Genomic DNA, 55,776 nt, shown 5'->3' with positions numbered 1-55,776 from the left:
AAATAGAACAACAAAGTTTCCAAATGTGATATCAGTCATTTTTAGTGCAAAGCCATCAGTGTGATTTGGTGCGAGTGTTCAAAGAGGAATGGTAGCGCATGCAGGTTTTCATGACGGTTCTTCATGGCTCTATATGGTTGGACTGATAACTCAAAGTAATGTATCTAGTTAGACGCATTACTATTGATTATCCTGATTCTGTTCGGTGCTTGTTGATTGAGAGTATTGTTCACCAATCTCTGCTCTACTTATCGTTAAGGCATATGTCGTTTCGAAAAGGCATTAGAAATATTTTTCCGAAACAGGGCGAAATATTGTTGTCGTTATGACCAATATGCGACTAGAATCCGCGCTAAATCACAACCTCATATCGAGCTTCGTTCGAGTCACTATTTTTAAACTGCTTCACAAAATTGTGAGGCAGTTTTTAGTTGTAGGAAAGGTTACAAGCATGCCTAAAAGCCAAAACATCAACCAACGAATGTCCATCGTGGCATTAGCTTGGCCAATTCTTGTCGAAATTTTGCTACGGACGGCTTTAGGAACCAGTGACGTGTTCATGCTGAGTGGCTACTCAGACAAAGCCGTATCCGCTGTTGGTGTGATCACGCAGATTACCTTCTTTTTAATCATCGTTTCGACGTTTGTCAGTAGCGGTACGGGGATTTTGATTGCCCAATACAATGGCGCTGGACGCGAGCAAGAGTCAGTGAGCGTTGGTGTTGCGAGTATTGCGTTGTCTGTGCTCGTCGGTGTGCTATTGAGTGTGATTGCCGTGCTTGGTGCGATATACCTACTCCCGTATTACGGCTTGGAAGCGCAAGTCGAGCAGTACGCTCATGAATATCTGCTGATAAGCGGTGCGATGACGTTTAACGTTACGATTGGCGTTGTTTTTACAACTATTCTGCGTAGTCATGGTTATTCACGTTCCCCAATGGTGGTGAATTTGATCTCGGGTGTGTTCAACATCATTGGTAACTATATTGCGCTTTACCAGCCATTTGGTTTACCTGTGTATGGTGTGCAAGGCGTGGCAATAGCAACCGTCGTCAGCCAAATCATCGGTACGTTAATGTTATGGTTTATTCTCGCTCGCAGTAGCATTGAACTACCAATGTCGACTATGAAACAAGTACCGGCAGAGATTTACAAAAAGATCTTAAAAATCGGCGGTATGAACGCGGGTGAAGTGCTGTCTTACAACGTGGCGCAAATCTGCATTGTGTACTTTGTGGTGCAAATGGGGACGGCATCGTTGGCGGCTTTCACTTATGCACAAAACATTGCCCGTTTCTCGTTTGCTTTCGCGTTGGCAATTGGTCAGGCAGCGCAAATTCAGACCGGTTACTACATCGGTAAAGGTTGGGTGAGTAGCATTTTAAAACGCGTACAAATCTACTTCTTAGTGGGGTTTGTGGCATCAACGGCGGCAACCACACTGATTTACCTGTTTAGAGAAGAGATTCTGCGCGTATTTACCGATCAACCAGAGATACTCGCATTGGCAGGTTCGTTAGTCATGGGCTCAATTTTGCTCGAGGCCGGACGTGTGTTTAACCTGATTTTTATCGCGGGGCTCAAAGGCGCGGGTGACATCAAGTTCCCAGTGCAAATGGGGATTTTGAGTATGTGGGGATTAGGCGTGCTTTTCTCTTACATCTTTGGCATCCACTTGGGTTATGGCGTTTTAGGGGCTTGGATGGCAATCGCACTCGATGAATGGGTACGTGGTATCATCATGGCAAGGCGTTGGCGCTCTCAGGTGTGGACCAAGTTTAAGGTGAGCTAACGGTTTTCGGTATCGCGCATCACGCTTATTCTGGTTAGAAAAAAAAGGCACTGATAGTCAGTGCCTTTTTGTTATTTAAACTTGGGAAGACGTTAGAATTCGCACTCAGCTTGGAACACCATGCGTTCTTTGCTGTATGGATGATCCAGCTCTAGCATCTCAGCATGCAGGTGCAAGCGATTCGCTTTTTCGCCGTATAAACCATCACCAACCATCGGCATGTTTAACCCCATGTGATGAGCACTGTGTACACGTAGTTGGTGAGTTCTCCCTGTTTTCGGATACATGTATACCTTGCTGCGTCCATCTTTGACTTCAATCAGTTGCCAGTAGGTTTCTGCATGTTTCCCGTGTTCAAAACACACCAGTTGACGTGGGCGGTCGTCGGGGTCACCACGCATTGGCAGTGAAATTTCCCCTTCAGGCTCGTTTAATACGCCTTCGAGCAGTGCCATATAACGTTTTTTTACGCCGCGAGCCATAAACTGTTTTTGCAGACTTTTGTTCGCGCGCTTGGTTAAGGCAAACACCAAAATGCCAGAGGTCGCCATGTCGAGGCGATGAATCACAAACGGCCCTTCCACATCAGGGTACATCGCTTGTAGGCGCGTATAAGCAGAGTCCTTGATAGTTTTACCAGGCACTGAAAGTAAGCCCGAGGGCTTGTTGACGACGACCATAGCGTCGTCTTGGTAGATTATCTCTAGTTCTTTGTCTTCTGCCCAATTCTCCGCCAATGGATTAGGTTCGACATCCAGCCCTTGCATCATATGGCCCAAAATCGGCTGACATTTGCTATTACACGATGGGTAGAATTTTTTGTGTTGGCGAACTTCAGACTTTGGCGACACACCCCACCAAAATTCTGCCAACGCCAGCGGTTTGAATCCGTGTTTAAACGCGTATTGGAGCAGTTTTGGCGCAGCACATTCCCCCGCACCTGCTGGTGGAACTGGGTTTGTGGTGTCTGCAAAAATGTCCACCAAGTCGCGTGCTTCGCCATGGCTGTTTAGGAAGCGGTATTGTTTATGCAATTTGTGCTGTAAAGCGTTGGAGAGCGTTTTGCGCTGCTCTTTCAGGTGAGCAAGTTGCTGCTCTAACTCGGCCAATCGCGCTTCTTTGATTGCAAGCTTTTCATCCCACGCTTGCTTTAAGTATTTGAGAACGTTTTTCTCAGCGACACTTTGCTTACCCAACTCATCCAACAAGATTTTGAGATCATCGGCATTGAGCGTTTGCTCGCCCTGTTGGCGCTGTCGCTTGCGTGCGGCGCGGCCATCAATCATCACTTGGCGCTGTGTTTGCTCCTCTTGCTGATAAGCGGCTCGGTCGGCTTGGATTTGCGCTTTAAGATCCGCTAATTCCGGATTCGCGGCACAGGTTTTGTACTCCGCATTGGCGGCGTTGATGGCATCCGTTTCTGCGCGGAAGAAGCCTTCATCGGTCAGCATGTCGTACACAGGAGGGACAAATCCTGGAATCAAGTTTTGGTCAGCAATTTTGCCAGAAAACGCACTTAAAAAGCCGAGATCGCCTTGAGAGCTTTCTACCAGCAATACGCCAAACATTTTGCCTCGCCCCGTTTCTTCATTAACCAAACCAAAATCGTGTTCGAAGTCGGTTTGCGCTAATAAGTGCTGTTGCAATTGCTTTGCAGCCATAACGCAAAGAGGATGCGGCGTGTAGTAGAACGGAAACGTAAACTGCGTTGGTAATTCATAGTCAGAAGTATCAGCAGTAAAACGAGTAAAACAATGTTCAGGCGAGTGCATGGTGGGTATCCGCGCGAGTAAAAAATCGAGCGAGGATTGTACCTGTTTGAGTCAGGATTGCCATGTCGGTGTTGGCACTCGCTCTTGGATTAAGAACAAGAGCGAGTGGGGAAGAGCTTATTGCAGTTTTTGTAATGCCAGCTTCCACTGTGCCGGTTTGTCGTAGTAGGCCGAGTGCGGCAAGGTCAGGTACTCGCCATTTACTTCTGCAATCAGGGTTGGATAGCCACCAACGTGTAACTGGCGCATCAACTGTCGGCTAGAGCGAATTTTCTCATCTAGATCGGCTTCGCTTAACGTCATGTTTTGCTCCCACACATCGTTTGCTAAACCTAGCGATTCTGCAATGGCTTTGAGCGTCGATGCTTCATTCACTTTTAACCCGAGCTGATAATGCGCGGATTGGATGGCCTTTAGCATGTGCCATGGATTCAGCCCCATTTTCTCCGCACTCAAGATCGCTTGTGTTGGTAGATAAGAATCAAGAACAAACGCATCTTCGCTTTTCACGCGTTGCAGATATGCTTCACCAAACGTTGCTCCGGTTTCGGTTGCGATACGAGCGTCACTGTTGATGATGTGCTGACGAAATTCAGGCTCAATCGCGCTTTTCTCAATCATGCCGCCGGGATGAAGCTCCACCTTAAATTGAGAGGTGTCCATCAAGGCTTCGATGAGTGGTGATGCCCCGTAGCACCAACCACACATGGGATCGAAGAAGTAATGCACGGTTACCATGACATTTCACCAGTATGCACTTTTGCACCGATTTCTAGCGCGATTGGCAATTGAGCTTCTGGGTATTTCGCTGACATGGTGTCAATGAGTTGAGCGCTGTTATTGCTGTGTTTTTTCGCTTGCTGAAAATCCTGCAAGTATTGTTGCGAGTAGCGAATGGTGTCTGCGTTCAGCTTTGTGCCTGCTTTCATGTGACCAGGAATGACCACTTGAGGTTTAAGCGCAAGCATCTCGCTAAGCTGCTGCTCCCAAGCATTGATAGCGGTTTGGTCTGCGGCATCGGCCATCCACAAATGTACGTTTGAGTACACGGCTACGTTACCTAGAATCGCTTTGTTATCTGGAATCCATAGGTAAGGGCGGTGTGCTGATGTGCCATGGTTACCACGAATTTCAATCTTATGACCTTCTAGCTCCAATGATGCTTTATCGTACGCGACAGGGATCACTGGTTTTACCGGTGCGTTTGCGCCCAGCTTTGGTCCCCAGTACGCCAGCTTTCCAGCCAATTTTTCTTTAATAATTTTTTGAACCGCAGGCGTTGCGATGATCTGCGCATCAGGAAACTGTTGGTGTAAGGCCTCTGCGCCAAAGTAGTAGTCTGGGTCCGCTTGGCTGATAAAAATGGTTTTAAGCGTTTTGCCTGAGTCCAACACTTTAGCGGCAATGCGCATCGCGTCAGCTTTGGTGAAGCCAGTGTCGATGACCATGGCGTCAGTCTCACCGTATACCAAGGTTGAGTTTACGTGGAAGCTATTACCGTCGGCGTTGTAAACCTCAAGAGTAAGGGGAGAGTGGTTTGCCGCTAGGACAGGGTTTGCCATTAAAACGGATGCAGCAATCAAAGTAAATTTTTTCATAATAAGCTCCTAAAGAATTTGGGGCCAAGCGACGATGGCTTGGGAACGGGAGCTATATTAGGAAATTGATACGCTCGGAAAAATACACAATAATGTGCATCACTATTTCTTATTTCGAGCAAATTTATGGACAGAGTAACGGCAGCAAAAGTGTTTGTGGATGTGGTGTATTCTGGCAGTTTTACCGCGACCGCAGAGCGGTTAGACATGTCTCGGCCAATGGTAACTCGTTATGTAGAGGCTATGGAGAACTGGCTGCAAACTCGTTTGTTACACCGCACCACGCGCAAGGTGTCCCTCACCACCGCAGGGGAGCGCAGCTTGCCTCAGATTGAGCGCTGGTTAAAACAGGCCGATACATTAACGTCGAACATTGCCGTTGATGGTGAGCTGTCCGGAAAAATCCGTCTTGCGTCTAGTACTTCATTTGGATTCTCACAGTTGATCCCCGTAGTAAACAGTTTTATGCAAAAGCACCCCAAAGTGTATATCGACATAGATCTGCAAGATTCAGTGAGTGATCTAACCGAACAACGCATCGATCTGGCGATCCGAATTGCGTCAGATCCCGATCCTTCTTTGATTGGTAAGCCGATTGCGGTGTGCGAATCGGTGTTGGTGGCATCACCGCAATATTTGCAAACTCACCACGCGATTGCGCATCCGCGAGATTTATCTTCACACGACTGTTTGGGATACAAAAACTTTGAGCGTCACGTGTGGCATTTGTCTCAGGGCGACCAGTTCGAATCGGTGGGAATTGAGTGTCGCCTAACCAGCAATGAGGCCACGGCGTTATTGCATGGCGCTTTACAAGGCATGGGTATTTCGATGTTGCCAACTTACTTGAGCAATATCTATCTCAAATCGGGTCAGCTTGAGTCGGTGTTGCCGGATTGGAAGCCAAATGATCTCAACATTTACGCGCTGTATTCATCACGTAAACACTTGTCTCCTGCGGTGAGAGCTTTCATCGATCACAGTGAAGATTACTTTAAACAGCATCCTTGGTAATAGCGAAAGGCGTCGTCATCCCGACTTGAGATTCATACAAGATCCTGTACCTTACATGGATATATTTTCGCAGCGTCATTTAGAGTTTTAGTTAATGTCACAAGTTCGCATCAAATTTATTGCTTCCGATATGGATGGCACATTGCTTGACCAATACGGTCGTTTGGATCCAGAGTTTTTCGATCTGTTTTTGCAACTGGAAGAGCAAGGTATTTTGTTCTCCGCTGCGTCTGGTCGTCAGTATTACAGTCTGCGAGACACGTTCGCGCCAATCAAAGACAGACTGTTGTATGTGGCTGAAAACGGCACCTTAGTGATGTACCAAGACAATGAGCTCTACAGTTGTACCATTCCTAAAGCGGAAGTGTTGGAGATTGTGAAAGCGGCTCGTGAGATTGACGGGGCGAACATCGTATTGTGTGGCAAGCGCTCGGCGTACATCGAAACGCATGATCAGCAATCGCTGGAAGAATTTCAAAAGTACTACCACCGCTGTGAATATGTGCCGGATTTGCTTGAGGTCGAAGACGAGTTTATTAAGGTAGCAATTTGTCACTTTGACGGTTCGGAAGAGCTCCTGTTCCCGACCATGAACGCGAAGTTTGGCGCAACGCATAAAGTCGTAGTGAGCGCAAAAATCTGGCTGGATGTGATGAATGCCGAGGCCTCTAAAGGTGCGGCCATTCAGCATCTTCAAGAGACGATGAATTTTACTCCGGCAGAAACTATGACGTTTGGTGACTACCTCAATGACCTCGAAATGCTGCAAGTCAGTGAGCATTCGTACGCGGTTGCCAACGCGCACGAAGAGATTAAGAAAATTGCTCGTTATTCTGCGCCAAGCAACCAAGAGGCTGGGGTACTCAAAGTGATTAAAGAGAAAGTATTAGCGAAGTAACGCTCATTCTTTCGATGTTATTTTCTTCTTCACGTAAAAAGCCCCGCAGTGTATGCGGGGCTTTGTTTTTTTGGGGGGAGTAAGGTTCCCGTTTTAGCGTACGTACTTGGCGGTTGCACTGACTAAAAAGTGTTGCAATTTCCCGTCTGATTTTGGCACCCACAAGTCGTTATGATAATGGTAAATACGGCCATTGACGGTCACAGACAAGGTATTATCACCCGTTTTCTCCATGCGAATAAACTGATCCGAAGTGACCAAAAACGGCTCTTGCTCTTCAATGCTCTGGCCCGTTGCCAATACGAAGTAGCCGAATCGGTTGCCAGCATCCGGATCGGTTGAGTAGATTCGATGTCCAACGAGGCTGTAGTCGTCGTTGAGTGCCTGCTCAAGCGTTTTTTGCCCGATGGTTTCGTGCGATGGAATAAATACCCAAGCCAACACACCTGCCGCAATGACTGCCAGTAGAAGCAGTACTTGCATGAACTTTCTCATCATATATACCGTTTAACGTTGAAATTTCATTTTGTACATGCGCTTATCCGCTATGCTGATAAGAAAGTCAACATTGTCACTGTCTTTAGGGTATTGCGCTAAGCCCATGCTTGTTGAAAGTGTTGAGACTTTATCGGAGTTTAATATTTGTGCATCAAAGACGGTATTTATCTGCTCACGTACGTTCTCTTCATTGAGATGTTCACCTTCAAGGATAACCGCGAACTCATCTCCTCCCATGCGATAAACAGTAAAATCATTGAGTGCCATAGAATTAAGCCGCCTAGCGATTTCCCGCAGTACAGTGTCGCCAACTTGGTGTCCGTGTGTGTCGTTGACTTCTTTAAAACCATTTAAATCTAGAATCCAGAGAGAAAAGGGCCTTTTTTCTTGAGTAAATTTGTTTAGGGTAATGAATAGTGCATTGCGGTTCCCTAGGTTCGTCAAAGGGTCGCTGAGCGCCAATTTTCTATGAAAATGGGATTCACGATAAAAGAAATAAGTTAGAGAGATAATCGACAAAACGAACGTCGCAAACAACATATATTGTGCTTGCATTAAGCGCTGGGTTTGACCTTTTTGTGCTTCATAAGCTTTACTGCTTAGACGGAAGTTTTGATTAACGAAGTCTATTAAGCCTAAATATAGTGTTTGAGTTGAACGATAAAATGCAGCAGCAGCTTGGCTATCACCTGTTCTAGCTTCTACTAGTTGTTTTTCTAGCTCTTTGAACTCTTCAAAAAGGTTAATGAAGTAAAGGTGCATGTTGTTCCGAGAAAAGAACTTATTGGCTTTCGTGCTACTGGTCAATAAGTCAAAGCGACTCCACGCTAACTCGTATTGAAGCTCTGCACCATCAATATTCAATACGTTTTCATCTAACCGTCTGGCCTCGCCGACAAGTTCTGATAGTTCTTTGGAGAGTTGGAATAAAAACCAAGTCGCTTGTTTTTGTTCGTTATTAAAATTTTGTGAGAGTGAACGTGTTTGCTGTAAAAGCACGACATTCGCGAGAAGCAAAGAAACGGCAAACACCACCAGCAGCATTTTGCTGGTGGTAGAATATTGCAATATTCTTTGTTTCTTAGAATAGGGTTCTGATAACTTCATTCTTATTATTTTTCTTTTATTTCATTTACTTGCCATACCATTTGCGCATGATATTTATTGTAGTTTAGCTCTGGATAGAGATTGAGTGGATATATCACCCAGAAAGGGCCTTTATTCCTGACTTTTATGTAATTCTGATCTTGTTGATAAGCCAGTATTGGTTGATATCGAAGAATATCTTGTCGGGACAATGTCGAGTGATAGTCGTTTAAGCTGCTGATATCAACCTGCTCTGGTACCTTTCCATAGACGTGTGTAAGAAGCGTGCTGAGTTTAACGCCTAAAAACTCTGACGAGGCAGGAAGCCAAGGCAATGTCATCGTGTAGCTAGTGGTAGGTAAAGCTTGGATCTCTTCCAGTTCCAGTATGACACTAGGCTGCTGGCTACTACTAAATACGATCGTATTTGCAGACAAGAATGGCGCAACAAAAAACAGACCTAGCGCGACTATCTTTTTCATCATATGCCCTTTTGAGTTTTATTCTTTTTTCTTAGCTAGGACAAAGGTGCTAGCGGTAATTTATTTATAATTATAGAGCCAACCGGATGAGATTTTATAATACGTTATGTTTCAAAAATAACTGTCGGTTTACGTCACGTCAAGGTTATTAAGTTGCTTCTTAATTAAAAGCTCAGAGTCTTGGGATGATGGTAGAGTTTCGTAATGATTTCGCGGTATTTAATTGGTTTTTAGTGCAACTTTGTTTCATTTTTAATAAAGATACTGTGTCGGAAATGAGAATTTAATAAGGCGAGAAATGGACGTCGAATTTGTTCTTAAGTTACATTATTTTACATATTTAAATCATCGATATTCAGATATGTATTTGTTAGTACGTAAAGAAAATAAAGTCACCTAGTTTTGGTGACTTTATTTTTTATTTCATGAGCTTACTTAAATTAACTATGCAAACAAATATTTTGCATGGAAGTTGAGGTGCTCTTCAATAAAGCTTGAGATGAAGTAATAGCTATGGTCATAGCCTGGTTGCATTCTCAAGGTTAGGTTTGAATCGTGTATTTTTGCCGCAGCAATCAGCGCTTCCGGTCTAAGCTGCTCATTTAAGAAGCCATCAGCATCACCTTGATCAACCAAAATTGGTAATGGTGATTGTTGTTGTTTTAGAAGTTCACTTGCATCGTATTGCTTCCAGCTTTCAAGCTCCTTGCCTAAGTAAGCAGTAAAGGCTTTTTGTCCCCAAGGGCATTGCATTGGGTTACTGATTGGACTGAACGCTGAAATAGAACGGTACTGTTCTGAATTTTTCAGACCAATGGTGAGCGCTCCGTGGCCGCCCATACTGTGACCGGAAATTGACTTCACGTCAGAGACTGGGAAGTTACTTTCGATGATCGCAGGCAACTCCTCAGTCACATAGTCGTACATACAGTAATGCAGTGACCAAGGTGCTTGCGTCGCATTAAGGTAAAAGCCAGCTCCTTTTCCTAGGTCATAGCTTTCGTCGTCAGCGATACCTTCGCCTCTCGGACTTGTGTCTGGTGCAATGATCGCAATGCCAAGCTCGGCCGCCATACGAAATGCGCCCGCTTTCTGCATAAAGTTCTCATCGGTACACGTTAAACCAGAGAGCCAGTATAGCGCGGGTACGGGATTTGATTTCGTTGCGTTAGGTGGCAAGAATATCGCGAAGCGCATGGTGCAGTTTAGGGCATTGGATTCGTGTGTATATTGCTTGTGCCAACCGCCAAACACTTTGGCTTGGCTTACATTTTCAATGGTCATGAATAAACTCTCTAATTAGCAGAAGGAATTCAGGCTCCCCAAAAGGAGAGCCTGAGGCAGCATTATTGATCCATATGGATAACTGTTCGGATGCTCTTACCTTCATGCATCAGATCAAACGCTTTGTTGACGTCTGCTAATCCCATTGTGTGGGTAATGAACTCCTGTAAGCCGAATTCACCAGCCATGTAACGGTTTACGATTTCTGGAAGCTCAGAGCGACCTTTAACGCCACCGAAAGCGCTGCCACGCCATACACGACCAGTTACCAGTTGGAATGGACGAGTTGAGATCTCTTGACCTGCACCAGCAACACCAATGATGACTGACTCACCCCAACCTTTGTGACAGCACTCAAGTGCTTGGCGCATCACGTTTACGTTACCGATACATTCGAATGAGTAGTCAACACCACCGTCTGTCATTTCAACAATCACTTCTTGGATTGGCTTGTCGAATTTTTGTGGGTTGATTACTTCTGTAGCACCAAGTTGTTTCGCTAGGTCGAATTTGCTTTCGTTGATGTCTACACCGATGATGCGGCTGGCACCAGCCATGCGAGCACCGATGATTGCAGAAAGACCGATACCGCCTAGACCAAAGATTGCCACTGTGTCGCCTTTTTCAACTTTAGCTGTGTTTAATACCGCACCCATACCAGTGGTTACGCCACAACCTAGAAGACAAACTTCTTCAAGTGGTGCTTCTTTGTTTACTTTCGCTAGTGAGATTTCTGGAAGAACCGTGTACTCAGAGAAAGTAGAACAACCCATGTAGTGGAAGATAGTTTCGCCGTTGATAGAGAACCGGCTTGTGCCATCTGGCATTAGGCCTTTACCTTGCGTTTCACGAACGGCCTGACATAGGTTCGTTTTGCCAGATTTACAGAACTTACACTCACCACATTCAGCGGTGTAAAGTGGGATAACGTGGTCGCCAACTTCAACGCTTGTTACGCCTTCGCCAACCATTTCAACGATACCGCCACCTTCGTGACCAAGGATTGAAGGGAAGATACCTTCTGGATCGTCACCTGATAGTGTGAATGCGTCAGTGTGACAAACACCAGTTGCTACGATGCGTACTAGCACTTCGCCGGCTTTTGGAAGTTGTACATCCACTTCTTCCATTTTAAGCGGCTCACCTGCAGCCCAAGCGACCATTGCTTTTGATTTTATGTGAGTTTGACCAGGTTTGATTTCAAGCGACATTGGATGTTTCCTTTATATTTTCAGTATATGGAGTGACGTAATAAGCGTAGTTAAGGTTTGCTTACCGCGCTTCGTCGTTTTGTTGGTGCTCATTTTAGGTGTTTCAGTAAAAATGATAATCCGTCCATTTTGAAAATGATTTTTACATATGCGTAATAATGATAAGGTGAGCGTGTAAAAAGAGTGCGATGCCTCCTTAAAGCGGAAGGGAAATGGAAAAGGTGATTGACCTGAAGTTAGATAGAGGGGCTAAAGTAGAAAACTGTCAAACCATCAGCTAAGTAAGAGTGATTATGAATAAGACGGATCTGAGTGCCTATTTAACCAAGCTAGGCTTGCCTAGTGAATTGCCCGCCGATTTGGAGTCATTGAACAGAATTCACGTGGCGCAGCATCGTTGCCTGCCGTTTGAGAATTTTGACATCGCATTGCAGCGAGGCGTCTCTGTTGAGATTGAAGATATTATTCAAAAAACCGTGTACCACTCTCGCGGTGGTTACTGCTTTGAATTAAATGGTTTAATGCTTGATGTGCTCAACACTCTTGGGTTTGAAGCGCGAAGTTTGCTAGGGCGTGTACATGTGTCTGGTACACCAACAGGTCGTAGTCATCAAATCACGTTAGTGACGTTAGAGGAACAAATATGGATTGTCGATGTGGGTTTTGGCTCCAATACCCCTCGAGCGCCATTGCCATTTATCCTTGACCAAGTGATTCAGACGGATTTACAAACCTTCCGTTTTGTCAAAGATGCTCAGTTTGGTTATTTCCTCCAAGTGCTTTCAACCGATGGAACGGACACGTGGAACAATCTATACAGCTTTGACCTAGAGTTTGTGTTTGCTGGTGACATTGCATGTAGCAACTTCTTTACCTCGACTTCGCCTAATTCGCGTTTTACTAGCGCAAGGGTCGCTGCTAGAGCGACAGAAAGTGGGTTGGTGACGCTGCTTAACTACACACTCAGATGCACCAATCATGAAGCGCTAACAGAAATAGAGCTAGAGCCAGGTCAAGCCTACCTGGATGCGTTGAAAGAATATTTTGGTATTGAGCTTGATGCGCAATACTACGATCTTCGTCCGTTACCTGACGCGTAAAGTTCTCCAGTTTTCAAAGCGTAGCGCGACGAGAACAATGTAATCACTATTTGTCTAGAAGAGGTCGACAGGAATACAGCATGGCGAATTGGGAAGGAGTCAGCGAGTTTGTTGCCGTAGCGGAAACTAACAGCTTTACAGCTGCCGCGGCTAAACTGAAAACGTCAGTGGCACAAATCAGTCGCCGCGTATCGGCACTTGAAGAGCGTCTTGCGGTTAAGTTACTGCATCGCACGACGCGAAAAGTTTCTCTGTCTGAAGCTGGACAGCTTTATTATCAGCAGTGCAAACATTTGGTCGAAGGGTTAGAACTGGCTGAGCTTGCTGTAACGCAAATGCAGACCGAACCGCGAGGTTTGCTGCGTGTGACAGCGCCTGTGACCTATGGGGAAATGAACCTCGCGCCGCTCTTGCATCAGTTTTTGGAGAAGTACCCGCGTGTGGACCTCGATTTAGTGCTGACCAATCAAAAACTGGATTTGATAGAGCAAGGGGTAGACGTGGCGATTCGTCTTGGCCGCCTGCAAGATTCCAGCATGATCGCAAAGCGTCTTTCGTCGCGTCAAAATTACGTGTGTGCTAGCCCTATGTATTTGGAGCGATTTGGCGAGCCTCACACATTATCCGAACTGGCTCGACATCAGTGCCTAGTTGGTTCGGTCGATTATTGGCATTTTAAGGAAAATAAACGTGATAAGTCTTTGCGCGTATCGGGGAGAATTAAATGCAATAGTGGTTTTGCGCTAATGGGCGCCGCCAAACGTGGTTTGGGTTTAGTGCAGTTGCCGGACTATTACGTTCAAGAAGCTCTAGATAACGGTGAGCTAGTCGAGGTGCTGACCGATTACCGAGACGACCGTGAAGGCATTTGGGCACTGTATCCACAAAGCCGAAATTTATCGCCCAAAGTGAGGTTGTTAATCGACTTTTTAGCGCAGGAACTAGCGGATTAGAGTTTTCAATAACTTTAATACAACTGAAATCGCTAAAACGCCCGGTGATGCCGGGCGTTTTTATTAGGATGAGAGCTGGAATCGAATAGACATGAACCACTATTGGTTGGATTCCGCGTCTTCACGTTTAATCACTTTGTGCCCATCTTCAGACACGCCTTGCTTCCAATAGCTGCTGATGTAGATATTCTCGCGATCGACTTCTTTCTCATTGCGGAAATATTGGCGCAGCGCACGCATTGAATCGAATTCACACGCACACCATATCGAAGCGTTACCATCTAACCACTCGAGTTCGCGAACGCTATCAGCCAAGGCTTGCCCTTCGGTTAACCAAATCAACTCCATGTCTGCTGGCGCGTGTAGGGGCTGAATGTCGGCTGGAGACATCACGCTGATCACAGCATAGCCTTTGGCCTCTTCTGACAACGTACGAATTTTCGCAGAAAGCGCTGGAAGTGCCGTCATATCGGCAGCCATGAAGAACCAATCCGCCTCAGTATTTAAGTTGGAAATGCTACCCGGCCCCACGATGCTGATCGTGTCGCCTTTTTGCGCGGCCATTGCCCAACGTGCGGCAAATCCGCATTGCAGATCTTGCGTTACGTGTCGGACGAAATCCACTTCGATTGAGCTGGTTTCTGGATGAAAACGTCGAATTGTGTAAGTGCGCATGATTGGTCGGTCGTCTTCTGACAGGATGCTCAGATCCGCGCCGCCCATATCATTAAACAGTAATTTGATGTAACTGCCTTCGCAGTCACGAGGAAAATGGCTCAGCGCCTCACCTTGCAAGGTAATGCGCTGCATGTTTGGAGTGATGGTTTCTGTGTCTATGACAACAAGCGTTTTAGGTTGAGGCTTCTTTTTCATTGTTACTTTACTCGATAATTATTCTCTTTCTCATTTAAAGATTATCAAGTTCCCTAACAAGAGGGTAGCGTCTTTAAACAAATTTACACTGTGAATTAACGCCAAAGCCTCAAGAAAAATATTACCTCTATCCTTTCTCTAACCACGTAAAGTGAGTCGTTTTTTAACCATAAATGGACTTATATCATTGGAATCGTAGACAAAAGCAACAGAGCGGCCATGCTGTAGTTGAACCCCTTAATGCGTTTATCGGTGGTCAACCAACGCTGCAATTGCATACCTGCCGCCGTCCAAAATGTCACCGATGGCAAGTTGGCTAAACAGAAGATACCGGCGATAAAAGTCAGTTCGAGCCAAGAACCGCCACTGGTGTATACCGTAATGGCCGTCAACGCCATCGACCAACCTTTTGGGTTCACCCATTGGAATGCCACCGCCCCTAAAAAAGACATTGGGCGAAAATCGTGTTTTGCTTCGGTTTTGTCGCTGATGGCGATTTTGTACGTCAAGTACAGCAAATAACTCAAGCTCAACACTTTCAAAATGGAGTGTGTAATTGGATATGTGTGGAACAGGCTCATCAAGCCAATACCCACCAAAATTAGCATGGCACCAAAGCCAAAGGTAATGCCCAACATGTGTGGGATAGTGCGTTTAAAGCCGACATTTGCCCCTGAGGTCATCAACATAATGTTATTGGGACCCGGCGTAAAAGTGGAGACAAAAGCGAACAACGCCAAAGCGCCCAGTTGATGATATTCCATAGATTGTTCCTTGAATCAGTTCTCGATAAGTTGAGAACAACTATAAGTAGAACTGAGGTCAATATTGTGCTTTTATTTGATGATTAGAAACTAAATAAGCAATGAAACATCATCATGGATAGATTTGACGAAAGAATGTTGCAAGTGCTCAAACGAGACGGAAGAATCTCCAATGTAGAGCTGTCGGAACGCGTTGGTCTATCTCCATCTGCAACCTTACGTCGAGTGCAAGATTTAGAGCGTAAAGGCGTTATCAAAGGCTACCGAGCAGTACTGGATAATCAGCAACTTGGCGTGGGTTTTGTTGCTTATGTGTCGATTGGTTTGGCCTCGCACTCTAAGCAGGCGCAGCTTGGTTTCGAAGAGCATGTGCGTTTTGTAAACGAGGTGGTGGAATGTCACAACATCACTGGTGCGAACGAGTATTTGCTGCGTGTGGAAACGCAAGATCTCGCCGCTTATAAAGCGTTCCATGCTGATGTGTTGGGTGAGTGTGAGCACGTCAAGTCGATCACAACCATGGTGGTGATGGACACACCAAAAGACGAGCGATAGCCAAACGAGAGTGACAGTTTTTGTGGCACATGAATTTGAAGTGACTCGAAAGAGTCAGTCGAGTATGAGAATGGTTCACAACAAATGCTGGAAAGCAGATGGCACTCTTACAATTTCCATATTTATTCTCACCTTCTAAATAATCCCATCCTGCTAGTTTTGCTTAAACCGCTTGTGTTTCAGAGCGGCGAGTCAGCAAAATTAAGGATGAACGATGAAATCACATGTAACACTTCCTCTTTTGAGCTTAAGCGCTGTTGCCGCATTGAGCTCATTTAACGTCAACGCCCACGGCTGGGTAGAATTTCCAAGCGCTCGTCAGAATACGTGTTATTTAGACGGTGGTTTTTGGACCAACGAGATCCCTAACCAAGCGTGTAAAGCGGCTTTTGAAGAATCTGGCGCGTATCCGTTTGTGCAACGCAGCGAAATCGCGGCGAACGTACCAAATTACCGAGATATGGAGCATGTGAAAGCCGTGGTTCGCGACGGTGAACTGTGTTCTGCCGGCGATGCGGCTAAGAAAGGCTTGAACATTCCTTCTCCAAACTGGCAGCGCACCAATGTTACGCCAGATGCAAACAACCAGATTGAATTGGTGTTTTACGGCAAAGCGCCGCACAACCCATCGTACTGGGAATTCTATCTCACCAAGCCAACTTATGATGATTCAAAGCCTCTTACTTGGAGTGATTTAGAGCTGATCGACACCGCAGGTGATGTGTATGTTGATGCGGAAAAACGCTACCGTATTCAGGTGACTTTCCCTGCTGATCGTTCCGGCGATGCGGTGCTTTATACTCGTTGGCAGCGCATTGATGTCGCTGGGGAAGGTTTCTACAACTGTAGTGACATTGCGTTAAACGGAACGATCACGACGCCACCGACTGACCCTGTTGATCCAACCGAACCGGGCAACAATCTGACATCTCTAGGCTACTTTGTTCAGCAAGGTTTTGGGCCAGTAGAAGCGGGTGACACCATTCGTTTCCGTACGTTTAATGCGACAGGCAATGAAATTGTCGATATTTCACTACCAATCAGTGCAAACAATACGGCGACTTGGGCGGCAGAAATTGCGGATCAATTTAATGCGCAGCAAACGGGTGATTGGTACGTGGGCATTTGGCATCAAGAGATGAACCACTACATGTTCGACAGTAACAACGTGAATGCAAACCAAGTATTAGCGCCAAGCGCAGACTTCAGTTACGCGTTGTCACTGATCAAAGCGGATGTCACGCCACCAGTTGAACCAACCAACTTGTGGGACAAGACAGCCGTTTACAACCAAGGTGATGTGGTGACGCACAACGGCAAAGAATGGACTGCCCAGTGGTGGACGTCTGGTGAGGAACCAGGCACAACGGGTCAGTGGGGTGTATGGCGTTAAGCCATTTATTCGGGCCCTGAACAATAAAACCCTTCTCATGTGAGAAGGGTTTGTTTTTTCAGTCTAAAACGACCACTTTGGTTGAGTGGCTGTCTTGAAAATCAGAGCACATATCGTTATTCGCTTGCTCTCCACTCGCTCCAGTTGAGCATCGCGTAGTCTGCCAGTTTTAGCATCGGAATGTCTTCGTGTGTATCACCGTAGGCATAAACGGACGCAAATTCGTCGAGCGAAAACGTGGCCCTAACGCGCGAGACTTTTTTTTCTAAACTACAATCACCTTGCTGGTAAAAGCCACTCAGTTTTGGCTGTTCTGAGATCAGTTCACTGCACAGCAAGTGGTAACCGTTCGCCTCACACCAAGGTTTGAGATACGCATTGAGTGATGCCGACACCACCACAATGGTATCGCCTCTGTGTTGATGCCACGCCAACCTTTCCATCGCTTCTGGCCGTAAGTACAGCGGGATCACTTCATGGGCAAACTGAGCGCCAATCGCTTCAATTTGCTGCGCGTCTTTCCCTGAAAATGCAATAAAACTGCTGAGCGGACGCATAAGACGAGCGGGTAACACTCCGAGTTTGTACAGCGCATAAAATGGCATGATAGCGACCTTTCCTACTCGTTTGCGCAGGCCATAAGCAGAATAGTGGAGGAAAAGGCTAAACATATCCTCTCGGGTGATGGTGCCATCAAAATCAAACAGTGCCAGTGACGGCTTAGTAGTATCGAGCAAATTCAGCGCCTATTTTTTGGTTTAAGATCGTTTTGTGTTTATTGATAAAACACCGCCAACCAGATGGTTTCTTGCGTTGGGTCAGTCCAGCTCACTTTGTGTTTGGTATGAGCTGGAATCGTAACGTGATCGCCTGCCTCAAGTCGTTGCACTACATCTGATTCAAAAGTCAGCTCTCCAGCTCCTTTAAGAACCAAGACCCATTCATGTTCTTCTTGATCGTACCAGCCACTTTCGGGCGAGGTTTGCCCCGTAGAGACAATGCGTTCTATACGCAGGTTTTTGTGGGTCAGCAGGTCTTCGAACACTTCCTCGTCGAGGTTATTCGGTAAGTCTTTAAAAAGATTCATGGCCTTTCCTTAGAGAATGATCAGTCCAAAAGGCGCAAGTAATTGCTCTTGTTGCCAATCACAAATCTTAACACCAAACAGAGAAACGCGGCGCACATCCAGCCCGTCTAGTTCGACATGAGTCAGATCACATTGCTCAACGTTAAAGGTTCCCCATTGTTCTGGCGAGAATTCGCAGCGAGATAAATCCGAGCCTTTGAGAGTTGCCCCTGCGAGGTTCGCACCGTTCCAACGGTTTTCAAAGAGGTCACATTTTTCTAGTAACACTCGTTCGAAGTTACAGTAGGTGAGGTTGCAGCCAGTAATAAAAGCAGAACAGAAAAACATGGTGTTACTGACGCGATTAGCAAAGTTCGCACCTTGGAAGTTTGCCCCTTTGAGATCGCACTTACGCAGCTCCAAGCCCATACAATTTGCGCCGTTAAACAGGCTCATCGCCAACATACAGTTCGTGAAGCTGGCATCTTTTAAGTTCGCGAAACGAAAACTACACCCTTCTAGCGCTTTGGATTCGATAAAGCGACAGTCGATGAACTTAGCATCGCGCAGATCGGCATGGTCGAAACTGCACATATAAAAGTGGCAGTTTTTAAAGGTGGCATTCTGAAAATCGTGATGAGAAAAGTTTTCTCGTTCAAAAATGAGATCGGTTTTTAACATGTCTTCTCCTTAGCTGCGAGCAGACTAGCACTCCAAGTGACTGATTTTCCATAAAAATAACTTCTTGTATTTCAGTGCTTTACAAACCCCTCAAATCGCGATTTTAAGGGGGCAAACGAGCGTTTTAAGTGGGTTGTTTTTTGAAAATAGAAGACGCAGAGGACGAAAAAAGTTTTTGCTGGCTACGAGCCTTAACGAGAGGATTCGCATTTATGGGTATGCATGGCAACTCACACGCACAGTTTGCATTACAGAATTGTATCCTATTTGCATAATTTGTTGATCAATATGGCGTTTCTCCATACAAAAAACCTATATTTTTCACAAATTGATTTCCATCAAAATAGTAGGGTTTCTATGTGCTAGATTGCGCACAGCTCAAAAAGATATAGATACCCGTGTGCTTCAAGGCGCTGAGTTTACTTGAAATCTCAGATCAGTTAGTAGGCACCCCTTTGGGTACGACATAACGAAGCCCTACGAAAGGAAATAAAAATGAAAAAAACAATCTGCAGTCTAGCAGTGGTTGCTGCACTCGTGTCACCAAGTGTTTTCGCTCATAAACAAGGTGACTTCGTTCTTCGTGTTGGTGCGGCGTCTGTCGTTCCAAACGACAGCAGCGATAAGATTCTTGGTTCTCAAGAAGAATTGAAAGTGGATTCAAATACGCAGCTTGGTTTGACGTTTGGCTACATGTTTACAGACAACATCAGTTTAGAGCTTCTAGCAGCAACACCATTCAGCCACGATATTTCAACAGACTTGTTAGGTCTTGGTGATATCGCGGACACCAAACACCTTCCACCAACGCTTATGGTGCAGTACTACTTTGGCGAGCCACAAAGTAAGTTCCGTCCATACGTGGGTGCAGGTCTCAACTACACCATGTTCTTTGATGAGGGCTTCAATAGTACGGGTAAAGGCGCTGGTCTTTCAGATCTTAAGTTGGATGACTCATTCGGTCTAGCAGCGAATATTGGTGTGGACTACATGATCAACGATCAATGGTTCTTCAACGCTGCTGCGTGGTACGCAAACATTGAAACAGAAGCAACTTACAAAGCAGGTGGAGTGAAGCAAAAAACCGACGTCAAAATTAACCCTTGGGTATTTATGATCAGCGGCGGTTACAAGTTCTAAGAAAAACCAGTAGTTACACGCACATTACTATTATTGGCATGACTTTGGGGGCGGTTACGGGGACTGCCCCTCTTTTTTATCCTCGTTTTGATTGCACATCATTTACTCCACTTAGCAACATGCAAAATTGGATCTTTACCTTGCAGATCATTTTATTGTCGGAAGATCGAAAAGTCCTACACTGATCACATAATTGAACAAGTGGACAATATAAATGAGCGACGACATCGCAAAGCATTCCTCCTCCAGATCTAAGCTGGTAAAAACTCTTTTCTTTACTCTCTGTGTTATCGCATTTGGTGCGATGTATTGGTCTTGGCAGTATTCAGACAGTCACCCAAGCACGGAAGATGCCTACGTTAGGGCAAAAATTTTGTCGGTAGCGCCTCAGGTAAAAGGCCAAGTGGTTTCTGTGGATGTTAAAGATTTCCAATCTGTTAACAAAGGTGACCTACTGCTGAAGATAGATTCACGCCCATATTTGTTGGCAGTGAAGCAAGCAAAAGCGGCATACCAATTGGCGGTCCAGCAACATGACGTTGCCGATAAGCAGGTAACTGAAGCTGTTGCGGGCTTAGATGCGGCGCGCTCTAACCTGACAGAAGCGCAAGTAGAGTACAAACGTACGGATTCCCTAGTGAAACGCAAACTGGCGTCGGACCAAGATTTAGATACGGCAAAAAACAAACTAGCCAATGCCCAAGCGAGCCTGGAGCAAGCGCGCGCGACGGTAGAAAAAGCCATTGCGAACCGTGGTGAAGAAGGCGCAGAGGCTGCGGTTGTTCAACAAGCGGCAGCACAGTTAGCGCAAGCAGAGCTGAACTTGAGCTACACCGACATTACGTCACCAGTGGATGGCATTGCCGGTGAGATCAATACGCACGTAGGCTCGGTTGTTAGCGTGGGTCAAACGCTGTTCCCTGTGATTTTAAAAGACAGCTATTGGGTACGCGCGAACTTTAAAGAAACCGATCTTACTCACATCAAACCTGGTATGCATGCGGATGTGGTGATTGATATGTACCCAGACGTGGTGTGGAAAGCAACGGTAGAGCAGCTGTCGCCTGCGAGTGGTACATCGTTCTCCTTGATGCCACCAGAAAACGCAACGGGTAACTGGGTTAAAATCAAACAGCGTTTCCCTGTACGTTTGGCATTAGAAGTACCGGCCGATGCGCCGCAACTTCGCGTGGGTGCGAGCTCAGAAGTCACCATTGATTTGCAAAGTAGCGTGCAATGATCCATCAAATTACGGCAGACAAGCGGGGGATTGCCACCGTCGCCGTGATGCTTTCTGCCATCATGGTGTTAATCGATATGACCGTTGCGAACGTGTCGCTATCGCACATGATGGGCGCTTTGGGCGCAACGGCAGACCAAATTACGTGGGTGCTGACGGGTTACAGCATGGCGGAAGCGATCTTCATTCCGATGACCAGTTTCTGGGTGTCGCGCTTTGGTGAACGCAAAGTCATGCTGGTTGCCGTGGTCGGTTTTGTGATTGCCAGTGCGCTTTGTGGGCAAGCACAGTCTCTTGAAGAGATGGTGCTATTTCGCATTATCCAAGGCGCTTTCGGCGCGTCGGTGATTCCATTGGCGCAGTCGACGTTAGTGCAGATTTATCCGTATGAGCAAAAAGGCAAAGCGATGGCGATTTTCTCCATCGGCATTTTGCTTGGTCCTATTTTGGGCCCAGTTGTGGGTGGTGTGATCACCGACAACATTAACTGGCGCTGGATTTTTTACATCAACTTGCCATTCGGTTTGATCTGTACCTCTTTGATTTATCGCTATATCCATATCGACAACAAATCCAAACCTAACTTTGACTGGTGGATCATCGGTTACATGGCGTTAGGTGTGGGCGCGTTGCAGTTTGTGTTGGATAAAGGGAATGAAGACGACTGGCTCGACTCACGTATGATTCAGACGGCGATATTGCTCGCAGTCATGGGATTGGTGATGTGGATATATCGCAGTTGGAAAACCAAAAGTCCAATAGCGCCATTGTGGCTACTGAAAGACCGAAACCTTATGGTCTCGTCATTGATGATTGCCGTGGTGTCGATGGCGATGTTTGGTCTGACGACTCAACAACCAATGCTGTTGGAAAGCTTGCTGGATTATCCGGTCTCAACCACTGGTTTATTAATGGCACCGCGTGGGTTGGCGTCAGCGGCGATGTTGATTTTGGTGATTAAGCTCAATCCGCAATTCGATCCCAGAATCAAAATAGTCTTTGGCTTGAGCTGCATCGGGATTGGTAGCTATTTGATGACGCAGTACTCACTGCAGATCGATACATTTTGGATTGTGATGCCGAGTATGATTCAGGGGATGGGGCTTGGTTTAACTTTCTCGACGCTATCCACCTTGGCGTATTTAACGATTCCGAAAGAGCAATCTGTTGCGGCGGCGAGTATTTACAATCTGTTCCGTACCATTGGTAGTTCGTTTGGTATCTCTATCGCAACCACGTTCCAATATCGTGATAGTCAGCAGCAATGGCATGCGCTGGGAGAGGGTATTAATCCTTATAATCCTAACTTGCATGACTGGGCGGCCAATCAGGGGCTTTCTATTACCGACCCGGTTGCGTTAGACCAATACCAACAGATGTTGCAGCAGCAATCGCAAATGGTCGCGTTTGTGCACACCTTCCAGCTTGTGGGAGTGATGTTCGTGATCATGATGCCGATGCTGGTTTTCATTCGGTCGCGTGAATAACATGAAGTTCCGGTGAATAGTGTAAGAGAACGCCTCTCAAGTTGTGTCAGCTTGAGAGGCGTTTTTTATTGGACAGTGCCAGTGAAAGAAGGACGTTTACTCAAATGTCACTTCGTCAAAATGCGGATTGGTTTTGAGCGCGCGCATTGCGACTAATTGTTCAGTCGGGAAGGCGGTGTGCTCACCATCCATATCTAAAAACAAGCACTCTTGTCGCTGCATGTCGTAGCCTGTGTCGAACGCGTTGCCCTGATGAGTTTCACCATTTTTTAGTGTGATCTCGATAGGGAGCTTAAACATACAGGCGATTTCAATAAAATCGTATTGGCTGCAAGTCACCATAGCTTTCTCCTTTCAAACCGACGCAGTATTCAGAAGGTTTGAGAACCGCTTCCTTAATATAGAAAACGTTTGATTGAAACTGAATCTTCATCTTACACCTCATTTTGGTCACGAAATAGACATACACGCACGTTTTAATAAACCTACTGTTGAGCGTTCGCAAGCGAGACAAAACTACGATATGTCTGAGACGATACTTAAGCGCACATACCTAACGAGTGAACAAAAGACACAAAAGCCAAGTTCACTGATTCCGCCTCAAACCTACCATGCGCAGTTGGCGCACCGTGTTCACCACTCGCCTCAATTTGAAAACGGCCGCGTTAAAAACGAGATGCCAAATGTCCCTAGTCCGCAATCATTCTGGCAGGTGTGTTGGAGTTATTTTGGTGGTAGAACGCCGTTGAGTCCTAACGAACATCTGCCACATTCCCCAATTCAACCTACGCAGTTTGCACAGCGAAGTGAATCGATGCGCGTTACTTGGCTGGGCCATTCCACCATGCTGGTGGAGGTCGATGGCATTCGAATTCTGACTGATCCGGTATTTGATTACGCTTCTCCGTTCGTCGCAAAAGCGTGGTTTGAACGCAATATTCCCAATACTTACGCCAGAGATTGTTTGCCGATTCCTGAAATTATCGTGATTTCGCACGATCATTACGACCATTTAGAAGCATCGACCATACGTTTCTACGCTGATAAATCCGTGACGTTTTATGTGCCCTTAGGGGTTGGCAAGCATCTGATAAAGTGGGGCGTTTGCGCAGACAACATCGTGGAATTCGATTGGTGGGATAGCGTGCACTATGCCGGAATCGAACTGATTTGTACGCCTGCTAACCATAATTCGGGTCGTACTTATTTCGATAAAAACGCGACCCTGTGGGCTTCTTGGGTCATCAAAGGCAAAGAAGAGACGCTCTATTTTAGTGGCGATTCAGCTTACGATTCGCACTTTTCCGAGATCGCACAGCGATGTGGACCAATCGACATTGCCTGTTTGGAAGTGGCTGCCGATGTGAAAGGCCAAGGTTATCCGGTCGAAAACTGGGGGCACATGCAGGCTCATCATACCGTGCAAGCGTTTCGCGATTTAAATGCGAAAAAACTGCTGCCAGTACATTGGGCTACATACGAGCTGTTTACTCACCGCTGGGACGAACCGATTTTAGATTTGCTTGCCCATTGTCAAAAAGAACTTATAACGCTGCTGACGCCAATGCCGGGGGAGAGTTTTTACGTTCATAAAAAACAGATAAATAAACAATGGTGGCGAGAAAAAGAAACAGGTGAGCCAGCTAGAATTTTGACTTAATAATATGTTCTTACTTCAATAATTATTTTAGAAGTTAACCTTGTTATTTTCAGAATATAACAAGGTTTTTTACTCGCTTACTCATCAATCACTTGAGGTTTTAACTCGACGACATTTCCTTCCGGATCATGAATATAGAGTGAGCGACCGAATCCTTGTGCGCCGTAGCGTTTCGCAAACTCTTCGGTTTCAATGCCGTTCGAACGCAGATATTCCAGTAATTCATCCTCGGAAAAAGGCGCCAATTGCAGGCAAAAATGGTCAATATTACGACCATTTTGAACTGGTGGCTTTCCGCCGAGTTGGCCCAATTCGCTGTCTACCGTCACTACATCAATCAATGCGTTACCTGCCCTAAGTTGAGTTAAACCAAGTTCCGTTACTTCGCGCTCGACAGGGCAGCCCAAAATGTCTCGATAGAAATGCAACATAGCATCGAGGTTACAGGTCCTTAAAACAACATGATCAAGCGCTTTGATGGCGATTGGATTTTTGGTGGGCATGCTTCACTCCTTTTTGCATTGTGTTGAGGTAAGTATAAAGTGACCTTAAAAGTGGTGAGAGAAATGATCAAATTCCAGATGTTTTTTTGCTAGAGCGAGTGCAGAAACACTGCAACTCAAAGCAAACAAAAAAGGCTAGCGTATTGCTAGCCTTTTGGGATATGGATGGGGCTATTACTCGTAATCAGAAGCGTAAGTTTCTTCGTAAGAGTGTGAGTAAAGCTCGAATAGGTTGCCGAATGGGTCTTCTAGGTAAACCATTTTCGCAGGCTTATTATCGTCTTCTGGGTGGTAACGCATGATGTCCATGCGAACTTTGCCACCTAGTGCTTCGGTGCGTTTGATTGCACCTTCAAAATCGTCTGTCTGTAAACAGAAATGGAAGATACCGATGCGAGAAAAATCCACTTCATGGCGCTCTTGACGTTCTTTCATTTCGAATAACTCAAGGCCGATGCCATCACTTGTCACAAGGTGCGCAATGTTGAAGCCTTTAAAGCCTTCCCCAAAGACCGCAATACACATTCTGCCAATTGCCGTTTCGCGTTCTTCAATCACTTTCGTGTTGCCCATAACGACTTTTAGACCTAGCGCTTGCGTGTAAAACTCAACCGCTTTGTCCATATCTCCGACCATAATACCGACATGATTCATTTTCATTTGTTTGCTCCCAACATGTGTGTTTGAACGTTGTCTTGTTTCGATGTGGGAGAGTATATGGCGTGATGTTGATTACATGAAATTATCATAAATTATAAAAATGATAATTTTATTTAATGATTTGCGCGTTGGGATTGAGTTAGTGAGCTAAGGCCTCAACAGCTTGCCTCACCGAGGTGAAATGAATCTTGATAATGCACCGTTGCGCGAGGCTGAATTCATGCGATTGGATTAATGACGTAACCTCTTCTACGGAAAGCGTTCGTTCTTTTAGATGTAAAAGAGTGGTGTTCGAACCATTGTTTTTCAATTCAAACGTGTTGCCATTTGAGTCGATAACGTAATCATCTTGCCCAAAAATGAGGGCTTCGCATTCAGAGTCTAAGTCGGACTGGGAATGCGTGTAGATCAGCTCATCGTCGCCGTCTAGTTTTAGCAAGCATGGCCAACATACTGCGTGGTCTCTCATGGTTAACTCATTATTCATTGTTATTTAGAAACTTGACCCAGGTTGTTGCAAAAACGCTAACTCTTCGGGAGTGCTCTTTCTTCCTAATATCGCATTGCGATGAGGATAGCGCCCAAACTGGTCGATGATGGCTTTGTGTTTTAGCTCAAAATCGTAGTTATTTTCAAGCCTTGATGCGCGGAACAATTTTTCAGCTTCGACATGAATGAGGCGAGATTCGCTGTGCATAAACGGCATGTACAAAAAACTTAGCTGCTCAGGCGCTAATTCTTTGTCGTGACCTAACCGAATTGCCTCTTGAGCCAATGCTAATGCGAGTGGGTCTTGTGCAAACGCTTTTGGGGTGTTGCGATACACATTACGTGAAAACTGGTCGAGGACGATGATTTCGGCCAATCGTCCTTGTGCGCTGTCACGCCAATTAAACAGTTCACAACGAGCGGCTTGTTCTAATACCGAGGCAAATCGCGATGTAATACGCTTGTCCAGTTCTGGGTTGTTTTCAAACCAATTTTGGGGCGATAGCTCCTCGAACCAAAATTTGATGACTTCTTGGTACATGGATCTTCCTTCCTATTGCATTAGCTAAAGAATAAAAAGCCAGAAGGCGAGCTCCTGGCTTTCTGCGTGTTATCGACCGTAAGTCTCTACGATGTAACGTTCAAAATCGTCACACATTTGTTCGTCAGAGATGGCGTTGCTTGCCAGCTCTTTACTGCCGTCGACGACTTTAATCGCGGCGTTCAGTGAAGCGACTGGTACTCGCTCTCGCGTCGCAAGTGAGTCGATTTTCTTCTGCTGCACTTCCCATGCCTGTTCTGGCGACAGGTTACACACGTCTGCAAGGTATTTGGCATTGAAGCCTTCGCCAGTCAGGCTGACAATGGTTTCGTTGTGCGACAAGTGATTGCCTGCGTGCCAGTAGTGTTTTGCCAGCAGTGGGCCAATTTCTGGGTTATCCGTCAGGTAACCAAACTTCTCAAGGAAGTATGCACGGGTCTGATACACCGCCATGTGCGCGAGTAGATAACCTTGATACGCACACGCCGCTTCGTCGGATAGCAAATGTGGAATCGCCATCAGTGGGCGAGGGCTGCATTCCAAACCAAGGATCTGTTTTTCACAATCGCGAGCCAGCTTAGTGATGCGTTCTGGCGTTAACTCGTCATCGCTCAGTTGATATAACGCGCGTTCAAAGTACGGCACAACCAAGATGCTACGTTCTTCATAAGCTTTGAATGGCTGACGACTGTTGATCATCGCTTGAATGATCTCATCAGGAACAGAATTCCCTTCATCATCCAGTGCGTACTGTTTTAGCCAATCGGCATCGGTTAACAGGCTATCACAGAACATCGACTGAGTTTCTGCATAAGCCATTGACGTCGGCGAAAACTCCTGCGAGAAACAAGGCGCGTTCATTTTTACGTTCGCAAAGTGTGCTGCGTGGCCGCCTTCGTGGAACAGCGTGTTAATGCCATCGTAGCCACTGCCCACTTGGTCTGGTTTGGCATTACTGGTGAAGTTCACCTGTGCTGCGACCCATTCGCCTTGATTATAGAAAGAAGGGATAGGGCCGTGGCAGAACCCGTTCGGGTACTTACCTTTGCGATCTAGTAAATCCAGCGTTAGCGTCGCGCCAGAGTAATCAATATTTAGGCGACCAAATGATTCTACCCAGCGTCTCAGAGATTTTGAGAACGGCACGTATGGGTCAAGGTCACGCATAACGTTACCCGCGAATGAGTAAACAAAGTTGTAGCCTGCTAGTGCGCTTGCGCCTTTCTCTTTCGCCAAGTTTTCTAAGCTGTTTAGGTGCGCATCTCGCGTGCGTTGTTCGAAATCTTCCAAAATCTCGAATAGCTGCTCAGTGCTCATCTTTTCCGTTTTTTGCACGGAGTAATCAAAGAAAGTCGCATAACCCAGTGAGCGAGCGAACTGGTTGCGCAGTTTGATCAGTTCAATAAAGCCGTTTTGCAGTAGCCATTGTTCAAGGTTCAGCAACGCTTGATGAGCCGATTGGCGAACTTCTTCATGATTGCTGGTGCGAATGGTTGAGCTTAATACTGGAAGTGAACCTTCTACTTGCTCGCCGTTCTCATCGGTAAATGTTTGTACGTGGTTCTGTTTTTTCTCGAAGAACTCAGCTTCAAAGGCAATGAGCTGATTTTTCAACGCTTGTGCTTTTTCGCCCTCGATAGCGTGAGATTCAAACATCGCCAGCCAACCAGATAGACCCGTAATGGTTTGTTGTTTCTCTTGTGGGTCGGTAATTGAGTCCGCGGCTTCAAGCTGTTGTTTGATGGCAGTAATTTGCTCGGCGTTGCTTAAAAAGCTTGTCCATGCCGTTTGTGCTTGCGTCGAGCCATCATGGTCATCGCTGATCCCCATGTAAGTTTCCCAAAAGAAATCTTCTTTGGTGCGGTGAATCGCAAGGTAACGTTGATTGAGGTCGTTGAGGTAATCCGTTGCGGTCATTTTGATCCTTCAAATGGTTTCGTTATGTAGACAGTTGATTATTGCACGCTTGGTCGCGAGAAAGGAACGCTAATCTCATTTGTCGATTTTGCATCGCGTAAAGGTGATTTTACTATTTGTTTACATTTGGGTGGGTTAATAGGAGTTCTGAGCTTGCAGTGTTAAGACTGGTATGGAGTTTACAGTTTATTAAGTAATTAATCTGCGGTGCGCTATCGATGATCCTTATCAGGTGTAATAAGATTTCCATATCGTGGCGATACAGTTGGAAACGATATGATAAATAAGACAAAAGTTACGTTATTGGCGGTAGGTACGATTTTAGTTGGATGTTCCACAGTCGCGCCACCAAGAAATGATGCGGTTGAAAGCATTCAACAAAAGTGTTCTGTGATTTTAAGCAATGATGTTGCGGGCGACCAGCGCTGGCAGACGTACAACGGCTTGCTTGTAGAATATGCCGTGCATGGCGTTAAGAGCCAGGCACAACTGGAACGTTTTGAAGCGTTTGTGCAGAGAGTGCAAGATGATGAGTCTGGACAGTTAGTTACAGAGTTGATTGAGGTCACCGACTGGGGATGCTCAAACGGCAATTATCTTGAAGAGATGAGCTTGTTTATTCAAGAAGTTCAAAAGTAAAAAAACCGAGCGTTAAGTCGCTCGGCTTTTCTGTTTGTGGAACGCTTTTGTACGCTGGTTCGCCAGGACGTTTACTCCTCTGGATACTCGCCCATACCTTGCGTTTTACCTTCCGCTTTCCAATGCTCTCCAGGAGCAAATGCTTCATCGCATAAATCTACGGTGTAGCCCATTTCTGTGATTTCCTTCAAAGTGAGGTTATCAGCAATATTTGCAACTTCCCCCGATTTATTCCGTAACTCCATGTTGATCTCTCCTCTGTAGGTAGACGAGTGGCATCAATGCACAGTGAAGAATGCATTGGTAACCTTTGTTCTAAGTATATAACCCTCTGCTAAAAATGAAGGTTTAATCCTCTTTTTAAGTGTGGTTAATTGGATAATGCTTTGAGCTGCTTCCGTTATTTAGAACCGCAGCATCGCGATAGTTTGCCATTTGTGATTTATTGAGTGATTAAACGGTCAATTTGGAAACTCGAAATGGTGATTCTCGACCACGCTTTAGCACAACAAATTGTTGATCGAACCATGTCCATCATTGGTCACAATGTGAATGTGATGAACTCGGCAGGCATCATCATTGGCAGTGGCGACCCTAAACGTGTTGGGCAAGTGCATGATGGCGCGGTACTGGCGCTGAATCATGGCGATTCGCTAGAGCTTAATGAGCAGCAATGTTTGACGTTGCAGGGTGTCAAACCCGGTATCAATATGTTGTTGAAATTACATGGTGACGTGGTCGGTATTGTTGGTGTCACAGGCGAGCCGGAGAAAATCCGAGATTTTGCCAAACTGGTTAAAATGACCGCTGAATTGACAATCGAGCAAGCCGCGCTGGTGGAAAAATTTCAGTGGGACAGACGTCATCGCGAAGAGTTTATTCTGGCTTGGATCAATGGGAAATTGACCGATGAAGAGCTGAAAGATTGGGCGATGCGTCTTTATATCGATGTTACTCAACCACGGGTGGCAACGGTGATTGAAGTCTCGACGCCGTCGGCCTCAAAAAGCATGAAGAGTGTGCGCAATATTGTTGAACTGCTTGAATACCCAGAGCGTAACAACCTAGTTGCGATTGTCTCGGTGAATGAAATTGTGGTGTTGAAACCGTGTCATTCCGCCAAGCAGTGGGATAGCCAAGTTGAAAGTGAGCGCATTGATAAGTTGATGTCGCGTTTAAGCGATCACGATTCGCATACGTTTCACATTGCGCTAGGGCAGCTGTTTAATGAGCCTAAAGATGTCGCGTTGTCATACCAAAGCGCGAAGCAGGTATTAGCCATTGGCAAGCAGTTCTACCCAGAGAAACGTAAGTACCTGTTCGATGAACTTCGTTTGCCTGTTTTGTTAGCGCCGTTGGCGGATATTTGGCAAGGTGAACAAATTATTGATGGTGTGAAACGGTTGAAAGAGAAAGACAAATCTGGGCAATTATTGAAAACCCTAGATGCACTGTTTGAATGCAATGGCAATGTAACAGAATGCTCTAAAATGCTGTTTATTCACCGGAACACTCTGCGCTATCGGTTAGAGAAAATCACCGAGATAACAGGGCTACCAACAACCAATTTTGTGGGGTTAGCGGAGCTTTATATTGCGACTCGGCTCTCAAAAATGTCGTGATGTTGTGCATTTGCACAATACGCGTTATTTTTTGACCACATCATTTGTCACTCCGCCTAAAGGAATTCGAAAGCAAACGATTAATAATTCATGCGTCCCTACATGTTGAGTGAGCCAACACGGACTCGCTCAGCAAAATAAGAATAAATGGAGTTATCATGAACCTTATATTAATCCTGCTTGGGGTGATCGCATTTATTGTGCTCACGACCACCAAATTCAAATTACATCCCTTTTTAGCGCTGATCATCGCAGCGTTTCTTGCGGCATTTGCTTACGGCTTACCGGCAGATAGCATTGCCAAAACCATTGCTTCTGGCTTTGGCGGCATCCTTGGTTACATTGGCTTGGTGATCGTTTTAGGTACCATCATTGGTGTTATTTTGGAAAAAAGTGGTGCGGCGATCACCATGGCCGATACGGTCATCAAAGTGTTGGGTGAGCGTTTCCCAACATTGACCATGAGCATCATCGGTTACATCGTTTCTGTTCCGGTATTTTGTGATTCAGGCTTTGTCATTCTGAACTCGCTCAAAGAATCACTCGCGAAGCGTTTAAAAACCTCAAGCGTTGCAATGAGTGTGGCGTTGGCAACTGGCCTATACGCGACGCACACGTTTGTGCCGCCAACTCCTGGCCCTATTGCCGCTGCGGGTAACTTAGACCTGGAATCTAACCTTGGTTTAGTGATTGGTGTGGGTGTGTTTGTTGCAGCGGTTGCGGCGTTAGCGGGGATGTTGTGGGCGAACCGATTCCAACATGTTGAACCAGATGGCATTGAAGCCGTAGAAGAAATTCAGCAAGACTGGCAAGCACTCAAAGCGTCTTACGGCCAATTGCCAACGGCGAGCCAAGCATTCGCTCCTATTTTTGTTCCTATCTTATTGATCTGTTTTGGCTCTATCGCGAAATTCCCAAGCCTACCGCTGGGCGAAGGTTTTGTGTTTGATGTTCTGACTTTCTTAGGACAGCCACTAACGGCATTGGTGATTGGCCTGTTCCTTTCTGTTCGTCTACTCAAGTCAGACAACAAGATTGAAGAATTTGGCGAGCGAATCAGCCAAGGTATTACGGCTGCTGCGCCTATTCTTTTGATTACCGGTGCGGGTGGTGCATTTGGCGCGGTATTAAAAGCCACGCCGCTAGGTGAATACTTAGGTACGACGCTATCGGCGCTGGGCGTGGGTATTTTCATGCCATTTATCGTTGCGGCTGCGCTAAAGTCGGCGCAAGGTTCATCAACGGTTGCATTGGTTACCACATCGGCTTTGGTTGCGCCTATGCTTACGCAATTGGGGCTCGATTCAGAAATGGGCCGCGTATTAACGGTGATGGCGATCGGTGCAGGTGCGATGACGGTTTCTCATGCAAACGACAGTTTCTTCTGGGTAGTTTCGCAGTTTAGCCGCATGTCGGTGGGCTTAGCGTACCGCGCGCAAACCATGGCTACGCTCGTTCAAGGTGTCACGGCAATGGCATTGGTGTACATTTTGAGTCTCGTTCTCTTATAAGTCTCTGGAAATACGTATGAAAGTGGTAATTGCACCTGATTCATTTAAAGAAAGCTTAACCGCCAAACAAGTGAGCGAGGCGATCAAAACGGGTCTTGCTCGCGTATGGCATGATGCCGAGTTTGTTACGGTTCCGGTCGCAGACGGTGGCGAAGGCACGGTTCAATCTTTGATAGATGCAACTCAAGGCGAACAAGTCTTCACAACGGTGACCGCGCCACTAGGGAATGATGTTGAAGCGTTTTATGGCATCCTCGGCGACGGCGAAACCGCGGTTATTGAAATGGCGGAGGCCAGTGGGCTGCACCTTGTGCCGAGTGACGCTCGCGACCCAAAACTGACCAGTAGCATTGGTACCGGACAGCTGATCAAACACGCGCTAGACAGAGGCATTCAACGCTTAATTATTGGTTTGGGCGGCAGCGCTACCAATGATGGTGGCGTGGGCATGTTGACCGCGTTGGGGGTGGCGTTTCTTGATGAATCTGGTCATGCAATTACCCCAAATGGAGGCGGGTTAGCGGCGCTTGCGTCCATCGATATTTCTGGTCTTGACCCTCGTTTAGCAACTTGCGAAGTGTTGGTAGCGTGCGATGTTGATAACCCACTCTGTGGTGACAAAGGCGCGTCGGCTATCTTTGGCCCTCAAAAGGGAGCGACCGTATCAGACGTCACTCAGCTCGATAACGCATTGCGCAAGTTTGGCGAGTTGACGGAACAAGCGACGGGTAAGCATGTACTGACTCGTGAAGGGGCGGGTGCTGCTGGTGGTATGGGCGCGGCCTTGCTCGGGTACACGCCAGCACGTTTGCAACCAGGAATTGAGATTGTGCTTGAAACGGTCAAACTTGCTCAGCATGTTGAGGATGCGGATATCGTATTTACAGGCGAGGGTCGAATCGATCATCAAACCGCACATGGCAAAACGCCGATGGGCGTTGCTCAGGTCGCCAAGCAGTGTAATTTACCAGTCATTGCATTAGCAGGCTGTGTGGGCGACAACTATCAGGCGGTTTATGAGTGCGGCATTGATGCGGTGTTTGCTTGTGTACCAAGGGCGATGAGCTTACCTGAGGCCATGAAAGAGGCCGACGTCAACGTTGCTAACTTAGCCGAAAACGTCGCGAGAATGTGGCAAATTAAGTCGCACTGAAGGCGATGACGATATGAAAAACTCCACCTTTGCGTGGAGTTTTTTGTTGTTACGTGTTTGCGTGTGTAGGCATAAGTTCATTTAGCAAGAGCGAGTTAACAGGCATGCTTTGCTATCAATTTTGCCAGTGTTTGCATCGCTTGACTCCAATCGGTTTCATGACCAAAGTTTGCCACGCTGAGGCGTACGCAATGCCGATATTGCCCTTGAGTGCCAAATACGGTGCCGGGAAGTAGGCTGATTCTGTGCTTATTGCATGCTTGATACAACGCATAGCTGTCCGTGTCTTCGGGCAGTCGCAACCAAAGTAAGAACGAGCCTTGTACGGCGTTGATCTGGTATCGATTTTTTAGAGGTTCGTATTCATCCAAGTATTGATGAAGCATCTGGATAAATCGTCGCATGTTGTTTTGATAAACCCGACCCATTCGCGCAGTATGCGTTCGATACTTGCCTGACGTTAGAAACGTTGCCACGGCGGATTGCATCAGGTTCAAACTGCCCATGTTCTCACACAGTAGATATTGTTCAATTTGGTCTCGATATCGCCCCGCCAACATCCAACCAATTCTCAAACGCGAATCGAGCGTTTTGGATAACGAATTCACGTAAATTACGCGTTGCTTGTCATCGAGCAATCTCAAGCTTGGCAACGGCTTATCATAACTTAACCCGCCAAACACATCGTCTTCGATAATAGGAATATTGCCGGACGCCAATAGTAATTGTTGACGCTTTTCTAGCGGCATCATGGCACCAGTTGGATTGGTGAAGTTTGGCGTTACGATGATCGCTTTTATGTCCCATGTCGCCATTGCTTTTGCTAAGGCTTCGGGGCACATACCGTCGCGTGGGCAACTCGGAATTTCCACCACTTTGAGGCCGAGTGATTCTAGCATCAATAAGTTGCCAAAATAGCAAGGGGACTCCACCGCGACGATATCGCCTTTTTGTGTCGTTGCGCGCAGCGCTAGGCTAATGGCTTGTTGCGCGCCGTGCGTTACCATGATCTCATCCAACTTGGCTGGCGTGCCCAAATCTTGTGTGATTTTCGCCAGTTGTTTGATTAAGAGGTGATCACCGGGTGGTAATTGGTAATGGCTCGGTACATGCGTTTGCTGGCGGCTGTGGCGGCCGATCTCGGCGTACAAGCTTTTGATCGCGGGGGAGTCAATGTTTGGGTGGGCAGAACCGGTAGGCAAACGCTCTTGGTATTCAGGATAAGTAAGGATTTCTTTGCAGATCGAGAGCAAATCCACGCGAGTCGGATCCGGAATTGAGCGAGAGGTCGGCAAGGCGACTTTAACTCGATAACCCGATTTGGGAACCGAGTAAACCAAGTTTTGTGCTTCCAGCTCTTGATACGCACGAATCACGGTATTTTTACTGACGTTTAATTCTTGGCTCAACGAGCGAATGGAGGGCAGTCGATCATCCGCCTGATAAACGCCACCATTGATGGCTTGTTTGAGGTGTTTTTCCACCACGAGGTACTTATTCCCTTCACCGCTTCCCAATAAATCTGTACCCATAAAAACACTTCCATCTGTCACTTTTTGAAAACACTGTACCTAATTACATTAGCAGTATCTCAAAACATAAAACAAGCGTGAGTGAGGCGATCATGTTAATCCGAGCCATCCCTTTTGTATTTGTCATCCTTTGGGCTTCTGGATTCGTTGGTGCGCGTTTTGGTTTGCAATATGCCGAGCCAGCGACACTACTTTCTATCCGTATGGCATTCAATGTCTTATTGTTTTTGGTTCTTGTGGCGGTATTGCGTAGAAGGTTGCCGACAGGAAAAGATTTTTGGCACAGCTGTGTAGTTGGTGCGTTGATCCACGGTTTCTATCTGGGCGGTACTTATTTCGCTATCGCCTTGGGTATGCCTGCTGGGTTGAGTTCGTTGCTGGTGGGTATTCAACCGATTTTAACCGCGGCTTTGCTGGTGGCGTTTGTTCGTGAGGAATTTAAACCCTCGCAATGGTTGGGTTTGGCTCTTGGTTTTGTCGGTATCGCTATGGTGTTGATGGGCAAAATGGAGTGGCAATCCGAGCAGCATAAAGTGTTGGCCATTAGTTTGTGTTTGTTGGCTTTGGTTGGTATCACGCTAGGGACGCTTTATCAGAAAAAACATTGCCAACAAGTGGATATGGTGGGTGGTGCGACGGTGCAATATTTGGCCGCTCTCGTCATGTTTCTGCCCGTTGCGATGCAGTTTGAAACCATGCAAGTGCAGTGGGAACTGGAGTTTATTTTGACTGTGTTGTGGTTGGTCGTCGTGCTCTCTTGTGTAGCTATTCTACTGCTGTTGTACATGGTTAAGAACGGTGCTGCATCGAGCGTAGCTTCTGTATTCTACCTGGTGCCGCCAACGACGGCGATTCAGGCTTGGCTCGCGTTTGGAGAGTCATTTGATTGGATGGGGATTTCTGGTTTCGTACTGGCAGCTACGGCGGTGTATTTGGTGGTTAAAAAGCCGGATCTGACGATAAAGAAATCGATTCAAACAGAATATACCTAAATTGGCTAGGGACATTTGCGTATCAGTGGGTACAATCTGCTTCATCTTAATCCGTGGAGCAGAATGATGAAGGTAAAGCCAGATCGAATGACCGCCATGCGTAGCATCATCGAGCAAGTAAAAGCGGAACTACCAATTTATGAACCAGAAACGTTTGTATGTGGACCAGAAGGGCAGTGCATTGGCTGTCCGAAGAAATTGTTGGAAATGGTCGATTCAGAAGTCACTTATTGGGAGTCAGCCATGGAGCGCGGCATTGTTCCGCAGTTCGATGAGATTCGTCGTTTTGGCAAAATGTGCACGAATGTTCGTCGTGGTCTGGTGCGAAATAATGTGCCTTTACTCAGTAACTAGAGAGTAAAAAACCGTCTAATATCTGACACATAGCGTCGTTTTGTTACACTGCTCTTTGGCTGCTGTTCTCAAGTTTGAGTGGTGTTTGTCTCTTCTTACCCCTTAAGCCTTTAATCGTAAGAAATTGGCGATATATTGGCTCGGTCTCACATGGATGTGGGGCTATTGTCTTGGGCTAGTTGAGATAAGAAACGTGAAATCAAAGGGATTTACGCTGATGGAAATCACCATAGTGCTTACCACTTTGGCTTTCATCGCATTAGCTGCTTTACCAGTATTACTCGATATTCATCGCCAAGCATACGCTGCGATGCTGCACAGTTCTCAGTCTTCTTTGGGTACGGCTCTCAAATTCTTTCATGCTCAATCAGTGATTGATAACGCTTACGGCCAAGAGCACGTTCACTACATTGACCGACATGTCAAAACACGCAAAGGCATGCCAGAAGCGAGTGCCGATAGTATTCGAGCTTTGTTAGAAATCGATCTACCAGCCAGAGGTTATTCGAAAATTGACGTGCCGTGCAAAGGCAGTGATTTTTGCATCATCGGTCAGCAGCACCCAAACAGTGCTCATTTTGTCGCTATTCCTGATTATCAGTTCTTAGATAAATCGGGTGTTGATCGCGTGGTGTACATTTGGCCGCAAGGTTACACACTGGCAGAAGAGGCATGCTATTTCTACTACGTGAATCAAGCCTCTAACGATTCAATTGTTCGAGGGCATGTGACGCAAGGGTGTTAACCCCGAATAAGTGTTGCGAACAACGGTTATCGTGAGTCTACAAATCTGGGCTTTTCGAACGGCTTTGCGCTTTATACAATATCATTTTTTGACTCATCAAGACTTTACCATTTGGCAAGGTCACTTCCCCAAGTTCCCCCTGATGTTCAAATCCAAACCGTTCATACAAAGCAATCGCTGGTGTGTTGGTTTTGTATACGTAGAGTGCGATTTGGTCGTAACCAAATTCCCAACCACGTGCGATCGCGACAGCCAACAGTTTTCGCCCCAATCCTTTGCCTCGGTAGTTTTTGTCGATGTGAATACCAAGAATACCGACGCGAAGGCGTTGCTCTCTTTCGTAACCGCACATCTCAGCTGGGTAGATTTCAACACTACCGATAAGTTTTTGGCGGTCAAACGCGACAAACTGAGGGATGGACTCGTTTTCCACACGTTGCAGGATTCTGCGAAGCGTTGCGTTATCGGGTGCAGGAGAAATCAAAAATTCCCCTTCGGAGTACACTCGATTCCACAGCGCGGTGAAGCGAGCGATATCGCTCACCTTGATGGATCTGATTTGCATTCATCTTCCTTGATTAGTGCAGGTTAGTAACGGTTAGGGGATAAGCTCAGATAAACAACGAATTTGGTTAGGAATGGCTTCGGCTGGTGCATCAGCGCCCGTTGGGTTAAACCAAATTGTGTTTACGCCCGCTTTCATCGTAGGGTAAATATCTTTGTGAGGTAAATCGCCAACCATGGTTATTCCACTCACGTTAACCCCTAACTGTTTTGCGATGGCGAGATAAAACTCAGGTTGGTTTTTAGCGATGCCGAGGTTGGCAAAACAAAAATAGCCATTTAAGTATTGGTCTAAGTCGACGCGAACAAATGCACGCTGAACCTCTTCCATGTTGGAATCAGATGCACTGGTCGCAATGTAGATGGGATGATTTTGGGAAAGTATTGCCAGTGTTTCTCTGGCTTGAGGAACTGCTTCTACGTGTTCCCAATCGCACATTTTTCCTTGTGCCTCAGGGAAATCTACCATCAAGGTGTTCCCCCAATCGAAAAGATAAATCATGTTCGAATCTCCTTATCCGCACATCATATCGTCTTTTTCTAAAATTAGGGGGTAAATTGCATCGATAAATACGATTTAGGTGGGTTTAGTCGTGAAAAGCGCTTAATTGTCGTTATCGTTACAAATGTTTCAGCATAATGCGTGAGTTAGTTTTAAAACCTTGATTATCGTAAAAGCGCTGTGCTGGCTGATTGAATTCCATCACTTCCAATCGAATTTGTGTGGCATTGGCGTCGCGCGCCCATTGCTCACAGGCTAGGAGCAGTTGGCGGCCGATTCCTTGCTGCTTTTGCGCTTCATCGACAACAATTGTTCCCACGCGACAAATTGGGTCTTTGATCAGAAAACTGACGGTGTCGTTTTGGGTGATCATCGCGGTTAAGAAGCCGAGAATTTGCTGTTCGCGTTCGGCAATCAAAAAGAGTCGCTCTTTGTTCTCTAGTGCTTGTGCAAGAAATTCACGGTCAGCTTCTGATGGCGCAACAAAGGCTTCTGGCGCATTCGCAAAATGCAGTGAATTAATTTGAAAATTAAGCTGAAAAATTTCGTCTAAATCATCGGGAATCGCTTGTCGGATATGGACTTGCATTCTATCTGCCCCCTGCAATATCGATAAATGATCCTGTGATATAAGAGGCTTCGTCACTTAATAGCCAAGCGATCGCATTTGCCACTTCTTCTACCGTGCCACCGCGTTTAAGAGGAATTTGAGGGCTGAGTCTATCTACTCGGTTTGGTTCTCCGCCGTCGGCATGCATATCAGTGTAAATGAAACCAGGTCGAACGCCATTGACGCGAATATTGCGCTCTGCCAACTCTAGCGAGAGCCCTTTAGTTAAGGTATCCATCGCGCCTTTTGATGTGGCGTAATCGACATACTCAAATGGCGCGCCTGAGCGCGACGCTCCAGAGGAGACATTCACAATTGCACCGCCTGCACTGAATCGCCTCGCCGCTTCTCGACAGCAGAGAAAACAGCTATTCACATTGGTGTTCATTACTTTCTGAAAGCGTTCCAAGCTGATTTCTGACAAAGGCGATTGAGTAAATAGGATGCCAACGTTGTTGACCAAGTGCGTCACTGCACCAAATTCACGTTCTGTTTCATCAAACAAGGAGAGCACTTGCTTCTCATCGGCTACGTCTGCGGCGATGGCAATCGCTTTTCCACCGTTTGCTTGTATTTCTGCCACAACTTGGTCGGCGGCCTCTTGCTGAGTGCGGTAATTAACGCAAACGCGATAGCCTTGCTCGGCCAGCTTTTTTGCCGCTGCGGCTCCAATGCCTCGGCTTGCGCCGGTAATGATGACTACTTTATTCAAAATACGTCCTTATTTATGTAGTGAGTAGATTTTATCGGCGTAGGGTTTGCCACCAATTTGGTATGCGTCTGGAATGACCTCAATGAGTTCGAAACCACATTTTATCAGGACACGCTCTGATGCAATATTGCCTTCAGTGACCGTCGCGGAAAAGTGGTTGATGTTATGTGTCGAGGTTGCCCAGTATAGAAGCGCTTGAAGAGTTTCTGTTCCAAACTGTTGGCCATGAAATTCCGGCAAAAGTAAGTAACCTACCTCTGCCTTACCGTTTTCAATAGCAAAGCCAGTGATGCCGATGGGTTGCTCAGATTGCTTATCGAGTATTACAAGGCAAAGCCAATGCTGGCAATTTGGGGTCCATGGTAATAATCGCGAAGCAAATTTTTCTCTTATTTCTGTTTCGCTGGGACGATCGAAACAGAGTGCAATAACCTCTTGTTCGGAGAGTAATCGTTGAAAGAGTTCCCAGTCACTGGCTTTGATGGGTCTTAATTGGCTTCTGTGCGTCTCGATATAAACTGACATGCGTGTCCTTACTGCATCAATGTGGAGATTCAGTCTCTCATCCTCTTATCTGTTTAATCAAATAGTTGCATTCATAAAAGTGATTTATGTGGTGAATGGTTGGCTGGGTAATGGATTATTGCCATATATTCATCTTTGAGATGCAAATAACAAAATTTCATACTTGAGGCATACAGAGCAACACGGAAATGATGTGGATCAAGAGAGGACTACCCATAAAGTAGTAATTTGCGACCTATAATTACATTTTATTTGGAAGTGTTGCTAATTATGTCAATAAAAAAACAATATGTTGCACTGCTGGTTGCTGCCGGCATTGGTGTGGGCTGGTTAACTTTGGGGGGGAGTGCGGCAGTAATGCATTACACCTCAGATACTGAATTTTGTCTCTCGTGCCACTCTATGGAAACCCCTTACAAAGAGTACCAAGGCTCAGTGCACTTCAGTAATGCGAAAGGCATTCGCGCGGAATGTTCTGACTGTCATATTCCTCAAGAACCAATGGATTACCTGATCACCAAAATTCGCGCGTCGAAAGACATCTACCATGAATTTGTGACAGGTAAGATCGACACGCCAGAGAAATATGAAGCACATCGTAAAGATATGGCTGAAACGGTATGGGCTCAGTTCCGTGAAAATGATTCAGCGACGTGTCGTTCGTGTCATGATTTCGATGCAATGGAAGAGTTTGAGCAATCACGTGATGCGGCGAAGATGCACGCTTACGCGAAAGCAAACGCTCAAACGTGTATCGATTGTCATAAAGGTGTGGCGCACTTTGCACCAGAAGCAGAGCTAGACAGCAAGGCATTTGAAACGTTGATGAGCTTCACCACAAAAACATCACCTGGTGCCAAAGTCGTTTACCCTGTGACTGAAATCACAATGGGTGAGATGGGTAAAATTAACCCAACGACGAAGTTGGAAGTAATCAGCTCTGAAGGCGACAACCGCACTGTTAAGTTGAACGCATTCCAAATGAAAGGCGCAGAGCAAGTGCTTTACATGGGAGAAGGTCAACGTGCCATCGTTGCAACGCTAACAGAGCAAGGCCAACAAGCGCTTGAAACTGGTGAATTTGAGGCAGATGTTTACGGCAACGAATGGCGCGCGGTTTCTCTAACAGGTGCTATTGATTCTCCAGTTGTAGACACGCTTGAACCCGTATGGTCATACGCAGAAGAGTTGGACAACGTTTACTGTGCAACTTGTCACGCGAAAATTCCTTCAAATCACTTCACAGTGAATGCATGGGGACCGGTAGCGAAAAGTATGGGTGATCGAACTGATATTTCAGCCGAGAACCTAGAAATTCTAACCAAGTTCTTCCAGCACCACGCGAAAGATGTGGTTGGTCACTAACGATAAATAGAAGGATAAGATTATGACTAATATGACCCGTCGCGGATTTCTAAAAGGCACTGGTATGGCGGCTGGTGCAATGGCATTCACTTCATTTGCACCTATGTCTGTTGCGTCTTCAAACCAGCGTGGCAAGGGCATTTTGACAGCGGGCCGCATGGGCCCAATGCTGTGTGAAGTGCAAGACGGTAAGCTGGTTTCAACCACGAACGCATTGCCACAAACGGTACCAAACAGCCTACAAAGCACCGGTCCTGACCAAGTGCATACCAAGGCGCGTGTGAAGTACCCAGTGGTACGTAAAGGCTACTTGGCAAACCCATCGTCGCCAGAAGGTGTGCGCGGTAGTGATGAGTTTGTGCGTGTGTCTTGGGATGAGGCTTACAAGCTGATCCACGAACAGCACATGCGAATTCGCAAAGAATATGGCCCGGCTTCTGTGTTTGCAGGCTCTTACGGCTGGCGTTCAAGTGGCGTGCTGCACAAAGCACAAACCTTGCTGCAACGTTACATGAGCATGGCGGGTGGCTATTCAGGCCACTTGGGTGACTACTCAACGGGTGCTGCGCAGATCATCATGCCGCACGTTGTGGGCTCTATCGAAGTGTACGAGCAACAAACCACGTACCCAGTGGTATTAGAGCACAGCGATGTGGTTGTGCTTTGGGGCTTAAACCCAATCAACACTCTAAAAATCGCGTGGAGCTCAACAGACTGTGCTGGTCTTGAATTCTTCCATCAATTGAAAAAATCAGGCAAGACGGTTATTGCGATTGACCCAATTCGTTCTGAAACCATCGAGTTCTTTGGCGAGAATGCGGAGTGGATTGCTCCTCACCCAATGACCGACGTGGCAATGATGATGGGTATCGCACACACCTTGGTGAAACAAGGTAAGCACGATAAAGCCTTCCTCGATAAATACACCGCAGGTTACGACAAGTTTGAAGCGTACCTGATGGGCGAAGAAGACGGCGTAGAAAAATCAGCAGAATGGGCATCACAAATCTGTGGCGTACCTGCGAAGCAACTTGAGCTACTGGCTGACATCTTCAGTAAAAACCGCACCATGCTGATGGCGGGTTGGGGCATGCAGCGCCAACAATACGGTGAGCAGCGTCACTGGATGCTGGTTACACTGGCAACGATGTTGGGTCAGATCGGTTTACCGGGCGGTGGTTTTGGTTTCTCTTACCACTACTCAAACGGTGGTAACCCTGCTCGTGATGCTGGCGTACTTCCTGCGATTTCGGCATCGCTGGGTGGCGGCTCTTCTGCGGGGAACGACTGGGCGGTGTCTGGCGCGGTGCAAAGCTTCCCTGTGGCGCGTATTGTCGAGGCGTTGGAAAACCCAGGTCAATCCTACCATCATAACGGTCATGAACTGACGTTCCCGGACATCAAGATGATTTGGTGGGCAGGTGGTGCGAACTTTACTCACCACCAAGACACCAACCGTCTGATCAAAGCGTGGCAAAAGCCTGAGCTGATCGTGATTTCAGAGCCTTACTGGACGGCGGCTGCGAAGCACGCGGACATTGTTCTGCCAATCACCACATCGTTCGAGCGTAACGACTTAACGATGACGGGTGACTACAGTAACCAACACTTGGTGCCAATGAAGCAAGTGGTTGAGCCGCAAGGTGAAGCGCGTAATGACTTCGATGTATTCGCGGACATGGCCGAGATGCTAGCTCCGGGTGGCCGTGACGTATACACCGAAGGCAAAACTGAAATGGAATGGCTGTACGGCTTCTACAAGGCGGCGCAACAAGGTGGCCGTGGCTCTCGCGTAGCAATGCCGAACTTCAGCAAGTTCTGGGAAGATAACCAACTGATCGAGATGAAGTGGAACGAGAAGAACGCACAGTTTGTTCGTTACGCAGATTTCCGTGAAGACCCGATCATGAATCCACTCGGTACACCAAGTGGTAAGATCGAAATCTTCTCGAAAACCATTGAAGGTTATCAGTTGGAAGACTGTCCTCCACACCCAACGTGGATGGCACCAACCGAGTACACTGGCAATGCAAAAGACGGCGAGTTGCAGCTAATGACCGCGCACGCAGCGCATCGTCTACACAGCCAGTTTAACTACGCGAAGATTCGCGAAGAGTACGCAATTGCAAACCGTGAACCTATTTGGATTCACCCTGAAGATGCGAAAGCGCGTGGTATTAAAACGGGCGATTTAGTTCGTGCGTTTAACAACCGTGGCCAAGTATTGGTTGGTGCAGAAGTGACTGACCGAATCAAGCAAGGTTCAGTGTGTATTCATGAAGGCGGCTGGCCGGATCTGGATCCGAAAACCGGCATTTGTAAGAACGGCGGTTGTAACGTGTTAACGTTGGATATTCCGACCTCTCGACTTGCAAACGGCTGTGCGGCGAACTCGGCGCTGGTTCGTATTGAAAAATACACTGGCCCAGAATTAGAACTAACAGCGTTTGAACCACCAAGAAATGGTTAGAAAAAAGTAGCGTTTTAAAGCAAGAAGCCAGCGAATCGCTGGCTTCTTTTTTATCTAGTAATCGTTCACATTAGCGCGAAGCGAGAGAAACAAATGGCATCTGTTTCTTAATTTGAAATGTCGGGAGTAAAGTAAATACAATCGCGACAAACAAGACTGAGCCTATTAAATCTTCAGGGCGATGCATCCCCAGCCATAAGCGGCTATATGCGACGCTCATTCCCCACATCCATAATGACAGTGCAGAGATATAGCACTTGTTCTGTAAGAACAACCCGCCAAAGAAAGCCAAACAAATCGAAACGAAAATCGTATGGCCGGATGGGAAAGAATAGTCTTTCTCGCCTTGCCAATGGCGTGTTCGCCAATCACTGACGTGTTCAGAAATCTGGTTAATTACGTTGGCTTGCTGCTTTGTATCCAACTGATAAAACGCGTCTGGGTGCTCAATCAATTGTTCTGCTGCGAGCAATTCCGTGTAGGGACGCGGGCTTTCTGTCATCAGTTTTAGCCCCGTTTTGCTGGCAAAACCAATCACCAGTAACAACCCTAACATTGAGAGTTTTTGTATCCACTCAATGCGACTTGGTTTAAAGCGAAATAAAGAAAGCAGTAGCAGTGTTAACGTAATTAAAAAGCCTTTGCTACCAGCAGAATCTGTGAGCAAAGTAAAAGTAATACCCAGACTTTCCGGCACCTGTGAAGTGAGATTGTGATAAGAGCCAAACAGCGACATTGGGATGATGCCAAGAACAAACAAGGCGAGCATCATCAATCCATATTTTTTGGTTTTCATTGAGAGCGTTTTGTTTTTATTGAGGGTTATTCAACCACGTGAAAATAAGGGGCTTATCTTACGTTATCTGGCGTGAAAAACTTATCAACGCTCTGTCAATTCGAGCGTGAAAGTGACATTGCAGCTCTTCGTTGTGAAAGGAGAGGTTGTTGAAAGTACTGAAAGGCAAACGCGCTCATCCATAAGCGCTTTGTTCAGGCGTGAGCAAGGTTAGCTCATCAACCCTAATAAATATTCCGATGCGGCTTTTGGATCTTCTGCGTGGCAAATCGCTGAAACCAAAGCTAAGCCATGAACACCAGTGGCGCTGAGTTGCGGAATGTTACTTTCGTTAATGCCGCCAATGGCAACAATCGGCAGTGAAGTCGTCTCTAACGCCATCTTCAAGCCATCAATACCCCAGAACTTCTTGGTGTTGGTTTTGGTCGGCGTCGCGAAGATTGCGCTCAAGCCGATGTAATCAATCGGAAGAGAGTCCGCTTCTGCAAGCTGCTCTTCATTTTCGATGGATAAGCCGAGGATTTTGTTTGGTCCAATCAACTCACGAGCGATAGTTGCGGGCATGTCTGATTGCCCGAGGTGAACCCCATCGGCATCAACTGCCAGTGCAACATCAACGCGGTCATTGATGATCAAAGGCACATTGGTATCTTTAAGGATGTCTTTCACGGCTTGAGCACGTTCGATAAACGCACGCACATCGCCGTGTTTTTCGCGGACTTGTACCATGGTCACGCCACCTTCCACGGCTTTTCTCACAACACGCTTTAGTGTGGCTAAATCTTGTTGGTCATCGGTGACCAAATATAAACGATAGGCGTTCATTTTGTTTCCTTTGGGCCTCTCATCTACAGGGAGTGAGAGGCCGGTATTTGTTAGAGAAAGCTTAACTCACTTGGAGTTTTAGGCGTTTTGCCAGTGTTTCTTCATCCAGTTGGTAAAGCTCATCCAACAGGTTCATTTGCAGACTGCCTGGCCCTCGCGCTTGCTCAGCCGCAATTTCACCCACAACGCCCAGTACCGCCGCGGCAGCAAGTCCGGAGTGATCACCAACAGCAGCGAAAGCACCCGTCAGTGCCGTTAGTGTGCAGCCCATTCCGGTTACGTATGGCATCATCTCGTGACCGTTGTTTAGCTGCACAGTTTGCTCTTTCGTGATGATGTAATCAGTCTCGCCAGAAATCACCACACTTGCACCATACTCTGAAACTAAGAAGTTCGCTGCGCCAAGTGCTGCGTCGCTGCTGTCTAACGCATCGACGCCTTTGCTTTGTGCTTGTTCGCCAGCGAGACCGATGATTTCTGAGGCGTTACCACGAATGATCAACTTGTCGGCAAGGCGTGCGATCTCACGTGATGTCTCGGTACGTAGTGAGCTTGCTCCGCAACCGACAGGGTCGAGTACAACGATTTTACCGTTGGCATTGGCTTGCTCTACGGCATAGCTCATGCGCGGTGTCCAAACGCTGTCTAGGGTACCGATGTTGATAACCAGTGCGCCAGCGAACGACATCATCTCTGCCATCTCTTGTTTGGAGTGCGCCATGATTGGAGAAGCGCCGATCGCTAATAGTGCGTTTGCTGTGTTATTCATCACCACGTAGTTAGTGATGTTGACGACTAACGGCTTTTGCTGGCGTACTGCGGTTAATGCTTGGGTGATTTGTTCAATTAACATGAGACTCTCCGATTAATCTTGCTGAGCGTTCAGACCTTGTTGCCAGAATGCTACTTCCATACGCGTTGCGGTTTTGAATACCTGAATCAGGTTTTGACCGCGCTGGCTGTTGATATCAATTTCTGCTAGCAACTGATTAAAGTGTTCTGCCCCTTTTGCGACACCAGATTGGAATTCCTCACCACCGTAGAGGTTGATCCAACTTGCATATGGGTTGCCTTCGATTACGGTCTTTTCATCTTCAATCAGCACCTTACCGATTACGGCATAACCGATGGAGCATGGCGCTAGTGCCGCGTATAGATCAACAAGATCGCCCGTCATGCCAGCATCTAATACGTAACGGGTGTAAGCCACAGTGCCGAAATCTTCTGGCTCGTTTTCTAAGTCGGATTCTGTCAGTCCCCATTGCTCACAGTAAGTCACGTGGTGGGCGATTTCAGAATCGAGCAATGCGTGTACGCTTGGTAGGGCACGGCGCATGTCATCCAAAGTACGTGCTTTGTAGATCGCTAATGCGTAAGCTCGTGCGTACTGCTTTAGGAAAAGAAAATCCTGCTTTAGGTAATGCAGAAAACAAGGCTGAGCCAGAGTGCCTTGCGCCAATTGCTGCACGAAAGCATGCTCAGTGTATTCTTGCCAATCTTGGCGGCAAGCGTCGATCAAATCTTGGTATTTCATTATGAGTATCTCGTTATCAAAAGACCCTAGGCTTAGATCCTAAGGTCAGTAGAATTAGTCAAAGCTCGGTACGTAATCTTTCGCTTTTGGCAGTGTTTCGATGATGTTTTGTGAATACATGAACTGCGCATAATCATCGTAGCGTTTCAGATCTACTGCGGATGGACGAAGAGCGAAACGAGTTAGCGTGTCGTTCCAAGCGCGTTGGTTAAGCTCGTTGTTGAGCGTGTCTGGTGAATAAGCCACGAACTCTTTCCACGACTCTTTTGGATGGTTAACGATGTAAGTGGTCGCTTGCTCTAGTGCTTTGTTGAATGCCTTGATGGCTTCTTTGTCGTAGTTTTTTGCATTGGCTACGAAGACTAACTCGTCATACGCTGGCACGCCGTGTTCTTCAGGGAAGAAGGCCTTAGCTTTATAACCTTCTAGTGCCAGTTGGTTGGTTTCGAAGTTACGTAGACCGCCCCAAATCGCATCCACCTTGCCAGACGCAAGAGACGAAGACAGCGCCCAACCTACGTTGATGATTTGTACGTCAGAAAACTTCACGTTTTCTTGCGCTAGCATGGTGCCGATTGTCGCTTCTTCGTTGCCTGCGATCGCAATACCGATCTTCTTGCCTTTCAAGTCGCCAAGGTTTTCATTCTTACCGTTATCCAGCACCATCAACGTGTTGAGTGGCGTAGCAATCAAAGTCGCAGAGCGGATTAGTGGCAAACCCGCCGCGACATCGATAGTTAGGCTTGGTTGGTAAGAAATCGCCATGTCGACTTTACCCGCCGCGACCAACTTAGGTGGCGTGCTTGGATCTGCCGGCTCTTGAATGTTGACCTTCAAACCTTGTTCTTTGAAGTAACCACGCTCTTTGGCAATCACGATAGGACCATGATTTGGGTTGACGAACCAATCCAACATCAGTGTCATCTCTTTTTCTGCTGCAAGCACATTGGTTGATACCACTGAAGCGAGTAGAGCAGCAGCGCTCATAAGTTTGTTTTTATTCACGGGGTTCTTCCTTTTCTTTCCCAATTTTCTTTGGTTATTTTCTGTAATTATTTGCTTTCCCAAGGGATGGCTTTTTTCAATAATTTATCGGTGATGAAGTAGAGTGAGATAGACAGCACGGCTAGGATAAACAGCGCCGCAAACATCTCATCAATGATCATGCGAGCATTAGCTTGGAGCATCAGATAACCCAAGCCTTCACTTGAACCTACCCACTCACCGACCACTGCTCCAATCGGCGCAATAACGACGGCAACACGAATGCCTGAGGCTAAAGTTGGTAGGGCGGCTGGCAATTGAATATGACGAAGTAACTGCCATTTAGACGCGCCCATGGTCTTGGCAAGGTCGAGGTAACCTGTTGGTGTATTACGTAAGCCGTCGTAGCAACATGTGGTGACGGGGAAAAAGATGATGATCGCCGCCATGACGACTTTCGATGCAATGCCGTAACCCAGCCAAAGCATGAGTACTGGCGCGATGGCGAACACAGGGATCGCTTGGCTAGCAATCAGAATAGGCAGTAACCAACGCTTCAGCGGCTCGAACATCAGCATTTGCAATGCGAACAGCAAACCCATCGATAATCCAAGCGCCAAACCAAGTAAGATCTCTTGCGCAGTAACCCAAGTATGTTTGAGCAGGACATCGTAACGAGTGACCAATCTATCCAGCACTTCAATTGGTGAAGGTAAGATGAAGCTTGGCATATCGAATATCACCACGACCAACTGCCACAATCCCAAGATCACCGCCGTGCTGATGACCAAACGGAGAGCCGGATGGGTCACGCGTTCTTTTTTACTAATACGTGCCGAAACGGAGTTGTACTGAGTCATATCACTCATAGTCTTTCTCCAATTGATCCAAAATCGCCTGTTGTAGCGCTGCGCACTCTCCATCGAGAACTCGTGGCGGCTTGGAGTCTGGAACGACCAAGTGCTGAGCTTGCGCAGGTGTGCCTTGCAACACATAGAGTTGGTGAGCTAATCGCACCGCTTCTTGTGGGTCGTGGGTAATAAGAACAACCGTCTTGTCTTTCAGTAATTCGGCAGACAAGGTTTGCAACTTATGGCGAGTAACCGCGTCCAGTGCAGAGAAAGGCTCATCCATCAGAACTAGAGGTTTGTCTTGCATCAGAGTGCGAGCAAGGGCAACACGCTGTCTCATGCCGCCAGAGAGCTGAGCTGGCTTAGCATCCGGGTAATCGGCGAGTCCCACTTGGCTGAGTAAAGTCAGTGCACGTTGTTTATTTTGTTCTGGTGCTTGCTCTTGAGAAAATCGAGAACTGAGGCAGACGTTGTCTAACACATTCAACCACGGTAGCAATAAATCCTGCTGAGCCATGTAAGCGATACGGTCATGCAGTGCAGCGCCATCCGTTGTGATGAGTTCGCCATGCCAGTCAACTTGGTCATCCAGCAGGCCAGCTAAGTAACGCAATATTGTGGTTTTCCCGCAGCCACTTCGTCCGAGTAATACCGTCCATTTACCGACGGGAATGGTCATGTTCATTCCTGCTAAAGTCGGTGTTTGGCTATCTTTGTATCGCAGGCTAGCATCGGAAAGCTGAATGCCAATCGCGTTAGCGAACATAAGTATGACCCGCAAAAAAGTGGTTCACAGGGCCGTGACCTTTACCGACATCCAATTCATCAGCGTGCGCGATAGCTTGGCTGATGTACTGCTTACCAAGGTGCACCGCTTTGTGCAGATTGTTGCCTTGTCCAAGATAAGATGCGATGGCAGAAGACAGCGTGCAGCCTGTGCCATGGGTGTTTTTGGTTGGAAATCGCTTGGCGCTAATTAACTCGGCACTGTCTTGCATGATAAGCAGATCGTTGCTGTTTTCATTTTCTTCAAGGTGACCGCCTTTGAGCAGAATAGCTTTGGCGCCAAGCGCACGAAGGTCGGTAATCATATCGTTCATTTCAGACTCTGATTGAGGCACTGGCTTACCCGTCAATGCTGCGCCTTCGGGTAGGTTAGGGGTAATGATGTCTGCGAGCGGAATCAATTCTTCTTTTAAAGTGCTGATTGCCGACTGTTCCAATAATAGATCGCCGCTAGTGGCCACCATTACAGGGTCAATCACGAGGTGTTTTGGCTGGTACTGTTTAATTTTGTCAGCAACGACTTTGATGATGTTGGAATCGGCCAGCATGCCCACTTTGACTGCAACGATGTTGAGGTCGGTAAATACTGCATCAAGTTGGCTCTCTACATGGTCGAGAGGAATGGGGAAAATCGCAGAAACGCCTTGGGTATTTTGCGAAGTAATCGCCGTGATTACCGAGCAAGCAAAACTGCCGGTTGCGGACATCGCTTTGATGTCGGCTTGAATACCTGCACCGCCACCACTGTCTGAACCCGCGATGGTCAATACGATAGGGGTAGGCAAGGCTGGCGTTTGATGTGAATGAGGTTGTGATTGCTGCGTCATGGTCGCTCCTACTACAAGACGTATAGGAACTGACTTTGACCGTTGCAGATAGATCGATTTTTCGATCGCTATCGCTTACCTAAGAGGGGCGACGAAAGGCAAAGTGTGCATAGTTCCCTACGTCAGTGCTAACTGAATCAGGTTCAACGGGTCTCGAATTTCGATCTCAGCCAACACTTGTCGTGTGGCCCCCCGACTATTTCGTTCGGATGATAGCAGGACCATTGCGGAAGGGATACGTTTTTTGAGCGTAATTATAATGAGTATTCAATTATGCGAGGTGAGTGATAAAGTAAGCACCTAAATGGTTTGCTGGGTGGAATTTACTAGTGCAACGCTCTGGTGAATGAGCAGAACCTGGAATATTTAATAAATAATCGTGGTCTCGTTAAGCAAGGATTAGCACAAAACAAGGTTAAAAAACTGTTAAAATTTAACGTGTTGCCAATTTAACTTTGTTGAACTTTTTCACAGTTAATTAGGATGGCTAAGACGATCATCGAGCAAGGAGACTTCATGCTTAATTCTGTAACAGCGAAGTCAGTGATCGATCATGCGCTCTTTTTGGGGGCTGATTTCGCTGAACTATTCGTTGAACATCACCAAACCAACACTGTCCAGATCGCATCTGGTGAAGTGGATAAGGTTAACTCGGGTATCGATTTTGGTATCGGTATTCGTCTTTTTTTCGGTCATAAGGTGCTTTACGGTTACACCAACAGCACAGATGAAGCCGAACTAAAGCGCGTAACCTCGCTGCTTGCTGCAAAAGACAAGCGTGAGCAAATCGCGTCAGCGGGTTCTTTGAATTTGAACCGCTACCCAATCCAACATGGTTGCCGCATGCCGCTAAGCAAGGATGCTAACCTAGATTCAAAAATCGCGTTTCTATTGAAAGTTGACCAAGCCACACGTGCTGAGAGTGAACATATCAGCCAGTTTATTGGCAGCGTTCTTCAGCGTGAACAGCAAGTGTCTATCTTCAACTCAGAAGGTCTACACGTTGACGATACCCGTCACTACATACGAGTTGCTGGTAATACTGTCGCTCAAAAAGGTAATGAGCAGTCTTCTGGTATGGAAGGTCCTGGCGCTCTTGCTGGTTGGGAATTCAGTGAACAGCTTGATGCCAAAGAGCTAGGTCAAACTATCGCGCAGCAAGCGTTAGTAAAACTTGGCGCGGATGCTTGTCCATCGGGTGAAATGCCGGTGGTGATTGGTAACGGCTTTGGCGGCGTTATCTTCCATGAAGCATGTGGTCACTTGCTAGAAACCACTTCCGTTGCGAAGAAAGCATCAGTCTTCCACGACAAGATGGGCGAAATGGTTGCTCACACCGCAGTGAATGCAGTCGATGATGGCACCATGACCAACGAATGGGGCTCGATTCATGTTGATGACGAAGGCATGAAGACTCAGCGCACCCAATTGATCAAAGACGGTAAGCTAACCAGCTTTATGGTCGATAAAATGGGTGGCATGAAGACAGGTTACGAACCTACGGGTTCTGGTCGTCGTCAAAACTACAAGTTTGCACCAACCTCGCGTATGCGTAATACCTTTATCGAAGAAGGCGAGCATTCACTTGATGACATGCTGGCAGGCATCGAGCGTGGTATCTATGCGAAGAAGATGGGCGGTGGCTCTGTTCAACCGGGTACGGGGGAGTTTAACTTTGCTGTTCGTGAAGCCTACCTCATTGAAAATGGCAAAATCACCAAGCCTCTGAAAACAGCAACGCTGATCAGCACGGGTCCAAAAGTGTTGAAAGAAATCAGCATGGTCGGCAAAGACATGGCGCTTGCGCCGGGCATGTGTGGTTCCGTGAGTGGTTCAGTACCAACAACTGTCGGTCAGCCAACGCTGAAAGTCGATAACATTCTGGTAGGAGGCGGTAACTAATGAGCCAAGAACAACAACTTCTTAATGCGGTTGATTACGTCCTATCAGAAGCAAAACGCCAAGGTGCAGAAGCGGACGTCATTGTAAACCGTAACAGTAGCTTTTCTTTGAAAGCGAACCAAGGAAAGCTGGATGAGTACAAAGTAAGCTCAAGCCAAGTTCTGGGTGTTCGTGTTGTGAAAGATGCGCGTGTTGCAACAAGCTATTCTGAGTCGTTAGAGCAACCAAGCTTGGATTTGATGCTGACCAACGCACTTCAAAGCGCTCGCTTTTCCAAGCAAGATGAACATCAGACGATTAGTTGCGTGAACAGTCAAATCGCGACTGATGTTGCTGAGATTGCGCAAGAAGATACAACTTCTGTTGACGAAAAAATCGAACTGTCTCTCGCTCTTGAGCAAGGCGTAGTGGCTCTGCCTCACGCTTCTAGCGCACCTTACAATGGTTACAGCGATGGTGAAACACAACTGATCATTGCCAATACTCAAGGCACATTGTGTCAACACTTCGAGCGCTCGTTCACTTGTTACGCGTATACCTTGTTTGAAAAAGACGGCAAACAGTCAATGGCGGGTAGAATGTCACTGGGTCGCCGTTTTGATGAGTTGAATCCAGCTTACTGTATCGAGGGTGGCTACAACCTTGCTCGCGATCTTCTTGAAGGCGCACCGGTTGCGACGGGTAACTACCCTGCTATCTTCCACATCAATGCGCTAGCAAGTTTATTCGGTGCTTTCGGCAGTGCTTTCTCTGGCGTAAGCGCGATGAAAGGCATTACGCCACTGGGTGACAAGCTTGGTCAACGTGTTGCCAGTGATTTGATTACCTTTACTGATACGGCTTACATGCCAAATGGTATGGCAATCGCGAGTTTTGATAGTGAAGGCTTCGCTACTCAAAACAATGTGATGATTGCTAATGGTGAGTTGAAAACCTTGCTACACAACAGCCAGACCGCAAGTTACTTGGGCGCAGTCTCGACAGCAAGTGCCGCTCGCGGTGCACAATCGAGCCTAGACGTATCAGCGAATCACAAAGTGATTGCGACAGGTAACAGCAGTGCGTCAGAAGTAAAAGCGGGTGAGTACCTAGAGTTAGTCGAACTTCAAGGTGTCCATTCTGGTGCGGATGCAGTGAGTGGTGATTTCTCATTTGGTGCGAGTGGCTTCTTGTGCCGTGATGGTGAGCGCGTTCAACCAGTGCGTGGTATCACTGTAGCGGGTAACTTCTACAAGATGCTGCAAGAAGTTGAGGCAGTGGGTGATACTCAGCTAATTAACGATAGCCGAACTTTCTTCTCGCCAGACGTTCGTTTTGCTCGTTTGAGCATTGGTGGTAAGTAAACTTAGCATTACTATAGAAACAAAAAGAGGACTCAATGGAGTCCTCTTTCTTTTATCGAATGATTAACTCGCGAGAATTAAAATTCGCGAATGTCCAACTCATTGTGGATCAATACCACACACTGAGAAGCGAAAAGCATCTTAGGACCTAAGCTGATTTTCTCTGTGCCAAGGCGCTTCAAGCTGTTAAAAGACTTCTTCGGCATCGGAATATGGTCAGTTAGCAAGAAACATGGGTTTCCACCGATTTCTGCATCACGAACAAATTCGCCTTTTTTATCCAACATATATAGTTGGTGATCTTCTGCCAGTTCTTGCACTAGGCGTTCAAAACTGACGGTACGAACGGTAATACCAGGTTCGACTTCACGAAGTTGCTCTTTGCCCATACCAACCGAAGTATCCAAAGCGCGAGCAACTGCTGCAATTAAGGTTGACTCATGGAAGCCGCCAATGTTGGTGATGTCGTTAGAGCGAATAGTAATGGTGCGTGAGAAATCTTTTGTGCTTTCTAAAACCAAGTGAACAACCACATCTTCACGGTGTGATTGAGCAACGAACATAGTGTTCATCATGGTATGAGCAAGAATCTCTGTATGAGCTTCATTACCAACACCTTCTAACAGTGCTTTGCTGGTGGTTGGCGCCGCGCGAGCTCGTAAAACAAAAGAGCGCATGAATTTAGCCTTTATATAGGAAGAGTGAATGCGCGGAAGTATATACCCAAGCTGGGAAGGGATGCGAGTTTAATAGCAAATGTGAACTTACTTACAAAGCTTCGATTGTCGTGCGGAGTGCGCTGGTTAAAATAGAGGTAACCTGTTAGGAGCGGTATATGGAAATCAAACAGATAAATAAAGACATTTATAAAAAGAAAGTAAACCTTGTGATTGGCGGTTTTGTTGCGTTGCTCGCCATCTCCTCTCTTGCCTTTAGTACCCTGTTGATTGTTTTGTTTGGCAACACTGAAGTCGTACCAGAACAATCAACGGGCAATTTCCATTGGAATTTGATTGGTGTCGTTCTCGCAGTTGCAACTTCCCTCTCTTTATTGAATCACATTAAAACTCGACCATACATGGAAGAAGTGCTGTACGTTTGGAAACTCAAGCAACTGCACAACAAAATCTTTCGTAAACTAAAAAGCATTAAAGCAGCCGCGAGCAATGACGATGTAAAAGCGCTCACTACGCTTAAGTTCTATTACACCACGCAACGCCAAGTGTTTGAGCTAGACAACAACACATTAACGATGAGTAGTGTAAATAAAGAACTAGAGGCAATAGATCAAATCGAAGTCGACAAATCACTGCACCTTGATATTGCAAGCTTTGAAGAGGGGTGGATAGACACATATTGATTGCTTATTTGCTACTTGAGGTTAACAACTGAGTGCTAAAAACAAGCGTTTGAGTGAGATTTAATCATTCGACGCTTTTTTTTGAATTTTTTTCTGAAAAGGGGTTGCCAAGAAAAATCATCTCCCTATAATGCGCCTCCGTTGTCAGGGCAAAGCGGAAACGTAAAAGCGGTTGGCAACAAGGCGAAAGAAAAACTTCTAAAAATTAATTTAAAAAAGTGTTTGACACTGAAAATTATTTCCTTAGAATACGCCTCCGCTTCGATAGCAAAGCTTACGAAGCAAGCTCTTTAACAATATAGACCTATCAATCTGTGTGGGCACTCGTTGATGATAATCCAATTAGATATTTCTTTCTTAACGGAAAGCGGTATCAAATTAGGTTTCAATGAAACGAAGTGACCAATCAAGTCTTCGGACTTGGCACAGTCAATTCATTATCGTTCTGTTGGAACGATAATAGCTTTAAAATTACATTAGTAGTTTTGAAGTCAGTATTCATTGAGCCTCTCCCTATTTATTTAGGGAATCAAAAACTTTAAATTGAAGAGTTTGATCATGGCTCAGATTGAACGCTGGCGGCAGGCCTAACACATGCAAGTCGAGCGGAAACGA

At 46.5% G+C, this 55,776-nt stretch carries 58 protein-coding genes, 1 rRNA gene and 1 riboswitch; of the genes, 24 read left to right on the top strand and 35 right to left on the bottom strand.

Features of this window, described 5'->3' with window-relative positions:
• The first annotated feature begins 451 nt into the window (after positions 1 to 451).
• Positions 452 to 1,792 carry an MATE family efflux transporter gene (locus tag R7H07_RS10545; protein WP_065275588.1) on the top strand — a complete coding sequence of 447 codons (1,341 nt, stop codon included), beginning with the start codon at positions 452 to 454 and terminating at the stop codon, positions 1,790 to 1,792.
• A 92-nt stretch (positions 1,793 to 1,884) separates the two neighbouring features.
• Here R7H07_RS10545 and R7H07_RS10540 read toward each other — a convergent pair whose 3' ends face one another.
• From R7H07_RS10540 to R7H07_RS10530, 3 genes are all read right to left on the bottom strand, one after another.
• Positions 1,885 to 3,564, bottom strand: a complete 1,680-nt coding sequence (locus tag R7H07_RS10540) for an RluA family pseudouridine synthase (RefSeq protein WP_065275589.1) — start codon at positions 3,562 to 3,564, stop codon at positions 1,885 to 1,887.
• Between the two features lie 117 nt (positions 3,565 to 3,681).
• Positions 3,682 to 4,302, bottom strand: coding sequence for a DsbA family protein (locus R7H07_RS10535; RefSeq protein WP_065275590.1), 621 nt, complete (start codon positions 4,300 to 4,302; stop codon positions 3,682 to 3,684).
• Positions 4,296 to 5,162, bottom strand: a complete 867-nt coding sequence (locus R7H07_RS10530; protein ID WP_065275591.1) for an MBL fold metallo-hydrolase — start codon at positions 5,160 to 5,162, stop codon at positions 4,296 to 4,298. The genes R7H07_RS10535 and R7H07_RS10530 overlap by 7 nt, the downstream gene beginning before the upstream one ends.
• A 126-nt stretch (positions 5,163 to 5,288) precedes the next feature.
• Here R7H07_RS10530 and R7H07_RS10525 point away from each other — a divergent pair, with 126 nt between their 5' ends.
• Positions 5,289 to 6,176 carry a LysR family transcriptional regulator gene (locus R7H07_RS10525; RefSeq protein ID WP_017633830.1) on the top strand — a complete coding sequence of 296 codons (888 nt, stop codon included), beginning with the start codon at positions 5,289 to 5,291 and terminating at the stop codon, positions 6,174 to 6,176.
• Positions 6,177 to 6,270: 94 nt separating this feature from the next.
• Positions 6,271 to 7,074, top strand: coding sequence for a Cof-type HAD-IIB family hydrolase (locus R7H07_RS10520; protein ID WP_017633831.1), 804 nt, complete (start codon positions 6,271 to 6,273; stop codon positions 7,072 to 7,074).
• Between the two features lie 93 nt (positions 7,075 to 7,167).
• Here R7H07_RS10520 and R7H07_RS10515 read toward each other — a convergent pair whose 3' ends face one another.
• The 5 genes from R7H07_RS10515 to R7H07_RS10495 form a co-directional block, all read right to left on the bottom strand.
• Positions 7,168 to 7,557: a hypothetical protein gene (locus R7H07_RS10515; RefSeq protein ID WP_005374387.1), complete on the bottom strand. Its 390-nt coding sequence runs from the start codon at positions 7,555 to 7,557 to the stop codon at positions 7,168 to 7,170.
• A 24-nt stretch (positions 7,558 to 7,581) separates the two neighbouring features.
• Positions 7,582 to 8,679, bottom strand: coding sequence for a GGDEF domain-containing protein (locus R7H07_RS10510; protein WP_005383270.1), 1,098 nt, complete (start codon positions 8,677 to 8,679; stop codon positions 7,582 to 7,584).
• A 5-nt stretch (positions 8,680 to 8,684) separates the two neighbouring features.
• Positions 8,685 to 9,140 (bottom strand): hypothetical protein, encoded by a 456-nt coding sequence (locus tag R7H07_RS10505; RefSeq protein WP_005374384.1) that lies wholly within the window; start codon positions 9,138 to 9,140, stop codon positions 8,685 to 8,687.
• 444 nt (positions 9,141 to 9,584) lie between these two features.
• Positions 9,585 to 10,424 (bottom strand): S-formylglutathione hydrolase, encoded by an 840-nt coding sequence (fghA, locus tag R7H07_RS10500; RefSeq protein WP_005374382.1) that lies wholly within the window; start codon positions 10,422 to 10,424, stop codon positions 9,585 to 9,587.
• 62 nt (positions 10,425 to 10,486) lie between these two features.
• Complete coding sequence (locus R7H07_RS10495) at positions 10,487 to 11,635, bottom strand: S-(hydroxymethyl)glutathione dehydrogenase/class III alcohol dehydrogenase (protein ID WP_206959533.1); 1,149 nt, start codon at positions 11,633 to 11,635, stop codon at positions 10,487 to 10,489.
• Between the two features lie 293 nt (positions 11,636 to 11,928).
• Between R7H07_RS10495 and R7H07_RS10490 the strand changes: the two genes are divergently transcribed.
• Both R7H07_RS10490 and R7H07_RS10485 read left to right on the top strand, forming a co-directional pair.
• Positions 11,929 to 12,735, top strand: a complete 807-nt coding sequence (locus tag R7H07_RS10490) for an arylamine N-acetyltransferase family protein (RefSeq protein ID WP_206959534.1) — start codon at positions 11,929 to 11,931, stop codon at positions 12,733 to 12,735.
• 80 nt (positions 12,736 to 12,815) lie between these two features.
• Positions 12,816 to 13,688, top strand: coding sequence for a LysR family transcriptional regulator (locus tag R7H07_RS10485; protein WP_017633836.1), 873 nt, complete (start codon positions 12,816 to 12,818; stop codon positions 13,686 to 13,688).
• A gap of 99 nt (positions 13,689 to 13,787) precedes the next feature.
• Here the strand turns inward: R7H07_RS10485 and R7H07_RS10480 are convergent, their stop codons facing one another.
• Entirely contained in the window at positions 13,788 to 14,561 is a 774-nt protein-coding gene (locus tag R7H07_RS10480) for a siderophore-interacting protein (RefSeq protein ID WP_206959535.1), read from the bottom strand.
• A gap of 179 nt (positions 14,562 to 14,740) precedes the next feature.
• Positions 14,741 to 15,325, bottom strand: a complete 585-nt coding sequence (locus R7H07_RS10475; RefSeq protein WP_206959537.1) for a LysE family translocator — start codon at positions 15,323 to 15,325, stop codon at positions 14,741 to 14,743.
• A 114-nt stretch (positions 15,326 to 15,439) separates the two neighbouring features.
• Here R7H07_RS10475 and R7H07_RS10470 point away from each other — a divergent pair, with 114 nt between their 5' ends.
• On the top strand, positions 15,440 to 15,880 hold the full coding sequence (locus R7H07_RS10470) for an Lrp/AsnC family transcriptional regulator (protein WP_054702109.1): 441 nt from the start codon (positions 15,440 to 15,442) through the stop codon (positions 15,878 to 15,880).
• 214 nt (positions 15,881 to 16,094) lie between these two features.
• Entirely contained in the window at positions 16,095 to 17,273 is a 1,179-nt protein-coding gene (locus tag R7H07_RS10465; protein WP_206959546.1) for a lytic polysaccharide monooxygenase, read from the top strand.
• A 116-nt stretch (positions 17,274 to 17,389) separates the two neighbouring features.
• Here R7H07_RS10465 and R7H07_RS10460 read toward each other — a convergent pair whose 3' ends face one another.
• From R7H07_RS10460 to R7H07_RS10450, 3 genes are read right to left on the bottom strand one after another with little or no spacing between them, the layout of a single operon-like run.
• Positions 17,390 to 18,010 (bottom strand): HAD-IB family hydrolase, encoded by a 621-nt coding sequence (locus R7H07_RS10460; protein WP_206959547.1) that lies wholly within the window; start codon positions 18,008 to 18,010, stop codon positions 17,390 to 17,392.
• 38 nt (positions 18,011 to 18,048) lie between these two features.
• On the bottom strand, positions 18,049 to 18,360 hold the full coding sequence (locus R7H07_RS10455) for a cupin domain-containing protein (RefSeq protein ID WP_047725283.1): 312 nt from the start codon (positions 18,358 to 18,360) through the stop codon (positions 18,049 to 18,051).
• 9 nt (positions 18,361 to 18,369) lie between these two features.
• Entirely contained in the window at positions 18,370 to 19,020 is a 651-nt protein-coding gene (locus tag R7H07_RS10450; protein ID WP_005460782.1) for a Qnr family pentapeptide repeat protein, read from the bottom strand.
• Between the two features lie 495 nt (positions 19,021 to 19,515).
• Here R7H07_RS10450 and ompW point away from each other — a divergent pair, with 495 nt between their 5' ends.
• The 3 genes from ompW (at position 19,516) to R7H07_RS10435 (ending at position 22,887) form a co-directional block, all read left to right on the top strand.
• Positions 19,516 to 20,160, top strand: coding sequence for an outer membrane protein OmpW (gene ompW / locus R7H07_RS10445; RefSeq protein ID WP_158155629.1), 645 nt, complete (start codon positions 19,516 to 19,518; stop codon positions 20,158 to 20,160).
• Positions 20,161 to 20,374: 214 nt separating this feature from the next.
• Positions 20,375 to 21,400, top strand: coding sequence for an HlyD family secretion protein (locus R7H07_RS10440; RefSeq protein WP_054702114.1), 1,026 nt, complete (start codon positions 20,375 to 20,377; stop codon positions 21,398 to 21,400).
• Positions 21,397 to 22,887, top strand: a complete 1,491-nt coding sequence (locus R7H07_RS10435) for an MDR family MFS transporter (protein WP_053308046.1) — start codon at positions 21,397 to 21,399, stop codon at positions 22,885 to 22,887. The genes R7H07_RS10440 and R7H07_RS10435 overlap by 4 nt, the downstream gene beginning before the upstream one ends.
• A 96-nt stretch (positions 22,888 to 22,983) precedes the next feature.
• Here the strand turns inward: R7H07_RS10435 and R7H07_RS10430 are convergent, their stop codons facing one another.
• Positions 22,984 to 23,229 carry a Rho-binding antiterminator gene (locus R7H07_RS10430; protein ID WP_005374351.1) on the bottom strand — a complete coding sequence of 82 codons (246 nt, stop codon included), beginning with the start codon at positions 23,227 to 23,229 and terminating at the stop codon, positions 22,984 to 22,986.
• Positions 23,230 to 23,410: 181 nt separating this feature from the next.
• On the opposite strand from R7H07_RS10430, the gene R7H07_RS10425 reads away from it, so the two are divergent.
• Complete coding sequence (locus R7H07_RS10425; RefSeq protein WP_053308096.1) at positions 23,411 to 24,547, top strand: MBL fold metallo-hydrolase; 1,137 nt, start codon at positions 23,411 to 23,413, stop codon at positions 24,545 to 24,547.
• 77 nt (positions 24,548 to 24,624) lie between these two features.
• Here R7H07_RS10425 and R7H07_RS10420 read toward each other — a convergent pair whose 3' ends face one another.
• The 5 genes from R7H07_RS10420 to R7H07_RS10400 all read right to left on the bottom strand — a co-directional run bounded on the left by R7H07_RS10420 (position 24,625) and on the right by R7H07_RS10400 (position 28,657).
• Entirely contained in the window at positions 24,625 to 25,050 is a 426-nt protein-coding gene (locus R7H07_RS10420; protein WP_017821017.1) for a VOC family protein, read from the bottom strand.
• Positions 25,051 to 25,224: 174 nt separating this feature from the next.
• The gene (locus R7H07_RS10415; protein WP_025768760.1) at positions 25,225 to 25,710 is read right to left on the bottom strand and encodes a VOC family protein; all 486 of its coding nucleotides are present in this window, start codon (positions 25,708 to 25,710) and stop codon (positions 25,225 to 25,227) included.
• Positions 25,711 to 25,849: 139 nt separating this feature from the next.
• Positions 25,850 to 26,179 carry a DUF4144 domain-containing protein gene (locus R7H07_RS10410; RefSeq protein WP_017634368.1) on the bottom strand — a complete coding sequence of 110 codons (330 nt, stop codon included), beginning with the start codon at positions 26,177 to 26,179 and terminating at the stop codon, positions 25,850 to 25,852.
• Positions 26,180 to 26,203: 24 nt separating this feature from the next.
• Positions 26,204 to 26,740: a DUF924 family protein gene (locus R7H07_RS10405; RefSeq protein WP_170889900.1), complete on the bottom strand. Its 537-nt coding sequence runs from the start codon at positions 26,738 to 26,740 to the stop codon at positions 26,204 to 26,206.
• Positions 26,741 to 26,809: 69 nt separating this feature from the next.
• Positions 26,810 to 28,657 (bottom strand): M3 family metallopeptidase, encoded by a 1,848-nt coding sequence (locus tag R7H07_RS10400; RefSeq protein WP_206959548.1) that lies wholly within the window; start codon positions 28,655 to 28,657, stop codon positions 26,810 to 26,812.
• 276 nt (positions 28,658 to 28,933) lie between these two features.
• On the opposite strand from R7H07_RS10400, the gene R7H07_RS10395 reads away from it, so the two are divergent.
• Positions 28,934 to 29,296, top strand: coding sequence for a hypothetical protein (locus R7H07_RS10395; RefSeq protein WP_017634365.1), 363 nt, complete (start codon positions 28,934 to 28,936; stop codon positions 29,294 to 29,296).
• A 71-nt stretch (positions 29,297 to 29,367) separates the two neighbouring features.
• On the opposite strand, the gene R7H07_RS10390 is transcribed toward R7H07_RS10395, so the two are convergent.
• Positions 29,368 to 29,541 (bottom strand): hypothetical protein, encoded by a 174-nt coding sequence (locus tag R7H07_RS10390; RefSeq protein WP_005374332.1) that lies wholly within the window; start codon positions 29,539 to 29,541, stop codon positions 29,368 to 29,370.
• Positions 29,542 to 29,775: 234 nt separating this feature from the next.
• On the opposite strand from R7H07_RS10390, the gene R7H07_RS10385 reads away from it, so the two are divergent.
• The 3 genes from R7H07_RS10385 (at position 29,776) to R7H07_RS10375 (ending at position 33,582) form a co-directional block, all read left to right on the top strand.
• Complete coding sequence (locus R7H07_RS10385; RefSeq protein ID WP_080996223.1) at positions 29,776 to 30,918, top strand: sugar diacid recognition domain-containing protein; 1,143 nt, start codon at positions 29,776 to 29,778, stop codon at positions 30,916 to 30,918.
• 158 nt (positions 30,919 to 31,076) lie between these two features.
• Positions 31,077 to 32,429, top strand: a complete 1,353-nt coding sequence (locus R7H07_RS10380; protein WP_053308050.1) for a GntP family permease — start codon at positions 31,077 to 31,079, stop codon at positions 32,427 to 32,429.
• A 16-nt stretch (positions 32,430 to 32,445) separates the two neighbouring features.
• Positions 32,446 to 33,582, top strand: coding sequence for a glycerate kinase (locus tag R7H07_RS10375; RefSeq protein WP_054702117.1), 1,137 nt, complete (start codon positions 32,446 to 32,448; stop codon positions 33,580 to 33,582).
• A gap of 95 nt (positions 33,583 to 33,677) precedes the next feature.
• On the opposite strand, the gene R7H07_RS10370 is transcribed toward R7H07_RS10375, so the two are convergent.
• Entirely contained in the window at positions 33,678 to 35,114 is a 1,437-nt protein-coding gene (locus tag R7H07_RS10370) for a PLP-dependent aminotransferase family protein (RefSeq protein ID WP_005383306.1), read from the bottom strand.
• A gap of 92 nt (positions 35,115 to 35,206) precedes the next feature.
• On the opposite strand from R7H07_RS10370, the gene R7H07_RS10365 reads away from it, so the two are divergent.
• The 3 genes from R7H07_RS10365 (at position 35,207) to R7H07_RS10355 (ending at position 37,205) form a co-directional block, all read left to right on the top strand.
• Positions 35,207 to 36,106 carry a DMT family transporter gene (locus tag R7H07_RS10365; RefSeq protein WP_206959549.1) on the top strand — a complete coding sequence of 300 codons (900 nt, stop codon included), beginning with the start codon at positions 35,207 to 35,209 and terminating at the stop codon, positions 36,104 to 36,106.
• 66 nt (positions 36,107 to 36,172) lie between these two features.
• The gene (locus R7H07_RS10360) at positions 36,173 to 36,460 is read left to right on the top strand and encodes a hypothetical protein (RefSeq protein WP_005374318.1); all 288 of its coding nucleotides are present in this window, start codon (positions 36,173 to 36,175) and stop codon (positions 36,458 to 36,460) included.
• Between the two features lie 154 nt (positions 36,461 to 36,614).
• Complete coding sequence (locus R7H07_RS10355; RefSeq protein ID WP_225455765.1) at positions 36,615 to 37,205, top strand: type II secretion system protein; 591 nt, start codon at positions 36,615 to 36,617, stop codon at positions 37,203 to 37,205.
• A 37-nt stretch (positions 37,206 to 37,242) separates the two neighbouring features.
• On the opposite strand, the gene R7H07_RS10350 is transcribed toward R7H07_RS10355, so the two are convergent.
• The 5 genes from R7H07_RS10350 to R7H07_RS10330 form a co-directional block, all read right to left on the bottom strand.
• Positions 37,243 to 37,770, bottom strand: a complete 528-nt coding sequence (locus R7H07_RS10350) for a GNAT family N-acetyltransferase (RefSeq protein ID WP_054575248.1) — start codon at positions 37,768 to 37,770, stop codon at positions 37,243 to 37,245.
• A 33-nt stretch (positions 37,771 to 37,803) separates the two neighbouring features.
• The gene (locus R7H07_RS10345) at positions 37,804 to 38,271 is read right to left on the bottom strand and encodes an HAD family hydrolase (protein ID WP_136976752.1); all 468 of its coding nucleotides are present in this window, start codon (positions 38,269 to 38,271) and stop codon (positions 37,804 to 37,806) included.
• A gap of 118 nt (positions 38,272 to 38,389) precedes the next feature.
• Complete coding sequence (locus tag R7H07_RS10340) at positions 38,390 to 38,860, bottom strand: GNAT family N-acetyltransferase (protein ID WP_025768770.1); 471 nt, start codon at positions 38,858 to 38,860, stop codon at positions 38,390 to 38,392.
• Between the two features lies 1 nt (position 38,861).
• A complete protein-coding gene (locus R7H07_RS10335) occupies positions 38,862 to 39,593 on the bottom strand; it encodes a glucose 1-dehydrogenase (protein WP_136976751.1) in 732 nt (243 codons plus the stop codon).
• Between the two features lie 9 nt (positions 39,594 to 39,602).
• Entirely contained in the window at positions 39,603 to 40,118 is a 516-nt protein-coding gene (locus tag R7H07_RS10330) for a GNAT family N-acetyltransferase (RefSeq protein ID WP_005374306.1), read from the bottom strand.
• A 270-nt stretch (positions 40,119 to 40,388) separates the two neighbouring features.
• Between R7H07_RS10330 and R7H07_RS10325 the strand changes: the two genes are divergently transcribed.
• Both R7H07_RS10325 and R7H07_RS10320 read left to right on the top strand, forming a co-directional pair.
• A complete protein-coding gene (locus R7H07_RS10325; RefSeq protein ID WP_206959550.1) occupies positions 40,389 to 41,483 on the top strand; it encodes a NapC/NirT family cytochrome c in 1,095 nt (364 codons plus the stop codon).
• Positions 41,484 to 41,505: 22 nt separating this feature from the next.
• Positions 41,506 to 43,953 carry a trimethylamine-N-oxide reductase 2 gene (locus R7H07_RS10320; protein ID WP_136976749.1) on the top strand — a complete coding sequence of 816 codons (2,448 nt, stop codon included), beginning with the start codon at positions 41,506 to 41,508 and terminating at the stop codon, positions 43,951 to 43,953.
• A gap of 70 nt (positions 43,954 to 44,023) precedes the next feature.
• Here R7H07_RS10320 and R7H07_RS10315 read toward each other — a convergent pair whose 3' ends face one another.
• The 8 genes from R7H07_RS10315 to thiD form a co-directional block, all read right to left on the bottom strand.
• Positions 44,024 to 44,749: a phosphatase PAP2 family protein gene (locus R7H07_RS10315; RefSeq protein WP_005374297.1), complete on the bottom strand. Its 726-nt coding sequence runs from the start codon at positions 44,747 to 44,749 to the stop codon at positions 44,024 to 44,026.
• Between the two features lie 210 nt (positions 44,750 to 44,959).
• Entirely contained in the window at positions 44,960 to 45,574 is a 615-nt protein-coding gene (gene thiE / locus R7H07_RS10310; RefSeq protein ID WP_005374296.1) for a thiamine phosphate synthase, read from the bottom strand.
• Between the two features lie 61 nt (positions 45,575 to 45,635).
• Positions 45,636 to 46,427, bottom strand: a complete 792-nt coding sequence (thiM, locus tag R7H07_RS10305; RefSeq protein ID WP_005374295.1) for a hydroxyethylthiazole kinase — start codon at positions 46,425 to 46,427, stop codon at positions 45,636 to 45,638.
• 12 nt (positions 46,428 to 46,439) lie between these two features.
• Positions 46,440 to 47,108 (bottom strand): thiaminase II, encoded by a 669-nt coding sequence (tenA, locus tag R7H07_RS10300; RefSeq protein ID WP_005374294.1) that lies wholly within the window; start codon positions 47,106 to 47,108, stop codon positions 46,440 to 46,442.
• Positions 47,109 to 47,162: 54 nt separating this feature from the next.
• Positions 47,163 to 48,113, bottom strand: a complete 951-nt coding sequence (locus R7H07_RS10295; RefSeq protein WP_005374293.1) for an ABC transporter substrate-binding protein — start codon at positions 48,111 to 48,113, stop codon at positions 47,163 to 47,165.
• Between the two features lie 47 nt (positions 48,114 to 48,160).
• Entirely contained in the window at positions 48,161 to 48,961 is an 801-nt protein-coding gene (locus R7H07_RS10290) for an ABC transporter permease (protein WP_005374292.1), read from the bottom strand.
• Positions 48,954 to 49,709: an ABC transporter ATP-binding protein gene (locus R7H07_RS10285; protein ID WP_206959551.1), complete on the bottom strand. Its 756-nt coding sequence runs from the start codon at positions 49,707 to 49,709 to the stop codon at positions 48,954 to 48,956. The genes R7H07_RS10290 and R7H07_RS10285 overlap by 8 nt, the downstream gene beginning before the upstream one ends.
• Positions 49,699 to 50,556 (bottom strand): bifunctional hydroxymethylpyrimidine kinase/phosphomethylpyrimidine kinase, encoded by an 858-nt coding sequence (gene thiD / locus R7H07_RS10280; RefSeq protein WP_206959552.1) that lies wholly within the window; start codon positions 50,554 to 50,556, stop codon positions 49,699 to 49,701. Before thiD ends, R7H07_RS10285 begins: the two co-directional genes overlap by 11 nt.
• 97 nt (positions 50,557 to 50,653) lie before the next feature.
• Positions 50,654 to 50,761: riboswitch (TPP riboswitch) on the bottom strand.
• Positions 50,762 to 51,072: 311 nt separating this feature from the next.
• Here thiD and R7H07_RS10275 point away from each other — a divergent pair.
• Both R7H07_RS10275 and R7H07_RS10270 read left to right on the top strand, forming a co-directional pair.
• Positions 51,073 to 52,458: a TldD/PmbA family protein gene (locus tag R7H07_RS10275; protein WP_206959553.1), complete on the top strand. Its 1,386-nt coding sequence runs from the start codon at positions 51,073 to 51,075 to the stop codon at positions 52,456 to 52,458.
• Positions 52,458 to 53,801, top strand: coding sequence for a TldD/PmbA family protein (locus tag R7H07_RS10270; RefSeq protein WP_206959555.1), 1,344 nt, complete (start codon positions 52,458 to 52,460; stop codon positions 53,799 to 53,801). The genes R7H07_RS10275 and R7H07_RS10270 overlap by 1 nt, the downstream gene beginning before the upstream one ends.
• Positions 53,802 to 53,878: 77 nt before the next feature.
• On the opposite strand, the gene trmY is transcribed toward R7H07_RS10270, so the two are convergent.
• On the bottom strand, positions 53,879 to 54,478 hold the full coding sequence (trmY, locus tag R7H07_RS10265; RefSeq protein ID WP_138940961.1) for a tRNA (pseudouridine(54)-N(1))-methyltransferase TrmY: 600 nt from the start codon (positions 54,476 to 54,478) through the stop codon (positions 53,879 to 53,881).
• A gap of 158 nt (positions 54,479 to 54,636) precedes the next feature.
• Here trmY and R7H07_RS10260 point away from each other — a divergent pair, with 158 nt between their 5' ends.
• Together R7H07_RS10260 and R7H07_RS10255 are read left to right on the top strand one after the other, a co-directional pair.
• A complete protein-coding gene (locus R7H07_RS10260) occupies positions 54,637 to 55,161 on the top strand; it encodes a DUF3087 domain-containing protein (RefSeq protein WP_206959557.1) in 525 nt (174 codons plus the stop codon).
• A 540-nt stretch (positions 55,162 to 55,701) separates the two neighbouring features.
• Positions 55,702 to 55,776, top strand: a 16S ribosomal RNA gene (locus tag R7H07_RS10255); the annotation flags it as partial.

The organism is Vibrio sp. Vb1127 (assembly GCF_033338735.1).
Taxonomy (GTDB): Bacteria; Pseudomonadota; Gammaproteobacteria; order Enterobacterales; family Vibrionaceae; genus Vibrio; species Vibrio alginolyticus.
This window is presented reverse-complemented; position numbering and strand designations above follow the sequence as displayed.

Excerpts from the sequence above, each read along its gene's own strand:
- R7H07_RS10545 (WP_065275588.1), top strand. The coding sequence starts at position 452 with ATGCCTAAAAGCCAAAACATCAACCAACGAATGTCCATCGTGGCATTA.
- R7H07_RS10540 (WP_065275589.1), bottom strand. The coding sequence starts at position 3,564 with ATGCACTCGCCTGAACATTGTTTTACTCGTTTTACTGCTGATACTTCT.
- R7H07_RS10535 (WP_065275590.1), bottom strand. The coding sequence starts at position 4,302 with ATGGTAACCGTGCATTACTTCTTCGATCCCATGTGTGGTTGGTGCTAC.
- R7H07_RS10530 (WP_065275591.1), bottom strand. The coding sequence starts at position 5,162 with ATGAAAAAATTTACTTTGATTGCTGCATCCGTTTTAATGGCAAACCCT.
- R7H07_RS10525 (WP_017633830.1), top strand. The coding sequence starts at position 5,289 with ATGGACAGAGTAACGGCAGCAAAAGTGTTTGTGGATGTGGTGTATTCT.
- R7H07_RS10520 (WP_017633831.1), top strand. The coding sequence starts at position 6,271 with ATGTCACAAGTTCGCATCAAATTTATTGCTTCCGATATGGATGGCACA.
- R7H07_RS10515 (WP_005374387.1), bottom strand. The coding sequence starts at position 7,557 with ATGCAAGTACTGCTTCTACTGGCAGTCATTGCGGCAGGTGTGTTGGCT.
- R7H07_RS10510 (WP_005383270.1), bottom strand. The coding sequence starts at position 8,679 with ATGAAGTTATCAGAACCCTATTCTAAGAAACAAAGAATATTGCAATAT.
- R7H07_RS10505 (WP_005374384.1), bottom strand. The coding sequence starts at position 9,140 with ATGAAAAAGATAGTCGCGCTAGGTCTGTTTTTTGTTGCGCCATTCTTG.
- fghA (WP_005374382.1), bottom strand. The coding sequence starts at position 10,424 with ATGACCATTGAAAATGTAAGCCAAGCCAAAGTGTTTGGCGGTTGGCAC.
- R7H07_RS10495 (WP_206959533.1), bottom strand. The coding sequence starts at position 11,635 with ATGTCGCTTGAAATCAAACCTGGTCAAACTCACATAAAATCAAAAGCA.
- R7H07_RS10490 (WP_206959534.1), top strand. The coding sequence starts at position 11,929 with ATGAATAAGACGGATCTGAGTGCCTATTTAACCAAGCTAGGCTTGCCT.
- R7H07_RS10485 (WP_017633836.1), top strand. The coding sequence starts at position 12,816 with ATGGCGAATTGGGAAGGAGTCAGCGAGTTTGTTGCCGTAGCGGAAACT.
- R7H07_RS10480 (WP_206959535.1), bottom strand. The coding sequence starts at position 14,561 with ATGAAAAAGAAGCCTCAACCTAAAACGCTTGTTGTCATAGACACAGAA.
- R7H07_RS10475 (WP_206959537.1), bottom strand. The coding sequence starts at position 15,325 with ATGGAATATCATCAACTGGGCGCTTTGGCGTTGTTCGCTTTTGTCTCC.
- R7H07_RS10470 (WP_054702109.1), top strand. The coding sequence starts at position 15,440 with ATGGATAGATTTGACGAAAGAATGTTGCAAGTGCTCAAACGAGACGGA.
- R7H07_RS10465 (WP_206959546.1), top strand. The coding sequence starts at position 16,095 with ATGAAATCACATGTAACACTTCCTCTTTTGAGCTTAAGCGCTGTTGCC.
- R7H07_RS10455 (WP_047725283.1), bottom strand. The coding sequence starts at position 18,360 with ATGAATCTTTTTAAAGACTTACCGAATAACCTCGACGAGGAAGTGTTC.
- R7H07_RS10450 (WP_005460782.1), bottom strand. The coding sequence starts at position 19,020 with ATGTTAAAAACCGATCTCATTTTTGAACGAGAAAACTTTTCTCATCAC.
- ompW (WP_158155629.1), top strand. The coding sequence starts at position 19,516 with ATGAAAAAAACAATCTGCAGTCTAGCAGTGGTTGCTGCACTCGTGTCA.
- R7H07_RS10440 (WP_054702114.1), top strand. The coding sequence starts at position 20,375 with ATGAGCGACGACATCGCAAAGCATTCCTCCTCCAGATCTAAGCTGGTA.
- R7H07_RS10435 (WP_053308046.1), top strand. The coding sequence starts at position 21,397 with ATGATCCATCAAATTACGGCAGACAAGCGGGGGATTGCCACCGTCGCC.
- R7H07_RS10430 (WP_005374351.1), bottom strand. The coding sequence starts at position 23,229 with ATGGTGACTTGCAGCCAATACGATTTTATTGAAATCGCCTGTATGTTT.
- R7H07_RS10425 (WP_053308096.1), top strand. The coding sequence starts at position 23,411 with ATGTCTGAGACGATACTTAAGCGCACATACCTAACGAGTGAACAAAAG.
- R7H07_RS10420 (WP_017821017.1), bottom strand. The coding sequence starts at position 25,050 with ATGCCCACCAAAAATCCAATCGCCATCAAAGCGCTTGATCATGTTGTT.
- R7H07_RS10415 (WP_025768760.1), bottom strand. The coding sequence starts at position 25,710 with ATGAAAATGAATCATGTCGGTATTATGGTCGGAGATATGGACAAAGCG.
- R7H07_RS10410 (WP_017634368.1), bottom strand. The coding sequence starts at position 26,179 with ATGAGAGACCACGCAGTATGTTGGCCATGCTTGCTAAAACTAGACGGC.
- R7H07_RS10405 (WP_170889900.1), bottom strand. The coding sequence starts at position 26,740 with ATGTACCAAGAAGTCATCAAATTTTGGTTCGAGGAGCTATCGCCCCAA.
- R7H07_RS10400 (WP_206959548.1), bottom strand. The coding sequence starts at position 28,657 with ATGACCGCAACGGATTACCTCAACGACCTCAATCAACGTTACCTTGCG.
- R7H07_RS10395 (WP_017634365.1), top strand. The coding sequence starts at position 28,934 with ATGATAAATAAGACAAAAGTTACGTTATTGGCGGTAGGTACGATTTTA.
- R7H07_RS10390 (WP_005374332.1), bottom strand. The coding sequence starts at position 29,541 with ATGGAGTTACGGAATAAATCGGGGGAAGTTGCAAATATTGCTGATAAC.
- R7H07_RS10385 (WP_080996223.1), top strand. The coding sequence starts at position 29,776 with ATGGTGATTCTCGACCACGCTTTAGCACAACAAATTGTTGATCGAACC.
- R7H07_RS10380 (WP_053308050.1), top strand. The coding sequence starts at position 31,077 with ATGAACCTTATATTAATCCTGCTTGGGGTGATCGCATTTATTGTGCTC.
- R7H07_RS10375 (WP_054702117.1), top strand. The coding sequence starts at position 32,446 with ATGAAAGTGGTAATTGCACCTGATTCATTTAAAGAAAGCTTAACCGCC.
- R7H07_RS10370 (WP_005383306.1), bottom strand. The coding sequence starts at position 35,114 with ATGGGTACAGATTTATTGGGAAGCGGTGAAGGGAATAAGTACCTCGTG.
- R7H07_RS10365 (WP_206959549.1), top strand. The coding sequence starts at position 35,207 with ATGTTAATCCGAGCCATCCCTTTTGTATTTGTCATCCTTTGGGCTTCT.
- R7H07_RS10360 (WP_005374318.1), top strand. The coding sequence starts at position 36,173 with ATGAAGGTAAAGCCAGATCGAATGACCGCCATGCGTAGCATCATCGAG.
- R7H07_RS10355 (WP_225455765.1), top strand. The coding sequence starts at position 36,615 with ATGTGGGGCTATTGTCTTGGGCTAGTTGAGATAAGAAACGTGAAATCA.
- R7H07_RS10350 (WP_054575248.1), bottom strand. The coding sequence starts at position 37,770 with ATGCAAATCAGATCCATCAAGGTGAGCGATATCGCTCGCTTCACCGCG.
- R7H07_RS10345 (WP_136976752.1), bottom strand. The coding sequence starts at position 38,271 with ATGATTTATCTTTTCGATTGGGGGAACACCTTGATGGTAGATTTCCCT.
- R7H07_RS10340 (WP_025768770.1), bottom strand. The coding sequence starts at position 38,860 with ATGCAAGTCCATATCCGACAAGCGATTCCCGATGATTTAGACGAAATT.
- R7H07_RS10330 (WP_005374306.1), bottom strand. The coding sequence starts at position 40,118 with ATGTCAGTTTATATCGAGACGCACAGAAGCCAATTAAGACCCATCAAA.
- R7H07_RS10325 (WP_206959550.1), top strand. The coding sequence starts at position 40,389 with ATGTCAATAAAAAAACAATATGTTGCACTGCTGGTTGCTGCCGGCATT.
- R7H07_RS10320 (WP_136976749.1), top strand. The coding sequence starts at position 41,506 with ATGACTAATATGACCCGTCGCGGATTTCTAAAAGGCACTGGTATGGCG.
- R7H07_RS10315 (WP_005374297.1), bottom strand. The coding sequence starts at position 44,749 with ATGAAAACCAAAAAATATGGATTGATGATGCTCGCCTTGTTTGTTCTT.
- thiE (WP_005374296.1), bottom strand. The coding sequence starts at position 45,574 with ATGAACGCCTATCGTTTATATTTGGTCACCGATGACCAACAAGATTTA.
- thiM (WP_005374295.1), bottom strand. The coding sequence starts at position 46,427 with ATGTTAATTGAACAAATCACCCAAGCATTAACCGCAGTACGCCAGCAA.
- tenA (WP_005374294.1), bottom strand. The coding sequence starts at position 47,108 with ATGAAATACCAAGATTTGATCGACGCTTGCCGCCAAGATTGGCAAGAA.
- R7H07_RS10290 (WP_005374292.1), bottom strand. The coding sequence starts at position 48,961 with ATGAGTGATATGACTCAGTACAACTCCGTTTCGGCACGTATTAGTAAA.
- R7H07_RS10285 (WP_206959551.1), bottom strand. The coding sequence starts at position 49,709 with ATGTTCGCTAACGCGATTGGCATTCAGCTTTCCGATGCTAGCCTGCGA.
- thiD (WP_206959552.1), bottom strand. The coding sequence starts at position 50,556 with ATGACGCAGCAATCACAACCTCATTCACATCAAACGCCAGCCTTGCCT.
- R7H07_RS10275 (WP_206959553.1), top strand. The coding sequence starts at position 51,073 with ATGCTTAATTCTGTAACAGCGAAGTCAGTGATCGATCATGCGCTCTTT.
- R7H07_RS10270 (WP_206959555.1), top strand. The coding sequence starts at position 52,458 with ATGAGCCAAGAACAACAACTTCTTAATGCGGTTGATTACGTCCTATCA.
- trmY (WP_138940961.1), bottom strand. The coding sequence starts at position 54,478 with ATGCGCTCTTTTGTTTTACGAGCTCGCGCGGCGCCAACCACCAGCAAA.
- R7H07_RS10260 (WP_206959557.1), top strand. The coding sequence starts at position 54,637 with ATGGAAATCAAACAGATAAATAAAGACATTTATAAAAAGAAAGTAAAC.